Origin of the sequence: Bacillus sp. FJAT-45350, assembly GCF_002335805.1 — a bacterium.
Classification (GTDB): Bacteria; Bacillota; Bacilli; order Bacillales; family NISU01; genus FJAT-45350.
On record NZ_NISU01000003.1, the window covers coordinates 21,593 to 79,263 of the forward strand.

Consider the following 57,671-nt stretch of genomic DNA (forward strand, 5'->3'; position numbering starts at 1 on the left):
GTTTCACGTGTCCCGCCGTACTCAGGATCCACTCTGGAGGAAACGAAGTTTCGACTACAGGGCTGTTACCTTGTTTCGCGGACCTTTCCAGGTCGCTTCATCTACTTCGTTTCTTTCTTACTCCGTATAGAGTGTCCTACAACCCCAAGAGGCAAGCCTCTTGGTTTGGGCTATATTCCGTTTCGCTCGCCGCTACTCAGGAAATCGCATTTGCTTTCTCTTCCTCTGGGTACTTAGATGTTTCAGTTCCCCAGGTCTACCTCCACATACCCTATGTATTCAGGTATGGGTACCATCCCATTACGGATGGTGGGTTCCCCCATTCGGAAATCTCCGGATCAAAGCTTACTTACAGCTCCCCGAAGCATATCGGTGTTCGTCCCGTCCTTCATCGGCTCCTAGTGCCAAGGCATCCACCGTGCGCCCTTTCTAGCTTAACCATGACAAAACATAATTACTAATTATCAATTATGAATTGCTAATTAAAACCTTAAAAGGTTCGTCGAATTGAATTCTTGACTTTCTCGAATAAACTCAATCAATAAAATCAATCAAATTATATTCGTTGCATATATAAATCACTATCTAGTTTTCAAAGAACATGGCCTCTACATTGAGTAACCTTCCTTGCAGCCATGCGACGAGGAAGCTAACTTCGTAGCATTCGCATGTAGACGCAGGAGCAAGTATTTGTTGAGAGATTTATTCTCTCAAAACTGAACGACAAAAGTCCGAAGCGTCGAACAACACATAATGTGAAGTCCGTCGACTAGAGTTAAATACTCCATAGAAAGGAGGTGATCCAGCCGCACCTTCCGATACGGCTACCTTGTTACGACTTCACCCCAATCATCTGTCCCACCTTAGGCGGCTGGCTCCAAAAGGTTACCCCACCGACTTCGGGTGTTACAAACTCTCGTGGTGTGACGGGCGGTGTGTACAAGGCCCGGGAACGTATTCACCGCGGCATGCTGATCCGCGATTACTAGCGATTCCGGCTTCATGTAGGCGAGTTGCAGCCTACAATCCGAACTGAGAATGGCTTTATGGGATTGGCTCAACCTCGCGGTTTCGCTGCCCTTTGTACCATCCATTGTAGCACGTGTGTAGCCCAGGTCATAAGGGGCATGATGATTTGACGTCATCCCCACCTTCCTCCGGTTTGTCACCGGCAGTCACCTTAGAGTGCCCAACTGAATGCTGGCAACTAAGATCAAGGGTTGCGCTCGTTGCGGGACTTAACCCAACATCTCACGACACGAGCTGACGACAACCATGCACCACCTGTCACTTTGTCCCCCGAAGGGGAAAGCCCTATCTCTAGGGTGGTCAAAGGATGTCAAGACCTGGTAAGGTTCTTCGCGTTGCTTCGAATTAAACCACATGCTCCACCGCTTGTGCGGGCCCCCGTCAATTCCTTTGAGTTTCAGCCTTGCGGCCGTACTCCCCAGGCGGAGTGCTTAATGTGTTAACTTCGGCACTAAGGGCATCGAAACCCCTAACACCTAGCACTCATCGTTTACGGCGTGGACTACCAGGGTATCTAATCCTGTTTGCTCCCCACGCTTTCGCGCCTCAGCGTCAGTTACAGACCAGAGAGTCGCCTTCGCCACTGGTGTTCCTCCACATATCTACGCATTTCACCGCTACACGTGGAATTCCACTCTCCTCTTCTGTACTCAAGTCTCCCAGTTTCCAATGACCCTCCACGGTTGAGCCGTGGGCTTTCACATCAGACTTAAAAGACCGCCTGCGCGCGCTTTACGCCCAATAATTCCGGACAACGCTTGCCACCTACGTATTACCGCGGCTGCTGGCACGTAGTTAGCCGTGGCTTTCTGGTTAGGTACCGTCAAGGTGCCGCCCTATTTGAACGGCACTTGTTCTTCCCTAACAACAGAGCTTTACGACCCGAAGGCCTTCATCGCTCACGCGGCGTTGCTCCGTCAGACTTTCGTCCATTGCGGAAGATTCCCTACTGCTGCCTCCCGTAGGAGTCTGGGCCGTGTCTCAGTCCCAGTGTGGCCGATCACCCTCTCAGGTCGGCTACGCATCGTCGCCTTGGTAAGCCACTACCTTACCAACTAGCTAATGCGCCGCAGGCCCATCTTGTAGTGTTAGCCGAGGCCAACTTTAAGATAACACGCATGCGCGAATTATCTAACATCCGGTATTAGCTCCGGTTTCCCGAAGTTATCCCAGTCTACAAGGCAGGTTGCCTACGTGTTACTCACCCGTCCGCCGCTAACGTCCGGGAGCAAGCTCCCTTCAGTCCGCTCGACTTGCATGTATTAGGCACGCCGCCAGCGTTCGTCCTGAGCCAGGATCAAACTCTCCGTAGAAAGTGTGAGTTATAACGCGTTAGCGTTGTAACACTAGCTCACTGTCACAAACGTGACGTTTCGATTTTAAAAAATCGAGAAAATTAACGAGATGTGTTTACATCTCTTTTACGCTTGGCTTTTGTCTTGTTCAGTTTTCAAAGAACAACTTGTCACTCGTGTTTCAGCGGCTTGTAATAATATATCACTAGAAGAAAAACATGTCAACACTTTTAATCAAAAAAGTTTAAGACCAGATAATACTTAAATTTCAACTTTAGTCACTATAGCAAAATATTATATAAAATACAACTTTACTCTACAATGACTTCCTCAATATGAATTTGTTTTTCATTTGCTAATGGTAAAATCACTTCCGTATTTAACAATTTCACCATTGGTCTTGTTGGCTCTTGTTGATTTACAAAGATGATTTCCCCTTCTTCTCCATTCGTTAAACGTACTTTTGTTCCAATAGAAAAATTAAGTAAACCATTCAACAACGTATGAACAACACTATGCTGGAACTTACCGAAATGGTCCTTTGAAATTGACTCAAGTACACGATATGGTGATTGCTTAGTACGGTATTTTCGTTCAGAGGACATAGCATGATAAACATCTGCTACCGCTACAATTTGACTAAAGGCATGAATTTTCTTTCCGTTTGTCCCTAGTGGATAGCCACTTCCATCTTCTCTTTCATGATGCTGTAATACAGCTCTTAAAACATTTTCAGTTACCCCTGTTACCCCTTTTAACATTTTGTAGCTGTAAATTGGATGCTTTTTCACTTCTTCATATTCGTATGATGTTAATGTACCTTTTTTATTTAAAATCCCTACAGGTACCTTCGCCATTCCACTATCAGCCATCGCTCCTGCAATTCCTATCTGGATCCACTCACCTCTAGTAAAATTAAGCTTTCTTCCAATAAAAGAGGCCAACACTGCCACGGATACAGCATGATGATAGAGATACTCATCTTTTGAACAATAATGGTGCAAAGCTAAAATATCACTAGGTTTCTCTATGACTTTGTCAAACAAAGGTAAAAGTATACTCCTCATCTCAAGAAAGTTTACTTTTTTACCTGCTTGCCAATCTAAAAATTCACTTTTGTAAATTTGGACAGCCTTTAAATACAAGTCAATAAACGACTCTTCTTGAATAGATTCCTCTTTCTCCTCATCTTCCACAAATTCAGGAGGATGAAACGCTTCACCAGTCACTAACTTCTCTTCTACAACTACATCCTGAACTAAAAAAGCATCTAGAACTTTTATAAGCTCGTCGTTTAGTACTGTTTTCTTTTTCATAATCGGTTGACCAGTTAATAGTTTAATATCTTGTTTTAAGATACATCCTTCTATCAATTGCTTACGATTCACTCTCATCCTAGTTACCCCTCTTTTGTGTTGATAATACTATTATACGTGACTGATACATCTTTAAAAAGTATTCTGCCAAATTTTGTTTGAGTAGTTAATAACAGAAAGACTTGGCTAAATGCCAAGTCTTTCAATTTATTCTTCTGAATCATTATCAGATTTATTATCTAATTCACTATCTTCTAGTTCTTCATTTTCATTTTCACTTATATCATCTTCAATGTCTAATTCTTCATCTTCAATATCGACTCTAGCAACAGTTGATACCTCTTCACCATCATTCACTCTAATTAGAGTTACCCCTTGCGTTGAGCGTCCCATTGTTGATATTTCTGTTACATGTAGGCGAATGATGACACCACTTGCTGTAATAATCATTAAATCGTGATCATTAGATACAATCTTTAATGATACAAGTGGACCATTTTTATCTGTGATGTTACATGTTTTTATCCCTTTACCACCACGTTGTTGAATTCGATATTCCTCTATTGGCGTACGCTTTCCATAACCTTTTTCAGTTACAATAAAGACATCATGACCCTCTTCTATAATGTCCATTCCAACAACACAGTTTGTATCAGACAGGGTAATTCCTTTCACTCCTGTTGCTGTTCTACCCATAAGACGAACGTCTGTTTCGTGGAATCTAATTGCTACCCCATGCTTAGTTCCGACGATTATTTCTTGGTTACCATCTGTTAGACGTACTCCATGAAGTTCATCATCATCTCTTAAGTTAATAGCAAATAATCCACCCTTACGGATATTAGCAAATGCCGATAGAGCAGAACGCTTACAAATACCTTGCTTCGTCATAAAGAATAGGTAATGGTCATCATGGAATTCCTCAATTGGAATAACAGTACTTACAAATTCACCAGGTTCAATTTGAAGAAGATTAATAATTGGAATCCCTTTTGCAGTACGACCTAGTTCAGGAATTTCATAGCCTTTTAAGCGATATACCTTACCTTTATTTGTGAAGAACAGGATTGTATGATGAGAATTTGTTGTAAATAAGTGTTGAACAAAATCATTATCATTTGTCCCCATCCCTTGAATCCCTTTACCTCCACGTTTTTGACTACGGTATGTTGATACAGGCATTCTCTTAATATAGCCATTGTGAGTAAGAGTAATGACGATATTTGTACGTGGAATTAAATCCTCATCCTCAAGATGATCTTCTCCCATCGTAATCATCGTACGACGTTCATCATCGAACTTCTCTTTAATTTCTATAAGCTCTGTTCTAATGATTTCAAGAACTCTTTCTTCACTTGCTAAAATTGCTTTTAATTCAGATATCTTAGCTATAAGCTCTGCATACTCAGCTTCAATTTTATCTCTTTCTAAGCCTGTTAATCTCTGAAGACGCATGTCTAAAATAGCTTGAGCCTGCTCATAACTTAAAGAGAAACGCTCCATTAAGCCATTCCTAGCAATATCAGTTGTTGCTGAACCACGAATTAATGAGATAACTTCATCCAAATGGTCAAGGGCAATACGTAACCCTTCTAAGATGTGAGCTCTTGCCTCTGCTTTTCTTAATTCAAAAGCTGTTCTACGTTTGATAACTACCTTTTGATGCTCTAGATAATGATATAGACACTCTTTTAAGTCAAGAACTTTTGGTTGCCCATCTACTAAAGCGAGCATATTAATACCAAAGCCTGTTTGTAGTGCTGTTTGTTTATATAAGTTATTAAGAAGTACGTTTGAATTCGCATCCTTTCGTACTTCAATGACAATTCTCATTCCATTACGGTCTGATTCATCTCGTAAATCTGTAATTCCATCAATTTTCTTTTCACGAACAAGTTCTGCTATTTTTTCAATAAGTTTTGCTTTATTTACTTGATATGGAATTTCAGTAACGATAATCTTTTGTTTTCCATTTGCCATTTCTTCAATATGCGTTTTGGCTCTTAGTGTAATTGAGCCACGCCCTGTTAGATATGCCTTTCGAATGCCTGAACGCCCTAAAATTTCAGCACCCGTTGGAAAATCTGGACCCGGAATAAACTCCATTAATTCAGGTACACTAATATCAGGGTTTTCACTTAACGCTAATACTCCATCAATTACTTCTCCTAATTGATGGGGTGGAATATTAGTTGCCATCCCAACAGCAATCCCTGATGCACCATTTACTAATAGATTTGGAAAGCGAGCTGGCATTACGATCGGCTCACGCTCTGAACCATCATAGTTATCTTGATAATCAATTGTATCTTTGTTTATATCCCGAACAATTTCCATTGAAATTTTCGACATTTTTGCTTCCGTATAACGCATCGCTGCTGCTGCGTCACCATCGACTGAACCGAAATTTCCATGTCCATCTACGAGCATATAACGATAGCTGAAATCTTGAGCCATACGAACCATCGTTTCATAAACTGCGGAATCACCATGTGGATGGTACTTCCCAATTACTTCCCCAACGATACGTGCTGACTTTTTATATACTTTATCTGCCGTCATCCCTAGTTCATTCATTGCAAATAAAATACGACGATGAACAGGCTTTAAACCATCACGAGCATCTGGTAAAGCACGACTAACAATTACACTCATCGCATAATCCATAAACGATGATTTCATTTCCTGACTAATATTTATTTCTTTGACTCTAGATTGATCCTGATCTGCCATCTAGAAAACCTCCATATTCCCTAACGGTTCTAACTATTTATGCTCTTAAAGAGTTTAAACAAACTCTTAAATATCTAAATTCTTTACGTAGTGTGCATTTTCTTGAATAAAGTCTCTACGAGGTTCAACACGGTCTCCCATCAGAATATCAAAGATTTCATCCGCTTTCATAGCATCTTCTAGGGTGACTTGTAATAACGTTCTTGTATCTGGATCCATTGTTGTTTCCCAAAGCTGAGTAGGGTTCATTTCTCCTAAACCTTTATAACGCTGAACGCCAACCTTTGATTTATCAGAAAGATCAGCCATTATAGTATCTAATTCTTTATCGTTATAGGCATATTGAATATCTCTTCCTTGTTGAACCTTATAAAGAGGGGGCTGAGCAATATAGATATAGCCCTTTTCAATTAAAGGTCGCATATAACGGTAGAAGAACGTAAGTATTAGCGTACGAATATGGGCTCCATCTACATCGGCATCCGTCATAATAATAATTTTATGATATCTTGCTTTTTCTATATTAAAGTCATCACCAATCCCTGTACCTAGAGCTGTAATAATCGCCCTAATTTCGTTATTGGCAAGGATTTTATCTAATCTAGCTTTTTCTACATTAATAATTTTTCCTCGTAATGGAAGAATCGCTTGGAAATGACGATCCCGTCCTTGCTTCGCCGAACCTCCGGCAGAGTCACCCTCTACGATATAAATTTCACTTATAGAAGCATCTTTAGATGAACAATCTGCTAATTTACCTGGTAACGAGCTAACTTCTAATGCACTTTTTCTACGTGTTAACTCACGGGCTTTCTTTGCTGCTTCTCTTGCTCTTGAAGCCATTAATCCTTTTTCAACAATTTTCTTAGCGACTGTTGGATTTTCGATTAAGAATCGTGAAAAGCACTCGGAAAATAGTGAATCTGTAATCGTTCTTGCTTCACTGTTTCCTAATTTTGTTTTTGTTTGTCCTTCAAATTGCGGTTCAGGAATTTTTACAGAGATTATAGCTGTTAATCCTTCCCTAACATCTTCACCTGTTAGATTCGGGTCACTTTCTTTGAATAGATTGTTTTTTCGTGCGTAATCATTAATCACACGAGTTAAGCCAGTTTTAAAACCAGACTCATGTGTACCACCTTCATGGGTGTTAATGTTATTAGCAAAAGAATAAATATTGCTTGTATAACCGTCATTGTATTGAACAGCCACTTCTACAGTAAGACCATCTTTTTCTCCTTCAATGTGGATCGGAGTTTCATGTAACGCTTCTTTTGAACGGTTTAAATGCTCTACGAATGACGCAATACCACCTTCATAAAAATACGTTGCTGATTTTCCATCAGGGCGTTTATCACCAATTTTAATCGTTAACCCACGGTTTAAGAATGCTAATTCACGTAATCTTGTCGAAAGGATATCGAATTCATAGACAGTTGTTTCCGTAAAAATCTCTTCGTCTGGTTTAAAATGAATAACAGTACCACGTTTTTCAGAATCTCCCACAACTGTTAAATCGTTTTTCGGTATACCTCGGTTATATTCTTGGTGATAGACCTTACCATCACGGTGAACATTTACTTCTAACATCGTCGAAAGGGCGTTTACTACTGAAGCACCTACACCATGAAGTCCACCGGAAACTTTGTATCCACCACCACCAAATTTCCCACCTGCATGGAGGACAGTCATGATAACCTCAACAGCAGGGCGACCCATTTTTTCATGAATACCAACAGGGATACCACGACCATTATCTTCAACTGTAATACTATTATCCTCTTCAATTGAGATAGAAATTGTATCACAGTAACCTGCCATTGCTTCATCAATACTATTATCAACAATTTCCCATACTAAGTGGTGTAAGCCCCGACTACTCGTTGAACCTATATACATACCTGGGCGTTTACGTACAGCTTCTAATCCTTCAAGGACTTGAATTTGACTTTCATCGTAAGAATGTTGTTGGCTAGTCAATTTCTTCACCTTCACTTCTATTTTCAGTGCTTGTCGCACAATATTTTTATAGTTTTTAAAAAATAATAGCTCTGATACAGTGTAACTTTTCTACTGAGGAACTATCTAAATTTAGACTTAAAAGGGATCCAACCTCTTATTACTCCATATCAAAATAAAACTTTAATAAACATCTGTTTCTCCGTAGCCTTCTAACTCTGAAACCATGGAAGCCCTTCGTTTTAACGTAACAGAGGAAATTGGAGAGTAATAAATCTTATCCTTTGTTACGACCATTGACTTTGTCATTTCCTCGGATATCATCACGACAAGTTCCTTCTTTTCATGAATTGTTAGAAATTCATTTGTGATACTGGATGAATCTTTCATGTTACTGTTTAAAATCGCAATGACATCTTTCGACCTAATAACGGTATCTCCGCCTAAATGAATAAACAAATGGCCACCTCATTTCAGTTTCGTAATCGTCCCTTGTTCCACTTTATAGGTAGATGCCTCGTTAAGTGTTTTATGGTCAATTCCTTCGACACTCGTCGTAGTTACAAACGTTTGTACCTTGCCTTGAATTGTATTAAGGAGGTGTGATTGTCTGAAATCATCAAGTTCAGAGAGAACATCATCAAGCAGAAGAATAGGGTACTCACCTATTTTTGACTTTATTAACTCTAGTTCTGCCATTTTGACTGATAAGGCGGTTGTCCGTTGTTGACCTTGTGAGCCAAACGTTTGTACATCCTTATCGTTGATAAAAAAGAGGAGATCGTCTCTATGAGGGCCTAGTAATGTTGTACCTCTTTGGATTTCTTTTTCCGTCAGCTTACTAAATGCCTCGTTATATGCTTCTTCTAGTTTCGACAAATCCATCGTCTCTGATACGTCCAAAGAAGGTTTATATTGAATATTTAGTATTTCTTTTCCTCTGCTAATTTCTTCGTGTATCGGTTTGGCCCATTCCTCTAAGGTTTGAACAAACTGGAAACGCTTTTGGACAACCTTCACAGCAGCATCTATTAGCTGTGAAGTAAGGATTTCTAGCATCATCCTATTTTTCCCTTGACGCTGTAACTCTTTTAGTAGATGGTTTCTTTGCAACAGGATTTTCTGGTAGATAGCAAGGTTGTACAAATACATTGGGTTTATCTGGCCAATTTCCATATCAATAAACCTTCTTCTGATTTGTGGACTCCCTTTCACTAAATTTAAATCCTCTGGGGCAAACATCACTACATTCATCGCGCCAATATACTCACTAAGCTTCCTTTGCTCTAATCCATTTAATTTTACCTTTTTCCCTTTTGTAGCCACAATTAATTCAAGGGATATAGGTCCATTTCTTCTTTCTACTTTTCCTTGTATTCTTGCAAAATCCTTTTCCCAACCAATCAATTCTTTATCCTTCGATGTACGGTGGGATTTTGACATAGCTAGCAAATAAATAGATTCAACTATGTTTGTTTTTCCTTGAGCATTTTCACCCATAATTACATTAACGCAATTATCAAAGGTAATCGCTGCCTCTTCATAATTACGGAAGCTTTTTATATATAGCTCTTTAATATACAAAGGGAATCCCCCTTATTACTTAGAAGAAATAGCAACTTTACCAACGTTCTCTATCTCTAATTCATCTCCAACGTACAGCTTCTTACCTCTTCGTTGTTCTTGTTCACCGTTTAAAAATACTGTGTGTTCTGACAAAAACCACTTTGCCATTCCACCAGTATCGATAGCCCCAATCTCCTTCAGAAGTTGTCCGAGAGTAATATACTCTGTTGTAATTTCTACTGATCGCATCAATGATCCTCTCACTTTCTTATAAGTGTTAATAAAAGAAACACGGTAATACCGTTCACTTCTTAGTCAGTAATAATCACCATACTACTTGCTAGAAACTGTTTTCCTCATACACAACACAATATTCAATGAAAACAGCACAATATAACGTTCTCTTTAGAACGCAATTATGTTGTGCTACTTTAAACCGTTCTCCTCACCTGAACATTCTTACGAAATGATTCGTACAAAAACGTTCAATGTTTTAATCTTTATTCTCTATTGTACTAGACTCTTGCCAGATAGCCAATACTAACGACAAGAAAAGCTACCAGAGACATTAATCTGGCAGCTTTCTCACAGTACCCTAAACTACATTCCTTCCAATTCCTAGTACGTTCGAACTGGTGAGAAAAGATGTAACGTGTAATCATGCTCTGTAGGATGAAGGACAAATGGGCTCATCGCACCTGTAAATGTAATATGAACTTCTTCGCAATCAACAACCTTCAATGCATCAATGATATTTTTTCCATTAAAAGAAATACGAAGTTCCTCACCATTAGCTTTTTCACTTTGAATTTTTTCAGTTACTTTTCCTACTTCTGGTGTAATCGAAGTAATCTCAATCAATCCATCTTCCAATGTTTTTAAATTAATAACATTGTTTTTTCCTTCTTTCGAAAGTAACAAGGCTCTTTCCAATGTTTGTAGAAATGGTTTTGTCTTAATAACGAAATCTGTCTTTGAATTACTCGGGATCATATTTTTCGTAACCGGGTATTTTCCATCAAGCAGTCTAGAAAAGAATAATAAATTCTTTAGTTTAAAAAGAACCTGACTTTCTGTTACGACTACATCTATTAACTCATTTGAGTCTTCTACCACTTTACTTAACTCATTTAAACTTTTTCCAGGGATTACTACGTTACTAAATGTTAATTCCGGATCATTTGTTTCAACAACTGCTTTTCGCATTGCCAGACGATGACTATCTGTTGCAGTACAGATTAACTCGCTATTCTCAATCTCTAAGTTTACACCTGTCAACACCGGACGTGTTTCCTGAGTGGACACCGCAAATACTGTTTGACGGATCATATTTTTTAAAAGGTCTTGAGGAACTCTTATGATATTTTGTTCTTCAATTTGTGGAAGTCGAGGATATTCCTCTGGATCCAAACCATTTAGATTAAAAACTGCTGAACCTGAGCGTAATGTCGTTGCAAATTGGTCTTGTACAACAACTTCTATTTGGTCTCCAGGTAATTTCTTTACTATTTCAGTAAAGAATTTCGCTTGTAAAACAATACTTCCGGGTTCCATTATTTTCACTAATTCTTTATCTTCTTCTTCAGCTGGAATAAAGCTTTCAATTGAAATATTTGAATCACTTCCTGTTAACGTGACACCATCTTTATCAGCAACTATTTTTATACCAGTTAAAATAGGAATTGTAGTTCTAGATGAAACGGCTTTAGACACGTGCTGAACACTATGGACAAACTGGTCTCTATTAATAACAAAATGCATATAAATCACCTTTATAATTATATTTTTATTTTTATAGTAATAGTAGTAGGGCCTGTGGATTTGTGGATAAGGGAAGTAATCCCTAATAAATTAAGCCTATACACATGTGGATAATGTGTGCATAGACTTAAGGAAGATATACACAGGTATTAGTTGGTTAACTACGTAATTGTTCTATTATTTCTTTGACTTTTTGTTGTAGTTCGTGGTCCGTTCCAAGCATTTTTGAGATTTTTTCGTGAGCATGGATGACGGTTGTATGATCGCGGCCACCAAACTCACTACCTATTTTAGGCAAGGAAGAATCAGTTAATTCTCTTGATAGATACATTGCAATCTGTCTAGGAAATGCTACAGCTTTTGTGCGCTTTTTTGCTTTAAATTCGTCTAGCTTAACACTGTAGTGCTCACTTACTGCTTTTTGAATGTCAACTATCGTTAAAATTTTCGGTTTGGAGTTTGGAATGATATCTTTTAAAGCTTCAGCAGCTAAATCTGCATTCATATCTTGATTTATGAGAGAAGAGAAGGCGACTACTCGTATAAGAGCTCCTTCTAATTCTCGTATATTTGTATCTATTTGATTGGCAATATACAGCATGACTTCATTTGGTATATCTAAGTTTTCAGCCTTTGCTTTTTTACGCAAAATGGCAATTCTTGTTTCTAAGTCTGGTGGCGTAATATCAGTAATTAAACCCCATTCAAATCGAGAACGAAGCCTGTCCTCTAGTGTTGGAATCTCCTTAGGAGGCCGATCACTCGAAATAACAATTTGTTTTGATTCCTCGTGAAGAGCATTAAATGTGTGAAAAAACTCCTCTTGTGTTTGTTCTTTTCCAGCTAAAAATTGAATATCATCAATAAGAAGTACATCTACGTTGCGATATTTATTTCGAAAATTAACTGCTTTATTATCACGAATAGCATTAATGAATTCATTTGTAAATTTTTCTGATGAAAGATAAACCACTTTTGCGTTTGGATTATGGTCAATTACATAGTGACCAATCGCGTGCATTAAATGGGTTTTTCCTAAACCAACTCCCCCATAGATAAATAGAGGATTGTAAGCTTTAGCCGGTGCTTCTGCAACGGCTAAAGAAGCAGCATGAGCAAAGCGGTTACCAGAACCAATAACAAAAGTGTCAAACGTATACTTTGGATTTAACATACTTTTTGGTATATCACCGTTTAGTTGCACTGTTTCTTTTGGAACTTTTTTAATCTCCTGTTCGATCATAAATTCGTCTTCTAACTGATTTTGAGGAATGACAAATTTTACGTCTAATCTTGTACCTGTTATATCTAGTAATGTTTCTGAAATTAATTCAGAATAACGATTTTCAAGCCAGTCTCTAGCAAATTCATTTGGAGCAGTAATTGTGATTGTGTCATCTTTAATATCAGTAGCCTTAGTAGCCTTTAACCATGTTTCAAAGCTTGGCTTACTGACTTTAGCCTCCATTGTTGCTAAAGAACGATCCCATAAGTCTTGAAGGTTCTCCAAAAAACTGTTCCCCCCTTTACCCAATACAAAAAAATTATATGTAATGGTTACTAAAATAGTTTTAAAAAAATAATGAACGCAGTTTTGACCATAAAAATAGATTCGACGATTTCAGATAAAAATCGTTAAAACCTCTCTACTTTGTATTGAAACTGGTTCATCGGGCACTTTTCCATCTGCAAATACAGCACTGTATAACCTTTGCTCACCCTGATGGATAGAAGTGCATAAATATTAAATTCACAAATAATGTGGAAGATTATATAATATAGTAGAAAAACGTCAAAATAAGAATTACGAACAGATTGTGGACAAACTCATAAACAGAAAATAAAAGATGTCCACAGAGTTACCCACAGCATGTGGATAAAAAGTAATGATTAAATAATTATCCACGAGTGAAAACAAATATATAATAGCAAAAAAAAAGCGCTACTGCAATGGTTTTTGGGTTTTATCCACAATACACTATACGTTGTGCGTTATTATTATCCACAATACTATATAATGTGTGTAAGCTGTCGATAATCGTGAGGATAAGTGTTTTTTTGTCGAATGAAGGATATCCACAGGTGATAATGGGGGGATAATGGTAAGGAAGGTTTACAAAAAGTATATGTCAACGAGCGACAAAATATGCTGGCGCTTTTTTTTAAATGTTCATTTCAAATTAAGATTTAGTAGAAGGTAACTTTAGAAAGAGCGACTGATAAATTATAAAATATGTTATAAATAAGCTTAATTATTTCTATAATGAAGAAATATCAAAAACGAGAAGTAGTATACAATTTTAAGGTTCCTAAAGGAAAGGCACTGTAAAAGTCCAATCTAGACGATTCGAGAAGCCGGCTTCTCGCATTACATTAAGTCTACTAAAAAAGTGAAAGTCACACTTTTTCAGCGGCCTTCCTAAAGGTTAGCTTCTACCAGAGAAGGAAAGGAGTCGTTCGAGAGTTTTTCTAGATTTTTATATTAGAACTTGACAATTGGGTATGATATTCCTTATAATTTACAAGAATGTCTATGTTGAGGATGTCCTCAGGGAGGTGTTATAGATGGGTAAACCAACTTTTCAACCAAATAATCGTAAGCGTAAAAAGAAACACGGTTTCCGTGCGCGTATGAGCACAAAGAACGGTCGCAATGTATTAGCGCGTCGTCGCCGTAAGGGAAGAAAGGTATTATCTGCATAGGCCACTGTACGTCAGTGGTCTTTTTCTGACATTTTTTTTATTTTTTTACGTAGAGACGTTTGGAGTGTAACCGGATGAAGAAAGAATTTCGTATTAAAAAAAACGAAGAGTTTTCAGTTGTATTTAAGAAGGGGAAATCCGTTGCCAATCGGCAATTTGTCTTGTACGTATTACATAAGGAAGAACAATCAAACTTTCGTTTAGGATTGTCAGTAAGTAAAAAAGTAGGAAATGCTGTAACGAGAAACAGAATCAAGAGATTAATAAGAGAAGTTTTCCATCAATATGAGGAAAATCTCAATCAAAAGAAGGATTTTGTTGTTATTGCAAGAAATCCTACTGCAGAAATGGATTTTCATGAAGTAAAGAAAAGTTTGCTACATGTAATGAAATTAGCGCGAGTAATAAATAAAAGTGCTGAATAGTAGTACAAGGAGGAAGTATTTGTGATAAGGAAGTTAGGCTTAGCAGCAATGATGGTTACCCTGCTTATCCTTTTAACCGGCTGTTTTGAGCTAGATGAACCAATCACGAGTGAGAGTGAAGGGTTTTGGAATACATATTTCGTTTATCCTTTATCGTGGTTAGTTATCTATTTTGCCGATATGTTTAATGATAACTACGGTATTGCTATCATTATTGTAACTATTTTGCTGCGTACGTTAATTTTGCCATTAATGATTAAACAAACTAAGAGTGCTAAAGCAATGCAGGCAATTCAACCAGAAATGCAAAAGCTTCGTGAAAAATACAGTGCAAAAGACCAGAAGACACAACAAAAGCTACAACAGGAAACAATGAAAATGTTCCAAGAGCGTGGAGTTAATCCACTAGCTGGTTGCTTGCCTTTATTTATTCAAATGCCAATTTTATTAGCATTTTATCAAGCGATTATGCGTACAGAAGAAATTGGCGGTCATACATTCCTGTGGTTTGCATTAGATGCACCGGATCCAATACTATTACCGGTAATTGCTGGTGTTACAACGTTCATTCAGCAGAAAATGATGATGGTTACTGATAACCCACAAATGAAAATCCTCTTATATATGATGCCTATCATGATTTTTGTATTTGCGATGTTCTTCCCGGCAGCACTTACATTGTACTGGGTAGTAGGTAATATCTTTATGATTGTACAAACTTACTTTATTACTGGTCCTAATGTCGGTGGAAAAAAGGAAGCAGCTGAAGCAGGGGGCAAGAAAAAGTGAAGAAAATAACTGCATCAGGTAAATCGATAGAGGAAGCTGTTCAAAAGGCATTGGTCGAGCTTAATACGACAGAAGATCGTGTGGAGATTAATGTACTAGAAAATCCTCAAAAAGGGTTTTTCGGATTTATTGGAAGTAAACCAGCTGTTGTTGAAGTACAATTGAAACCAGACGCTGTTGAAATAGCCCGACAATTTTTAGAGGAAACAATTGAAAAAATGGGTGTAGAAGCATCTGTTTCAAATGTAGAGAGAAATGGTTCAATCTTGTTTGACATAAAAGGGGAGAATATTGGAGCCCTAATTGGAAAACGAGGACAAACGTTAGACTCACTTCAGTATTTAGTAAATTTAGTTGCCAATCGATATGCCGAAGACTACATGCGAATTCAACTTGATGCTGAGAACTATCGTGCAAAAAGAAAAGAAGCTCTTGAGCAACTAGCTGAACGCTTAGCTAGAAAAGTTCTTAAAACGGCTAGACCGGTAAAGCTAGAACCTATGAGTGCACATGATAGAAAAATCATTCATGCAACTCTACAACGAAAAAAAGATATTTCAACATATTCAGAGGGAGAAGAGCCACGAAGAAGAATCGTTGTTTCTCCAAAATAGCTAATAGTTCAAGCCTAAAGTGAAGTTATCGTCGCTTTAGGCTTTTTTTGTATGAAAAGAGGAGTTTTTTAATTAATTATGAATGATGAGTTATGGGTTATGAATTAGAAAAATGGTAAATTCACAAATGCAATTTACAACTTAGCATTATGTAACCATTTCAACAGCTTGTCCAAACAAAATAAATTGTACTTATCTACAATTCATAACTCATAACCCATAATTAATAATTTTTCATTATCCACATGTGGATAGTTTCTTGTGGTGCAAAATCGGTTACAATAGGATGAGATAGTGTTGATATCTTTTTCAATACGTTAGAAATGTGATATTCTATTTATTTAGGGACGTATCTATTCGGATAGGTATAAATTGAGGTGAAAAAGTTGGAATTTGATACAATTGCAGCAATATCGACACCGATGGGTGAAGGCGCGATTGCCATCGTACGTTTAAGTGGTGATGAGGCAATTTTTATTGCTGATAAAGTTTATAAAGGAAAGAAAGAGCTAGGAGAGGTAGATTCTCATACTATTAATTATGGGTATATTGTCGATCCAAAGACGAAACAAACAATAGAAGAAGTAATGGTGTCTGTGTTAAGAGCGCCACGAACTTTTACAAGAGAAGATATTATTGAAGTTAATTGTCATGGTGGACTAGTTTCGGTGAATCGAGTGTTACAAGTACTTTTAAATGCTGGTGCAAGATTAGCTGAACCAGGAGAATTCACGAAAAGAGCATTTTTGAACGGTCGAATAGATTTATCACAAGCAGAGGGTGTTATTGATTTAATTCGAGCGAAAACTGACCGAGCAATGAATGTCGCTTTAGGACAAGTTGAAGGAAGGCTTTCGAAAAAAATTCAAAAGCTTCGTCAAGCTTTACTAGAAACTGTGGCTCATGTAGAAGTAAATATTGATTATCCTGAGTATGATGCAGAAGTGATGACACATAAGATTTTATTAGAAAAAGGGACGTATGTGAAAAAAGAAATTAAAAAAATTCTTTCAACAGCATCCCAAGGGAAAATCCTGCGTGAAGGATTAGCTACAGTTATTATTGGACGCCCGAATGTAGGGAAATCTTCATTATTAAATAGTCTAGTTCATGAAAATAAAGCAATTGTTACTGATATTGCAGGAACAACTCGAGATATTATTGAGGAATATGTAAATGTACGTGGTGTTCCTCTACGTTTAATTGATACAGCTGGAATCCGTGAAACGGAAGATATAGTTGAAAAAATTGGAGTAGAACGCTCACGACAAGTATTAAAGGATGCAGAGTTAATTTTACTCGTCTTAAATAGTGGAGAAGAGTTATCTAAGGAAGATGAAGCATTATTTGAAGCGATTGAAGGAATGGATTCAATAATTATAGTGAACAAAACAGATATTGAGCGTAAAATTGATTTAGAAAGAGTAAAGAAGCTTGCAGCAGATAGACCTGTTATTGCTACGTCTCTTATTCAAGATGAAGGGGTAGATGAGCTCGAACAAGCTATTTCTGAATTATTCTTCCAAGGGGAGCTTGAAGCAGAGGATATGACTTATGTATCAAATTCAAGGCATATTGCTTTATTAACGCAAGCGAAAAATACCATTGAAGATGCGCTAGATGCCATTGACCAAGACATACCTATTGATATGGTTCAAATAGATATTACGAGAACGTGGGAATTATTAGGGGAAATTATTGGTGAAAGTATGCATGAAAGCCTAATTGACCAACTGTTTTCACAATTTTGTTTAGGTAAATAAAGAACTTTCGCTAGTAGTATAAAGGAGGAAACAAGAGTGGATTATCATGGTGGTGAATTTGATGTAATCGTCATAGGTGCAGGCCATGCAGGGTGTGAAGCTGGATTAGCTGCAGCAAGAATGGGTGCTAATACTTTAATGCTGACACTGAACTTAGATGCAGTGGCGTATATGCCATGTAACCCTTCTGTAGGAGGACCTGCAAAGGGGATTGTAGTTCGTGAAATTGATGCATTAGGTGGCGAAATGGCACGGAATATAGACAAGACACATATTCAAATGAGAATGTTGAACACAGCTAAAGGGCCTGCCGTCCGTGCATTACGTGCACAAGCAGATAAATTTATGTATCAACATGAAATGAAAAAAACAATAGAAGAACAAGATAATTTATTACTTCGTCAAGGAATGGTTGAAAAGCTATTAGTTGAAGATGGTGCTTGTAAAGGTGTTATTACAAACACTGGTGCAGTTTATCGTAGTAAAGCAGTTGTTGTAACGACGGGGACTTATTTAAGAGGAAAAATTATTATTGGAGACCTAGCATACGAGAGTGGACCTAATAATATGCAACCATCCGTCAATCTATCGTATCATTTACAGGAATTAGGATTTGACCTTGTTCGCTTTAAGACAGGTACACCTCCTCGTGTAAATGGCCAGTCGATTGATTACTCAAAAGCTGAAATTCAACCAGGTGATGATATACCAAGAGCTTTTTCATATGAGACAACAAAGTTTATTACGGACCAACTTCCTTGCTGGTTAACATATACAAGTGAAGAAACTCATCAGATTATTAATAATAATTTAAGTAGATCTCCTATGTATTCAGGAGTTATTGAAGGTACAGGACCTAGGTATTGCCCATCTATTGAGGATAAAATCGTACGTTTCTCTGATAAACCACGTCACCAAATTTTTCTTGAACCAGAAGGACGTAATACGACAGAGGTCTATGTTCAAGGGCTATCGACGAGTTTACCAGAAGATGTCCAGCTTAACATTTTAAAATCGATTCCTGGTTTAGAAAATGTTCGAATGATGAGACCAGGCTATGCCATCGAATATGATTCAATTGTTCCTACACAATTATGGCCAACATTAGAAACTAAAATGGTTGACGGACTTTTCACTGCGGGTCAAATTAATGGTACATCAGGTTATGAAGAGGCTGCAGGTCAAGGCCTTATGGCTGGAATTAATGCAGCGAGAAAGGCTCAGGAGAAAGAAGGGATCATATTAGATCGCTCAGACGCTTACATCGGCGTATTAATAGATGATTTAGTAACGAAGGGAACTAATGAACCTTACCGATTGTTGACATCGAGAGCTGAGTATCGTTTGTTACTACGACATGATAACGCGGACTTACGATTGACAGAAGTTGGACATGATATTGGTTTAATTCCAGAAGAGCGTTATGAAAGATTCGTTGTTAAGAAAGAGCAAATATCAAAGGAAAAGAGTCGTTTAGAAGCAACGATCATTAAACCAAGTGAAGAAGTTAAACAAGTTCTTACTGATGCACAATCATCGCCTATTAGTGATGCAGTAAAAGCCTCACTATTATTAAAGCGCCCAGAATTATCTTATGAGCATATTGCGAAGATGCTTTCTAGCGAGGAAGAGATTAGTTCGGATGTTGCTGAGCAAGTTGAAATTCAGATTAAATATGAAGGATATATTGAAAAGCAACTACAACAAGTAGAACGTGCAAAGAAAATGGAAAACAAAAAAATACCGGAAGATCTTGATTACTTTGCTATTTCAGGATTGGCTACTGAAGCAAAACAGAAGTTGAAAGAAGTAAGACCGTTATCTGTTGCACAAGCATCACGTGTGTCAGGGGTTAATCCAGCGGATATTTCAATATTACTTGTTTATCTTGAGCAAGGGCGTTTAGCAAAGGTTAAAGAATAGAATAAAGAAGTTGGTGACTATATGAGTAAACAACAATTTCAAGGAATGTTAGAGGAGAAAGGAATTCAACTTTCTCCTCAGCAATTAGAACAATTTGATTTATACTTTAAAACACTAGTTGAGTGGAACGAAAAAATGAACTTAACAGCGTTAACAGAGGAAAATGACGTCTATTTAAAGCATTTTTATGATTCTATCTCTGCAAGTTTTTACTATGATTTCACAAAACCAATGTCCATTATTGATGTGGGGGCAGGTGCAGGATTTCCTAGTATTCCAATAAAAATCTGTTTTCCACATTTACAGGTAAATATTGTAGATTCATTAAATAAGCGTATTGGATTCTTAGAACATTTGTCGAAAACATTAGGTCTTGAAGATGTACATTTTTATCACGACCGTGCCGAAACATTTGGACAAAATAAGGACCACCGTGGAAGATATGATGTAGTTATCGCTAGGGCAGTTGCCCGAATGCCAGTATTAGCAGAGCTATGTCTACCATTAGTAAAAACGAATGGTACATGGATTGCCATGAAGGGAGCCGGTGCAAGCGAAGAGCTTTCAGATGCGAAAAAGGCTCTTACAATTGTAGGCGGGGGAGAGGTAGTAAAAGATGAGCATTTTCAATTGCCAATTGAAGAAAGTGCACGTCATATTATCATTATAAATAAAACGAAACCAACTCCAAAAAAATATCCAAGAAAACCAGGTACACCGAATAAACAACCTATAATTTAATGGTATAATAGAGAAGGCTATAAACTTATCTATTTACATAGTAGTAGCCAGCTGTTTTACGTGAAACAGCTGGGACATTTAGCACTTGATGTACTATTCATTAGCAATATATAAAGGATTTATGAGATTTGTGCAGGAATTTATCTAGTTTTATCGAAGTTATAAAGATGGTAGTTTTCCTAAAGGTGGTGTCAGGCGATGAAGCAGCCGTTTTCACGCCTATTCGGCTTCGGAGAAAGAAATGAAGAGGTAGAGGTAGAAACGAAAGTAAGTGAAAACGAAGAGGTAATGCAAATTGCGATAGTGGATATTGTTCCAAACCGTTTTCAGCCCCGTACTGTATTTGACGATGAACGTATTGAAGAATTAGCTCAAACGATCCGTACTCATGGTGTTATTCAACCAATTGTTGTTCGAGAGCGTAATGGGAAGTTTGAGATAATTGCTGGGGAGCGTCGTTGGCGTGCAGTAACATCATTAGGCTGGGAAAAGATCCCTGCTATAGTAAAGGAATTTAACGATTCTCAAACTGCATCAATTGCATTAATTGAAAACTTACAAAGAGAAGGATTGACTGCAGTAGAAGAGGCAGTAGCCTATGCAAAACTGATTGAACTACATGGATTAACCCAAGAGAGCTTAGCTCAACGTTTGGGGAAAGGTCAGTCAACAATTGCCAATAAGCTACGGTTATTAAACTTGCCCGAAATTATTCAAACAGCAATTTTAGAACGACACATTACGGAACGTCACGCAAGGGCTTTAATTCCATTAAAGAATACGGAATGGCAAGAGCAATTATTAGTAGAAATTTTAGAGCAAGGGTTAAATGTTAAACAAACAGAAGAACGTGTAAAAAGAAAACTAGAAGGGCCCGTCCCTCCAAAGAAGAAAGCTACTCGCAAGGCCTATTCTAAAGATATGAGAATTGCTATGAACACAATTCGACAATCTGTAGACATGGTAGTGAAAAGTGGCCTTTCAATTGATACTGATGAAGAAGAACATGATGATTTCTACCAATTTACAATTCGAATTCCTAAAAAATAAAAGATTATAAGAGTAAGCTCAAGCTTAAGGCTGTTGAGAACATAACCCTTCTTAACAGTTTTTTTCTATTTCCGTCGCTTAGAGACAGAAATCTACTGTTTTGAAAAACCTTATATATAAAACTATGGGATTTTTTTTATTTCCTAATAAAAGAAAATCATTTCATGATAGAATAGTTACAGTTGAAAGAATGCGATCTGTGAAAGAAGGTGTCAGCATGGGGAGAATTATCTCAGTGGCAAACCAGAAAGGTGGGGTTGGAAAGACAACAACCGCCGTTAATCTAAGCGCGTGCTTAGCTTATATTGGAAAGAAAGTATTAATTGTTGATGTTGATCCTCAAGGGAATGCCACAAGTGGAGTAGGAATTGAGAAAGGTGACGTAGACCAGTGTGTCTATGATGTACTAGTAGAAGACGTAGAAGCAAAAGATGTAATTAAATCAACAGATGTTGAAAATTTAGATATTCTACCATCAACGATTCAACTATCAGGTGCTGAGATTGAGTTAGTACCAACAATTTCTAGAGAAGTTCGATTAAAGAGAGCGTTAAGTACAGTAATAGAATCATATGATTATATTATTATAGATTGTCCTCCATCCTTAGGTCTACTTACTATAAATTCATTGACCGCTTCAGACTCAGTGCTAATACCTGTTCAGTGTGAATACTATGCACTTGAAGGATTAAGTCAGTTACTTAACACGGTCAGGCTTGTACAGAAGCACTTAAACACAGATTTAGCTATTGAAGGCGTACTGTTAACAATGCTAGATGCTAGAACTAATTTGGGAATTCAAGTAATTGATGAAGTGAAAAAATACTTCCGTGAAAAGGTATTTAAAACGATTATCCCACGGAATGTTCGATTGGGAGAGGCGCCAAGCCATGGGAAACCAATCATTATATATGATCCAAAGTCTAGAGGAGCCGAAGTGTATTTAGATTTAGCGAAGGAAGTGATTAGCTAATGGCAAAAGGACTCGGAAAAGGCCTTCAAGCATTTTTCCCTGAGATTGAGAATGAACAGGGGAATGAGAATGAGGAAAAAATAAAAGAAGTTAAATTACATGAATTACGTCCCAATCCGTACCAACCACGTAAAGAGTTTTCTGAAGAGGCAATTACTGAACTAAAGGAATCGATTGAAACTCATGGCATTTTACAACCTTTAGTTGTAAGAAAAAGTATCAAAGGGTACGAAATTGTTGTGGGTGAACGTAGATTTCGTGCAGCTAGTGAAGCTGGGTTAGCAACTGTTCCAGTCGTTGTTCGAGAATTGACAGAAGACAGAATGATGGAATTAGCTTTAATCGAAAATCTGCAAAGGGAGGATTTAAATCCAATTGAAGAGGCAGTCGCTTACGAAAAGTTAATGACTCACATGCAAATTACACAAGAACAATTAGCTAAGCGTGTGGGCAAAAGTCGTCCTCATATAGCGAACCATGTTCGATTATTGCAATTACCTGAAGTGGTTCAACAATTTATTTCTGATGGAAAACTATCAATGGGTCATGGACGAGCATTATTAGGTTTAAAAGATAAAAAGAAGCTTTCCCCATTGCTAGAAAAAGTTTTGAAGGAAAAGTTAAGTGTAAGAGAATTAGAGAAATGGGTTCAAAAATTAAATGATAATGTTTCACGTGAAACAAAAAAGAAAGAGCAGGAATCATCTCCTTTTATTAAGTCTAAAGAAGAAACATTACGAAATCGTTTAGGTACTTCTGTTTTCATTAAAAAGGGAAAGAAAAAAGGGAAAATAGAAATCGACTTCTTTTCAGAGGATGATCTAGAGCGTATTTTAATGATGCTTGAAGGAGAGTAATAACTAGCAGTGAAGGTAAAGGTAGTAAACCAGATAATTATGTAAGAGGTTGTCCAAAAGGAAAGCTGAACCTTTTGTGGCAACCTCTTATATTTGGTATAATTTAGGTGTAGATATAATTGTTTCTAAACTCAATATAAAGAGGAGAGAGTAAGTTGGAATATATATATTTGGATCAAGCTGCTTCTTCTTTTCCTAAACCAAAAAAAGTAGCTGAGGCTATGACTGAGGCAGTATTAAAGTATGGAGCAAACCCAGGTAGAGGTGGACATCAACTAGCGCAAAAAGCGGATGAAGTAATCTACCAAACAAGAGTAAAGCTAGCAAAGATGTTTGGGGCTAAACATCCAAATGAAGTTATTTTTTATCAAAATGCAACGATGGCATTGAATCAAGCTATTAAAGGAATCACTTTTAAAGAGGGCGAACATGTCATTACGACTGAATTTGAACATAACTCAGTAAGAAGACCGTTAGAAGCAATAAAAAAGGAAAAGAACATTTCCATTACATATGTTAAACCTAATGAAAACTGGCTTATTAGCGTAGAAAAAATTGAAGAAGCGATACAAGAAAATACGAAAGCAATAATAGTGAGTCATGGCTCGAATGTAACTGGTGCTATTGCTCCTCTGACTGAGATTGGTCAATTAGCGAAAAAAAATGGAATTCTATTAATTGTTGATGCTTCTCAAACAGCAGGAGTTCTCCCAATAGATATGGAAAAATACGGAGTTGATTTACTTGCATTTGCAGGTCATAAAGGTTTGCTTGGCCCACAAGGTACGGGTGCATTAATTGTTCGAGAAAGTATTGAATTAGTTCCATTAATGCATGGTGGTACAGGCAGTCATTCAGAGTCGGTAGAACAGCCGGAACAACGTCCAGCAAGATTTGAAAGCGGAACATTAAATACTCCTGGCATTGCTGGTTTATCTGCTGGAATTGATGAGGTTAAACGAATTGGAATTAATGAAATCTTTGAACATGAATGGAAGCTAACCAAAACATGTATCGAACGTTTACAAAAACTTTCTGGAGTTACTGTTTATGGTCCACTAAAAGAGGTTCGATTAGGTGTTATTCCTTTTGCAATAGAAGGAATTGATGCACAGGAAGTAGCAATGATATTAGATGAACATTATAAGATTGCTGTACGTGCAGGCTTACACTGTAGTCCAATGTCACATCAAGCAATCGGAACGTTAGAATCAGGTGGAACAATCCGTGTAAGCTTTGGTCCATACAATACAGAAGAAGACGTAGATAGATTTGTAGTAGCAATTGAGGAAATTACTTCAGCGTTTATATAGATTGGGGAAAAATAAATGGTTTTAATAGGAACAATTGTAAATGGCTTAGCTATTATCATTGGCGCCTTATTAGGTACTTTAATCAAAAATATACCAGAGGGCATGAAAACGACAGTAATGCAAGCAATTGCATTAGCTGTTGTGATATTAGGAATTAATATGGGATTAAAAAGTGAACAGTTCCTTATCGTTATTGGAAGTCTCGTTATAGGAGGAATCCTTGGTGAGCGTTGGCAATTAGAAGACCGCCTAAACCGATTAGGAAAGTGGCTAGAGAAAAAAATAGGTGCAAAAGAGGATGGTGCTGTAGCGAAAGCTTTTGTTACAGCAACTCTCATTTACGTTGTTGGAGCAATGGCGATTTTAGGCGCCTTAGATAGTGGCTTACGTGGTGACCATTCAATTCTTTATACAAAATCAATGTTGGATGGATTCTCAGCGATTATTTTCACATCAACGTTAGGTATTGGGGTTATTTTCTCGGCTATTCCTGTTGTATTGTATCAAGGCATTATTGCTTTATTTGCGACGAAAATTGACCTTTTTGTTCCTCAAGGCTTAATGGATGCGTTTATTCTTGAAATGACAGCTACTGGTGGTGTTATGATTCTAGCAATCGGACTAAACATCCTAGGTATTTTAAAAATTAGAGTAGCAAATCTTTTACCTGCTATTCTTGTAACGGGAATATTAGTTTTTATCGTGTATTATTGGCAAACTATAACGTTAACAGTTGAAGGCTTTCTTGGTAGATAAGAGAGGAGAGTAAGTATTGAAGACCTGTAAGGGTAACCCCTCTCAGGTCTTCTTTTCGTATTAGTAGAATTATTACATTAAGATAAATTCGTTTCTCTATTATCTTTACTAAAAATACTAGGTTTAATGGCTTGTAGCAAAGAAGGCTTTCTTGTTTTCGGCACAGAGAGGTGTTTATCGGCCATTCTTATACTTTTAACGATTGTATCAGCCATTTTCATTACCACATGCAAGCGAGTGTTTTGGAGTACAAAATATTCCATCATTCCTCCAATATTCACAATACCAGTAATATGCATTTCCCCAACTTCAGGCAATTCCTTTTTAACAGCAGCACCAGGTTTTACTGGGCCCTTTCCAATAGAAATTTTCCCTACGCTATTCATTCTCCCTAAGCAAGCATCAATACCAATAATGTATGGACGATGATGATTGGACTCTATCATTTTTAATTGTTCTTCTAGATTCACTGCATGAACAGGGTGTTCTAATGTTCCATATACTGAAAAAGAAGTAAGAGACTTCTCTTGTAACTTAGATCCTATTAATGGACCTAGAGAATCACCAGTTGAGCGATCCGTACCAATACATACAATAACTAATTCTCGTTGGGAAAAAGGTTCAATGATGTCATGGAGTTGTTCTGCAACGACAGTGGAAGCATCAGGCTCTTCCATATGCACTCGGCATGGTGGTGAATTTTTTTGAAAAAAACCGCGATTTCTTATCATAACTCCCTCTCCTTTGCAATAGTAGTAACAGTATACGGTTATTTTTTCCTTTCTATACATAGAGGCTGAAAATATCACGGGGAGAGAGAGGTAGGGAGAAAATGTGGACTAGCGGATTTAAGTGGATGTTTTTAATAATAGGAACAATGATTGGCGCTGGATATGCGTCTGGGCGGGAATTATGGCAATTTTTTGGCGCTGAAAGTGGACTAGCAATTATTTTATTTACTATATTATTTATCATATGTACGCATGTAATTATGAAAATTAGTTACCGAAGTAGTTCGACTCACTACATCCCAGTTCTTGAACAGTTGATGGGTCGAAAGCTTACAAAGCTATATGACATGATGATTATTCTTTATTTATTTTCCACGACTGTTATTATGCTAGCTGGTGGTGGTGCAACTCTAGAAGTGATTAATCTACCATATTGGTTAGGTATAGCGGTTATTGGAGGCTTACTTATTATTCTTTTTATTTGGGATATAAAAGGGATGACCTCAATGAATTCGGTTATCATCCCCCTATTAATTGTATCTCTACTAGGTACGTTACTAGTATTTCAATACTTCAATGGGTTTCCAATTGAATTTAAATTTAGTGAACAAAATAATTGGCCTGCTGCGTTAACATTTACAGCCTTAAATATCCTTCCTTTAATTGCAGTTTTAGCAGCAGTTGGGAATGAAGTAAAGAGAGAAGGGGAGATTTGGATTGCTAGTACAGGAGCGGGGTTAGTACTAGGAGGAATTTCATTTATTTATAATGAATCTCTCATCCAAGTAGCTGGCGACATCATTCTTTACGAAATTCCGTTATTTGCGATCTTGAAAGAGTATCCTTATTTTATGGTACTAGTCATGTCAGCGTTATTATGGATAGCTATTTACACAACAGCAGCTGCAGGATTATTTGGATTAATTTCTAGGTTCAAAGAACTCATTAATATACCAGCTTGGCTACTTGCTATGGCTTTGTTATTAGCTATGGTACCACTTACAACTTTTGGGTTTTCAACATTGGTATCCGTTCTTTACCCGCTTTACGGATTATTGAACCTGTATGTATTTGCATCAATTCTTCTTTATCCGATAATGAAGCGACGTACTCGGTAGTAAAGAGAGCATTTGAACTTATAAATTCAATTTCCAGTTCAATCAATCAATAGTGTATAATACTTAGAAATAGAAGATACAAGCTCTTAAAAGGGAGTGAACATATGATCGATAAAGAATTTGCCCTAAATGATGTCGTAGAGATGAAAAAGCCTCACCCTTGTGGAGAAAACAAATGGAAAATTATCCGAATGGGCATGGATATTCGGATTAAATGCCTAGGGTGTGATCATAGCGTGATGATACCGCGAAAGGAATTTTCCAGAAAGTTAAAAAAAATATTAGAAAAAGCGGAGCAATCATAAGGAAGAATATAGAAACAAGGCGATGTATCTAGTACACAAATTCATCGTCTTGTTTTTTTTTGTGCAAATCACTATAATTATGAAGGGTATGCAAAGTTTAGAAACTAGTTCATTATGTAAATAAAAAGGTTGGTATAAAGAAAAGGAAGTGAAGATAAATGGCATTAACAACAGGAATTGTTGGTTTACCGAACGTTGGGAAATCAACATTATTTAATGCAATAACACAAGCTGGGGCAGAATCAGCTAACTATCCATTCTGTACAATTGATCCTAATGTAGGAATTGTTGAAGTACCAGATGCACGTCTACAAAAATTAACAGAACTAATTGTACCTAAGAAAACTGTACCAACGGCTTTCGAATTTACTGATATTGCAGGGATTGTTGAAGGAGCTAGTAAAGGAGAAGGACTTGGAAATAAGTTCTTATCTCATATTCGTCAAGTAGATGCTATTTCCCACGTTGTACGCTGTTTTGAGGATGAAAACATTACTCACGTATCAGGGCGTGTAGACCCAATTAATGATATTGAAGTCATTAATTTAGAATTAATCTTAGCTGATTTAGAAAGCATTGATAAGCGTGTTGATCGTGTAAAGAAGCTAGCTAAGACAAAGGATAAAGAAGCTGTAGCAGAGTATGATGTATTAGTGAAATTAAAGGAGGCTTTTGAAGATGAAAAGCCTGCTCGAAGTGTTGAGTTAACTGATGAAGAAAAGAAAATTGTTCATGGGTTACATTTACTAACAATGAAACCTGTTCTTTATGTTGCAAATGTAAGTGAAGAAGACTTATTAAATCCAGAAGATAATGATTTAGTTAAACGTGTTAAAACATTTGCTAAAGAAGAAAATTCAGAAGTGATTGTTGTTTGTGCAAAGGTTGAATCAGAAATCGCTGAACTTGATGGTGACGAAAAGGAAATGTTCTTAGAAGAGCTAGGAATTAAAGAATCTGGCTTAGACCAATTAATTCGTGCAGCTTATCATTTACTTGGTCTTCGTACGTATTTTACTGCTGGAGTTCAGGAAGTACGTGCATGGACTATTCGTGAAGGTACGAAAGCTCCACAAGCAGCCGGTGTTATTCATACAGATTTCGAACGCGGATTCATTCGTGCAGAAGTTGTAGCTTATAATGACCTAGTAGAAGCAGGTTCACATGCTGCAGCGAAGGAAAAAGGAAAAGTTCGTTTAGAGGGTAAAGAGTATATTGTTGAAGATGGAGATGTAATTCACTTCCGTTTCAATGTGTAACGGTTTTGATTATTGAGACTAATATAGATAAAAGTTAAGGCTTGTGCTTGTATAGTACAAGCCTTTCTGTTATAATCAAAAAATGCGAGTAAATAACATTTGTTATTATTGCTCCTTGCTCCGATAGTGGAGCCGTTAAGACCAAAAGGAGGTGACTTAGAGTGCGTAAATACGAAATTATGTATATTATTGCTCCTAACCTAGAAGATTCAGCTGCAAAGGAAATCGTTGAGCGTTTCAACGGTGTTCTTACAACTAATGGTGCTGAGATTGAAAAGGTTGATGAAAAGGGTAAGCGTCGTTTAGCATACGAAATCAATAACTTCACTGAAGGTTATTATGTATTGCTTAATGTTCAAGCTACTCCAGAAGCAATTGCAGAATTTAACCGTTTAATCAAAATCAACGATAACGTTATTCGCGTGTTAATCGTGAAGGACGAAGAGTAATTGAAACAATAAGGGGGAGGGGTTCTGATGATTAACCGTGTCGTTCTTGTAGGACGCTTGACTAAAGATCCAGAGCTAAAGTATACGCCAAATGGTGTAGCTGTTGCCAACTTTACACTTGCTGTTAACCGTCCTTTCGCAAACCAACAAGGTGAGCGTGAGGCAGACTTCATCAATTGCATAATTTGGAGAAAACAGGCTGAAAATGTAGCTAATTACTTACGTAAAGGAAGTTTAGCTGGACTTGAAGGTCGAATCCAAACGCGTAGCTTTGATGATAGTAACGGTCAGCGTCAATTTAGAGTTGAAGTAGTAGGGGATAGTGTTCAATTTCTTGAACCTAGAAACGCAAGTGGTAATCAAGGCTCAGATCAATTCAGAGGTGCACCTGCACCAATGAATCAAGGTCAAGGTGGCTACGGAGGTCAACAGCAAAATCAGAATCGCAACCAATCTCGTTTAAATGATGATCCATTTGCTAATGATGGTAACCCAATCGACATCTCTGATGACGACTTACCATTTTAGTAGATAGGGTAGTTTGAACTGTAGATGTTTGAATCACCTCCCTTATGTTTTATTTAGCAGACTAATGATGTGGTGAATAGAAATTTCTAAAAAGCAAGGAGGGAATTTAAATGGCTCGTAGAGGACGTGGACCAAAACGCCGTAAAGTTTGTTACTTTACAGTAAATAAAATCACGAAAATTGATTATAAAGATACAGATCTTCTTAAGAAATTCGTTTCAGAACGTGGAAAGATTCTTCCTCGTCGTGTAACTGGAACTTCAGCTAAGTATCAACGTCAATTAACTACAGCAATTAAGCGCGCTCGTCAAATCGCTTTATTGCCTTACGTTAATGAAGTTAACTAATAAGTGATAAAAGGCATGGTAGAGGTTTACTCTATCATGCCTTTTTGTGTTTCCAACATATACGTTTTATTACTCTTTTCGAGTGATATAATAAATCGAACTGCTCTTTGTAGGGAATTACTTTAAATAATGTGGTGAAAAGTCTATATAGTGGAGGAAAAGAAATGGGAAAGAAATATTTTCTTGAGCCAAGTAACGAAACGCTACATGGGTCTTTTAGTAAGGATTATGTTCCAATACTAACAATTAACTCTGGAGATTCAGTACAATATAAAACTGTTGATATCGGTTGGGGGTATGCAACGGAAGATGGTCATAAGGTGCAGTATCAATCAAGGGAGAACGAAACTGCATGGGGTCATCCTGTAATCGGTCCAATTGCAATACAGCATGCTAAGCCAGGTATGACATTAGAAGTAAAGATAAATGATCTTGTTCCTAGCTGGTATGGATGGAATTGTGCTGGGGGAACAAAAGCATGGCATAATGAGAAGCTTGGGCTATCAAATGAGAAGAGAATCCAGCTTGATTGGAAGCTAGATAGTAAACTAATGATAGGTTCTTGTAGTTACAGGGATAAAACCTTTTCTGTAACTCTTACGCCATTTATGGGTGTAATGGGTACGGCTCCAAGTGAACCAGGTGTACATTCAACTACCCCACCTAGATACTGTGGTGGAAACATCGATTGTAGGGAGCTAGTGAGAGGGAGTAGCTTATTTTTGCCAGTTGCTATAGAGGGAGCACTTTTTTCTGTTGGGGATGGCCATGCAGCACAAGGAGATGGAGAAGTATCAGGTCAAGCGATTGAATGTCCAATGGAAGTAGTAGATTTAACGTTTAAACTACGAGATGACATGAACCTTAAGATGCCTAGGGCTCATACCCCATCTAGTTGGGTTACATTCGGTTTCCATGAAGACTTGAACGAAGCGACCATTATTGCACTAGAAGAAATGCTAGATTTAATCCAAACCCTATACAATGTAGATAAACAAGAAGCAGCAGCTCTAGCAAGTGTTGTTGTTGATTTGCGGATAACACAAATAGTTAACGGTATAAAAGGAGTACATGCTGTATTACCACATGGTTCGATCCGTTAAAGCAATTAATAAAAAATTTCTTGCCATATTTATCCGGAAGAATTATATTAAATGACAAATAAAGTAGACCATATCAAAGTGGTCTACTTTATTTCATTTAGTGAAACTGAATATAGTCTTTATTATCTTGTAGTAGCTGTTCGCTCATCTTAAAAATTAACTGCTCTCCTTGGCTAGTTTTTGGAGTGAATTGCAATTGCTCATTTTTTTTATCTTTTTGTAAAGTAATTTGCATATGCCGATTATCTGCCAATAGCCAATTTGATTTATCTAGTTGTTTGTAAATAATATCAACTTCAAGTATTGTACCAAACTCATGTACAAATTCATTAAAGATTAATCCATAGGAATCGTCATCTTCTTCTTTTTTGATATAGTTTGCATATGGACTATCAGTATAGAATGACGATAAAATTTGCATTGTTTTTTTCTCCATATTCGATCCTCCAACATCATACTATTGTTAGTTTGTCTATTATAATAGAGATCATTCAATGTAAAGTAGGATAAGATATAAACTAGGAGGTGTTTTCAACATGATAAAGGCAGTAATTTTTGATTGTGATGGGTTATTAATTGATACCGAAACACCATGGTACTGGGCTAATAAGGAGTTGTATCAGCAGTATGATATAGACCTTCCATTAGAATTATATGCAAAGTGTATTGGTAATCCAACATTTGAAGACTTTCATCCGTATGAATATTTGAAAGAAAAAGGGCAACTAAAAATAGAAACAAAAGAGTTGCAGAAAAAAGCAGGAGCAATTCATAAACGAATTATGAGTACACAAGAATTACGTCAGGGAGTAATCGATTATTTAGAGGAAGCAAAGAAATTGGGAGTCAAAATTGGATTAGCGTCAAGTTCAAATGAAGCATGGGTTTTAAACTTGCTGAATCGGTTTGATATTCTAGGTTATTTCGATACGATCTGTACGGGAGATATGGTAGAGAGAGCCAAGCCTTATCCTGATTTATATGAAGCTGCTCTAAAAAATTTACAGGTTAATAAGCATGAGGCAATAGCTTTTGAAGATTCGGTAAATGGATTACTGGCAGCGAAAGCAGCAGGTTTGTCGTGTGTCATTGTTCCAAATGAAGCAACATCAGTTCTTACTTTTGAAAATCATGACTTTCAAATAGAATCGATGTCAGATATGTCATTGAAAGAAATTTTTAATGAAATAGATGTGAATGGAGAATAGGACCTTGAGTATTAGATTAGAAAAATTAACAGAACAAGATGGGCAATCTTTGTTTGCTTTTGAAAAGCAGAATCGAAGTTTTTTTGAAACAATGGTACCAAGTCGGGGAGATGAGTACTATATATACGAAAACTTTGAAAGGGGGTTGAAAGCTTTAGTAGAGGAGCAACTCGAAGGAACATCTTTATTTTACTTAATAAAAGATGAGTCGAATTTAATTCTTGGTCGAATGAATGTTGTAGATATTGAAAAAGAAGACCAGTCTGGTTCGATTGGATATCGTATCGGTGAAGCATTCTTAAAAAAAGGGATTGCATCTAAAGCACTAGCAATTTTGTTGCATGAAGCAAAAGAGCATAAAATCAAACAATTGTATGCAAAGACAACAATCGAAAATGTTGGATCCCAGAAAGTATTAGAAAAGAACGGATTTTTACAAATTGGTAAAGTTGATTCGAATGGAATTACATTCATTCAGTATGAATTAAGTTCAAACTAGTATCTGATAATAAAAACTATAGGTATTAGGATAGCTATCGAAAGAAAAGATAAAAGTGATTATTCGTACTTGAGATCTCCTCTTAGCAGCAAATAAGTATGTAGGTTATAAATAGAAGGTTTCTCATGTAGGATGTGTGTACCTTTCACTTTAGTGTGAAGTACGATAAAATAGTAAGGTAATGTTTCTAGTTGTAGTAATGAGGTGAAAGAGTGAATAGAACAAGGACGCTAACAGAAGGAGCTATACTGGCTGCTCTGTTTGCAGTAATTTTATTTTTGACATTGTACGTTCCGCTAATTGGAGGACTTGTTGTATGGTTTTTGCCATTGCCGTTTATTATTTATACGATTCGTCATGGGTTAAAGCCAAGTTTTATGTTATGGATAGCTACATTATTTGTTAGCTTTATTATTGGTGGAATTGTCGTCCTACCATTAGCTCTTTTCTTTGGTAGTGGAGGTATTGTTGTAGGTGAACTGTATAGAAGAAAAAAGAATGCTTTTGTTATTCTTTTAGGTGGAAGCCTTACATACATTGTTAATTTGTTACTATCTTTTGTAATAAGTATTTTAGTGTTTGGAATTCACCCACTTTATACAATTCAAGAGATGATGACTCAATCAATTAAGACAGCAGAGCAAATGCTAAGCGGACTTGGACAAGAGTCGACTGAGCAACTTGAACCGATGTATGAAATGGTTGAACGTTTAATGTACCTAGGGCCTGTTATGATAATTTTAGTTGGGATTACATACGCTCTAATAATCCAATTAATTTCGAATGTAGTTGTGAAGAGATTAGGTCATGATATTCAAACATTCCCAGCTTTCCGTGATTGGCAGTTTCCAAAATCGTTTATTTGGTATTACTTGATTGCATCAATCTTTATCATTGTTGGAATGGAAGAAGGTTCAACAATGTACATTGTTGTGTGGAATCTATTCCCTATCTTAGATATAGTCATGATTGTTCAAGGTTTGGCATTCATTTTTTATTATTGCTATGCAAAGGGAATAAGCAAGGGAATACCGATTACTATTGCTATTGTTGGTTTATTTTTACCTTTTGTCCTTTATATTGTAAAGATATTAGGTATAATTGACTTAGGGTTCGATCTAAGGAAACGGTTAGAAAGTCATAAGAAATAGGAGTTGACATTATGCCAAAGTTCTTAATGACAAGGTGGCATGGATCTCACGTCATTGTCTTGTTTGCAGTGTCGTTAGTATTTATAACCATTTTAACCTTTTATCGATGGGAAATCGGAGTAATTGGCCTATTTTTATTAGGAATAGTTTTTATTTATACAAAGAGGGCAAAGGATTCATTTGAACAGAATTTAGAGGAGTATGTTTCCACTCTTTCCTATCGTGTAGACAAAGCAGGGGATGAAGCAGTTAATAAAATGCCTGTCGGGATGATACTTTATAACGAAGAATTTATTATCCAGTGGGCAAATCCTTATATGAATTCATTTCTTTCAGAAGAGCTCATAGGGAAAAGCCTGTCAGAGTTCTCGGAACAGGTTAGTTCATTTATTAAAAGCGACAATGAAGAGCAATTAGTTACAATTGATGACCAATATTATCACATCTCGGTTGTCAAAGATGAGAGACTTATTTATTTCTTTAATGTTACAGATACGGAAAAAACAAAAGAGCTTTATGAAGAAGAGCAAACAGCGATTGCACTCATTTATTTAGATAATTATGATGAAGTAACGCAAGGAATGGAAGACCAGGTTCGAAGCAAGTTAATTAGCCAAGTGACATCAGCGCTAAATAATTGGGCTAGTGAGTATGGAGTGTTTCTACGACGAACATCATCAGACCGGTTTTTGGCAGTATTGAATCAACGTTCTTTACACTTAATTGAAGAAACAAAATTTGATATCCTTGATCAAATTCGTGAAGCAACAGGAAAAGAGAAAATACCAATTACATTAAGTGTTGGGATAGGGGCTGGTGAACCGTCACTACGAGAGTTAGGTGCCCTTGCCCAGTCTAGCTTAGATTTGGCACTTGGCCGTGGTGGAGATCAAGTGGCGATTAAGCAGAAGAACGGTAAGGTCCGTTTCTATGGAGGAAAATCAAATGCGATGGAGAAAAGGACAAGAGTCCGTTCTCGCGTGATATCCCATGCTTTGCGTGATTTTGTTGTAGAAAGTGACCGAGTAATTATAATGGGTCACAAAAATCCTGATATGGATTCTATTGGTGCAGCTATTGGTGTGCTGAAAATAGCGGAAGTTAATGAGAAAGAAGGCTATGTCGTTCTAGACCCAAATGATATTAATCCAGATGTTCAGAAATTGATGGAAGAAATCGAGTTACATGATAGCTTATGGTCAAAATTTATTACACCTGAGCAGGCTCTAGAAGAATTATCAGAACAAACACTTTTAGTAGTTGTCGATACTCATCGACCTTCGTTAGTTATTGAACCAAGGTTACTTGACCGAGTAGAACGAGTCGTTGTACTTGATCATCATAGACGTGGCGAGGAATTCATAGAAGATCCTGTTCTTGTTTATATGGAGCCTTATGCTTCCTCTACAGCCGAGCTCGTTACGGAACTTTTAGAGTATCAACCGAAGCAATTAAAAATGGATATTCTAGAAGCTACAGCTTTAATGGCAGGAATAATCGTCGATACAAAATCCTTTGCTATACGTACAGGGGCTCGAACTTTTGATGCTGCGTCCTTCTTACGTTCCAAAGGCGCAGACACAATACTAGTACAAAAATTATTAAAAGAAGATATCCAGCATTATGTAAAACGTTCTAGACTAATTGAAAATGCAACACTTTATCATGGCGGAGTTGCGATTGCAAAAGGAAAAGAAAATGATACATATAGCCAAGTCTTAATTGCCCAGGCAGCAGATACGTTACTTACAATGAATGAAGTCGTTGCTTCATTTGTTATATCCTATCGGAAAGATAAGCGTGTAAGTATAAGCGCTCGCTCATTAGGAGAAGTAAATGTCCAATTAATTATGGAAAAATTAAATGGCGGTGGGCATCTTACAAATGCTGCTACTCAAATAGAAGGTGTAACAATTGAGGAAGCTGAAGATTTATTAATAGAAATAATAGATTCATATTTCGAAGGGGGAAACTAACATGAAGGTTATTTTTCAGCAAGACGTTAAAGGTAAGGGTAAAAAGGGAGAAGTTAAAAATGTATCAGAAGGATATGCTCGTAACTATCTGTTACCAAACAAATTAGCGGTTGAAGCTACACAAGGGAATATAAAGAGTTTAGATAATCAAAAGAAAAGTGAGCAAAAGAAAGAACAAGAAGAACTTGAAGTTGCAAAAAAGTACAAAGAAGAGCTTGAAAGCCTTACAATAGAAGTTAAAGCAAAGTCTGGTGAAGGTGGTCGTCTATTCGGTGCAGTATCTACAAAACAAATTGCTGAGACATTAAGTAAGATGAAGAAAAAGGTAGATAAGCGTAAGATTATGTTAGACGATCCAATTCGTGCATTAGGATATACAAATGTACCAATTAAGATTCACCCAGAGGTAATTGCTACAGTGAAAGTTCATGTTGTTGAAGAATAAATAGAATTGAAAAGGGGGTGTCCCAAAAGGCTGAGTATTACCTTTTGTGGCACCCCCTAAGCAATGTATCAAGTTACAAGTATTAGGCTAATGGAAAGTAATTCAAAATTACATCCAAAAATTGATGGTAAACTTTTAAGAGAGAAGTTAGTACAATAAACAGATACATGTGAGGTAAGGAAGGAGTTGGAGGAACTTTATGAGTGATTTATTTGCAGATCGTACCCCACCACAAAATATTGAGGCAGAACAAGCAGTGTTAGGGGCAATTTTCTTAGAGGATCAAGCGTTAGTCACAGCATCTGAGCGTCTCTCTCCTGAGGATTTTTACCGTGCAGCTCATCAACGAATTTATCAAGTTATGATTGAACTTGCTGAAAAGGGAGAGCCGGTCGATCTTGTTACTGTGACATCTGAGCTACAAGACCATAAATGGCTAGATGATATCGGGGGAGTTTCCTATTTAAGTGATTTGGCAAATTCAGTACCAACAGCAGCAAACATAGATTACTATAGTCAAATTGTAGAGGAAAAATCATTATTACGTCGTTTAATTCGAGTTGCTACTAATATAGCAGCAGACGGTTATGCTAGTGAAGATGAAGTTGCAACAATATTAGATGAAGCGGAAAAAACAATATTAGATGTAGCCCATAGAAAAAATTCCGGAGCCTTTGTTTCGATTAAAGATGTACTTGTTGAAACGTACGACAAAATTGAAATGCTTCAAAATCAAACGGGTGATATAACGGGTATACCATCAGGTTTCGTTGAGCTAGATCGAATGACAGCTGGTTTCCAGAGAAATGACCTAATTATTGTGGCTGCCAGACCGTCAGTAGGTAAGACAGCATTTGCCCTTAATATTTCACAAAATGTCGCAACGAAAACGGATGAAAATGTAGCTATTTTTAGTTTAGAGATGGGTGCTAGTCAGCTAGTTCAGCGTATGCTTTGTGCTGAGGGTAATATTGATGCTCAGAAGATGAGAACAGGAAAGCTAGATCCTGAGGATTGGCAAAAGCTAACGATGGCAATGGGGAGTCTCTCAAAGGCTGGCATTTATATTGATGACACACCAGGTATCCGAGTTAATGATATTCGAGCTAAATGTCGGCGTTTAAAGCAAGAAAAAGGCCTTGGAATGATTATGATTGATTACTTACAGTTAATTCAAGGAAACGGAAAAAGTGGAGAAAATCGTCAACAGGAAGTATCAGAAATTTCTCGTTCCCTTAAATCGTTAGCTAGAGAATTAAGTGTTCCTGTTATTGCTCTTTCCCAGTTATCTCGTGGAGTTGAGTCGAGACAGGACAAACGTCCAATGATGAGTGATATTCGTGAGTCAGGGAGTATTGAGCAGGATGCGGATATCGTTGCTTTCTTATATCGTGATGATTACTATGATAAGGAAACGGAAAACCAAAATATTATTGAAATCATTATTGCAAAACAACGTAATGGTCCTGTAGGGACAGTGGAGCTTGCCTTTGTAAAAGAATACAATAAATTCGTGAATCTCGATAGGCGTTTTGACGAGAAAAGTATGCCGCCTGGAGCATAAAAACAGTAAAGGTTATCTCAGTAGTAGAGATAGCCTTTTTTTACGTTATGTATAGCACTCATATAAATGATACGTTTTGTAAATACTATACATGAAAATATCACAGAATTTTAATAATTTTGCTCAAGGAATATGGGAGGTTTATGTCGAAATTAGTATTCTCAAGTTACATAGTATAAGTTTTACGAACAAATTTTGATTTAGATAATAAAATGTTCGGGTTTGGTTGACTTTATCATTGTAAATTGATACACTAATCTAGGGTTTTTTATGATAATTAAACAAATTGTTACACGTGAAACATTGTAACAATTATTGCGGAGGTGCACGTAGATGTCATCAGTTGTTGTTGTAGGTACCCAGTGGGGGGACGAAGGGAAAGGGAAAATTACCGATTACCTTTCAGAGAAGGCAGAAGTAGTAGCACGTTACCAAGGTGGTAATAATGCTGGTCATACGATTGTTTTTGGTGGAACAAAATATAAGTTGCATTTAATTCCTTCTGGGATTTTTTATAAAGATAAAGTTTGTGTAATTGGAAATGGTATGGTTATTGACCCGAAAGCTCTTGTAACAGAGTTAGCTTATTTACATGAGCGCAATGTTGATACAAGTAATCTTCGTATTAGTAACAGAGCACACGTAATCCTACCTTATCATTTGAAGTTAGATATCGTAGAAGAAGAGCGTAAAGGTGATAACAAAATCGGTACAACGAAAAAAGGTATCGGGCCTGCCTATATGGATAAAGCTGCTCGTATGGGTATTCGTATTGCTGATTTACTAGATAAAGAAGATTTTGAACAAAAGTTAGAGCGTAATCTTGTTGAAAAAAACCGTATGTTTGAAAAGTATTATGAAGTAGAAGGATTTACGAAAGAAGAAATACTTGAAGAGTACTATGAATACGGACAACAAATTGCAAAATACGTGACTGATACATCAGTTGTGTTAAATGATGCTCTTGATGATGGTCGTCGTGTTCTTTTTGAAGGTGCACAAGGTGTTATGCTAGATATTGACCAAGGTACATATCCATTCGTTACTTCTTCAAACCCAATTGCTGGTGGAGTAACAATTGGTTCAGGTGTAGGTCCTTCAAAAATTAACCATGTTGTAGGAGTTTCAAAAGCTTATACAACGCGTGTTGGTGATGGACCATTCCCAACTGAGTTACATGATGAGATCGGTGACCAAATTCGTGAAATAGGAAACGAATATGGTACGACTACAGGTCGCCCACGTCGAGTAGGTTGGTTTGATAGTGTGGTTGTTCGTCATGCTCGTCGTGTAAGTGGAATCACAGATCTTTCTTTAAATTCAATTGATGTGTTAACTGGAATTAAGAAATTAAGAATTTGTACTGCATATAAATATAAAGGTGAAGTAATCGAGCATTTCCCAGCAAGCTTAAAAGTACTTGCTGAGTGTGAGCCTGTATTTGAAGAGCTTCCTGGGTGGGATGAAGACATTACTGGAGTAAAATCACTGGACGAGCTTCCGGAAAATGCTCGTCATTATTTAGAGCGCATTTCTCAACTAACAGGAATTCCTTTATCAATTTTCTCTGTAGGTCCAGATAGAAACCAAACGAATCTAATTCGGGGTGTATTCTCGTAATAATAAAAAGAGTATGTACCAAAAGGTGAAGTCTTTACCTTTTGGTACAAGCTCTATATTATTAAGTACTTTTAAAAATGTTTTATAAAAATAATAAAAAGTACTTGCACACTCAAAATAATCATGATAATATAAATCTTGTCCTTAAGAGAAATACACAAAAAAGAAATTAGTAATTAACAATTGTCAATTGACAATTGACAATTAAAGAGAGCCATTAGCTCAGTTACGAGCAAAACTGCTTGATAAACTACGAGTTGTCTCGACGGATACACTACGAAGCAATACTAGAAGAGGAAGAGACAGGTTACTACAGAGCAGAGCACCGTCCGTAAGTTGCATGAAATACTTACAGTTATAACATCAAGAGCCATTAGCTCAGTTGGTAGAGCATCTGACTTTTAATCAGAGGGTCGAAGGTTCGAATCCTTCATGGCTCACCATTTAATTTTCACTAAATGGCCCGTTGGTCAAGCGGTTAAGACACCGCCCTTTCACGGCGGTAACACGGGTTCGAATCCCGTACGGGTCACCAATTAAATTTAAAAAATGGTCCGGTAGTTCAGTTGGTTAGAATGCCTGCCTGTCACGCAGGAGGTCGCGGGTTCGAGTCCCGTCCGGACCGCCATTTTTTTATAAAGGCTCAGTAGCTCAGTCGGTAGAGCAATGGACTGAAAATCCATGTGTCGGCGGTTCGATTCCGTCCTGAGCCACCATTTTGGAAAGTGCCGGTGTAGCTCAACTGGTAGAGCAACTGACTTGTAATCAGTAGGTTGGGGGTTCAAGTCCTCTTGCCGGCACCACTACATATTAATAATAGCAAGAAACATAAACCTTTCATTTTAGAAAGGCTTTTTTTATGTTCAAGTAATTGGATTTATCTATGGACTTTTTTGGTAAATATGTTGTTGTATTCTTTCCTTTGTATCAAATATTACAGTTTCTTTTCTTTTTTCATACGAAGGGACAAGGGTATCAACTTGTGCTAAAATAAAAAAGGTTGTAGAAAATTGTCTAAATAATGTATTGAAGGGAAATCTCTCTTCTTAAATAACAGGAACATTTCAGGAGGAAACTATGATTCTCGCAAAAAAGAATGATAGATTTAATCGTATAAAAAAATATAAGTCACTGTTTTCACAAATAAAAAGTACTGCTAAGAGTTTCTTAGTACATACTTCACAAAAATCAAAAGCTGTTCTAGGTGTAGCAGTTTGTTCAGCTCTACTAGTAGCATCTCCAGTAGTAGAGGCGACTGATCATGCTTCGTCAACATTAGATACTATTTATCATGTATTTGTAAATGGAGAGCGGATTGGAAGTATTCATGATAAAGAGGAGTTTGAGCTATTAGCTGAAGAAAAGATTGCTGAATTGAAAAAAGAATTCTCATCTTTGCAACTAGTTATAGGTGAAGAAGTAGAGCTAATTCCAGAACGTGTTTTTCGTGCTCGAACAAAAACTGAAGAAACGATGGAGAAGCTAGCTGAAACTTTGACTGTAAAAGCAGAGGCAGTTGCATTAGAGGTAGAGGGAGAAGCACTTCTTTTTGTACCTGAAATTGAAATTGCTGAGGAAGTTTTACGTGCATTAAAGCTACAATATGTTGCTGAAGAACAACTTGAGGCAATTGAAGAAGAGCAACAACTAGAAGAACAACTAGAGCCTGGGGAAAGAATGGTACGTGATGTACAGCTTTCTGCTGGTGTTTCAATTGTCGAAGGACTAGCTGTACCAGAAGATGTATTAAGTGTAAGCGAAGCTGTAAAGCAATTAAATTTAGGAACACTAGAAGAACAGCTATACGAAGTTCAACCAGGAGATGTACTTGGTTCAATTGCAAGCAAGCACGAATTAACAATCGATGGAATTCTTTCATTAAATACAGCTATTACAGAGGATACATTACTTCAGATAGGACAAGAGATAAATGTAACTGCTTATGAGCCACTTGTTACAGTTCTAGTAGAAGAGATAGCAACTATTGAAGAAGAAATTCCGTTCCAAACAGAAACGAAAGAAGATTCATCTCTATGGAAGGGCGATACGAAAGTAACTCAAGAAGGAAAGCCAGGGAAACGAGTAGTAAGCTATGAACTTAAAAAGGAAAATGGAAAGACAATTCAGCGAGCAATTACACATGAAGAAGTTATTGTCGAACCAGTAAATCGAATTGTAGTTAAAGGAACGAAGGAATCTCCATCGAGAGGAACAGGAAATTTAGCTTGGCCAGCAGTTGGCGGCTACATCTCTAGTTACCAAGGTATGCGCTGGGGGAGAATGCATAGAGGAATTGATATAGCTAGACCTAGTAACTACAACATTCTAGCAGCTGACAATGGTACAGTTACAGCGGCAGGTTGGAGAAATGGTTATGGTAATTCAATTACCATCAATCATAATAATGGTATAGAAACGTTCTATGCACATTTAAACTCAATTGATGTAAGTGTAGGAGATACAGTAGGTCAAGGACAAAAGATAGGCGTCATGGGGCAAACCGGAAACTCAACTGGAATCCATCTTCACTTCGAAGTATTTAAAAGTGGTAAACTAGAAAATCCAATGGACTATCTTAATAGATAATTTGGTAATGGAAAAATGCGTAAACAGGGTAATCTGTTTGCGCATTTTTTTATCTTTATAAGGTAGAGGAAGTTAAGAAAGTAGAAATAGTTGTGTTACAAAAGCTAGTAGAGACTTTTGATACTCTTTCTATAATCAGGTGTCCTAGCTATTTGTTTAGAATATGGGGAAAATCCCACTGTTTAATATTTATCAAGACAATGAAAGAAAGGTCTTGTGTGTTAAAATATGAGAGAGTAATGAAAAGAGATATGGGAGCGGATAAATGATGGGAAAACGTATTTTAGTTGTAGATGATGAAAAGCCTATTGCTGATATATTGAAATTCAATCTTGAAAAAGAGGGTTTTGATGTCGTTTGTGCATACGATGGACTCGAAGCGATACAGCAAGTAGAGAAGGAACGACCGGAATTGATCTTACTCGATATTATGCTTCCACATAAAGATGGTATGGAAGTTTGTCGTGAGGTACGTAAACATCATGATATGCCGATCATTATGCTAACAGCAAAAGATTCAGAAATAGATAAGGTACTTGGCTTGGAGCTAGGTGCAGATGATTATGTAACAAAGCCTTTTAGTACGAGAGAGTTAATCGCAAGGGTGAAGGCTAATCTCCGAAGACATCAAACAAGGATAGATGAGCAACAAACAAGCAAAGAAATTGTCGTTGGTGATTTAATCATTCAACCAGATGCATACCTTGTGAAAAAGAGAGATGAAACAATTGAGCTGACTCACAGGGAGTTTGAACTCGTTCATTATTTAGCTAAGCATATAGGACAAGTAATGACGAGAGAGCATTTATTACAAGCTGTTTGGGGTTATGATTATTTTGGCGATGTAAGAACAGTTGATGTAACGGTTCGTAGACTTCGGGAAAAAGTAGAAGACAATCCTAGCTATCCTTGTTGGATTATTACGAGAAGAGGGGTTGGCTATTACCTAAAACATCCTGAACAGGAGAATTAATATGGATAGAAAAGTCGGTTTCTTTAAATCGATACAATTTAAATTAATTATTATATATCTGTTGCTAATTTTGATTGTGTTACAAATTATTGGTGTATATTTTACTAGACAATTGGAACTTCAGCTTGTTTCGAATTACGATACGATGCTAGAGGAACGGGCCAATTTACTAGCCTTTAATATAGAACAAGAAATGACAAAACCACGTGATGATGGAGCATCATTAGGAAGAGATATTAATGTTCTTTTGCGAGAGTTTTTTACAATTGAAAACTCAGAAGTACAAGTTATTGACCAGAATAAAGTAGTGATTAGTACATCGAACCTATTAAATCGTCATATTGTAGGACAACAAATCACAGAAGTTCGAGTGAAGCGTGCATTAGTAGGAACGAAGGATGAAGCAATTTTGCGTGACCCACAAACAGGTCATCGAATGCGAATATTGGCCTTACCAATCAAATCTGACAATGATACAATTGGTGCTATTTATGTAAAAGCATCAATGGAAGAAATATATGAACAAATGCAACAGATCAATAATATATTGGCGAGTGGAACAGCGATTGCTTTGGGGATTACAGCCTTACTAGTTATTTTAATTGCTAGAACGATAACGGTCCCTATTAAGGAAATGAGAAAAATAGCTCAAAGAATGGGCTACGGTGATTTCTCTAAAAAAGTAAAAGTGTTTAGTAACGATGAAATTGGGCAACTTGCTATGTCCTTTAATGATTTAACTATGAAATTAAAAGAGGCAAATGCTACAACAGATAGGGAAAAGAAAAAGCTTAGCTCTGTATTAACACATATGACAGATGGTGTAATTGCTACTGACCAATTTGGTAAGATTATTTTAGCGAATACAAGAGCGGGAGAGCTCCTTAGTATGGAAAATGAGGAAGTTATCGGTGCATCCTTATCAGATATTTTACGACTATCCGAAACCTTCGCATCTGATAGTCTCCATGATTATTCCGAGTCTATCTTATTAGATTTCAGTAATGAAGAGAGAGACTATATGCTAGAGGCTAACTTCTCTGTGATTCAAAAGGATAATGGACCAATAACGGGTTTGATTACGGTTCTTCATGATGTGACAGAACAAGAGAAAATTGAGCAAGAACGTAAAGAATTTGTTGCCAATGTTTCACATGAACTACGAACCCCATTAACGACGATGCGTAGCTATTTAGAAGCTCTAGCAGATGGAGCAATAGAGGATAAAGAAATTGCACCTAAGTTTCTACAAGTGACACAGGATGAAACGGAGCGAATGATCCGCTTAGTTAATGCTTTATTGCAGCTTTCTAAGATTGATAGTAAAGATTATCAACTATCATTTCAAACAACAGACCTAAATGAGCTATTGCATCATATTATAGATCGATTTGAGATGATTGCTAAGGACCAGGATATTGAGTTTGTTCGCTATATTCCATCCTATGAGTCAGTTGTTCACTTAGACCGGGATAAGATTACTCAAGTATTAGATAACATTATTTCTAATGCGATGAAGTATTCACCGCCTAAGGGTAAAGTTACCGTCCATTTATTGCATCAAGGACATAATGTTCGTGTAAGTGTTTCTGATGAAGGTGTCGGGATACCAAGAGAAAGCCAATCGAAAATATTTGACCGATTTTATCGTGTAGATAAGGCTCGTGCGAGAAATATTGGAGGTACTGGACTTGGTCTTGCCATAGCAAAAGAATTAGTTCATGCGCATGGGGGAGAAATTTGGGTTCAAAGTGAAAATGGACAAGGAACAACGATTTTCTTTACACTTCCGTATTCAATTTTTAGGGAGGGGGAAATCCACCATGTTTGATAAGGCAAAGACGATCATTTTAATATTACTTATTGTTTTAAGTATCGTATTGACATGGCAATTATGGACCTTCCAACCTGATTATGCATTGCTCGAAGATACGGGATATATTACAAATGAACCAATTAGTGAAGAGCGTAAGTTACGCGAAGTAATCGTTCCGAGGCAAATGGTTATACATGATAATGAAGCATTATTAAAAGTTCCAGCTACGAATAGAGAATTTACTGAGCTTCTAGACACTTTTTATGGTGCAAAATTGGAGCAATTCACTTCCATTAATGAAGTACCAAGCCAGAATTTCATTGATGAAGCAGTAGAGCTTATTCTACCAGTACAGCTTCCTAGTGAAATACTTTTAAACTTATTTGAAGTAGCCGAAGCAGATAGGGTGTTTCCAATAAACCATGTTGATAGATTGATTTTTTATAAAAATACAATATTAGATCGAGTCCAAGTACGCCTTGTTTCATATGGAGAAGGACGAATTATTGAAGCTTTAACAGATATTCAAATGGCAGACATAACCTTTAATACAGAAGGTTATATTCCAGTGTTTCCTTATCAGGTAGGGTATCGAGCCAATGATGAGAGCTACCAACCAACAATCTATTTACCGTTAGAGGAAGTGGAACAGAAATCGGTATCCTATACGTCTACGTTAATACCTTTCACTCACTTTAAACAATTATTCTTTAGTGAGCCAACTTCCGTAAAATATCATCGTCAAGATGATGGTGAAGAGTCTTACACTGATGGAAATCGAATGTTAAATATTATTGGTAATGGAAACTTCATGGACTATATTAATCCTGTATATACTGATAACCTTGAAAGAGGGAGTAAGCATATTATCCAAAGCAGTTTTGAGTTTATTAATGCTCATGGAGGGTGGACGGATCAATATCAGCTATTTGACTGGTCGGGAGACCAACCAACTAAAGATGAAGCGGAATACCGTTTGAATTTAAATGGGTTACCTGTTCTAAGTGTATCAGGAGATGATTTAATGTCACTAACTGTTTCTAGAGCAGGAAATCAAACGGCAAGGTATGCAAGGCCGTTATTTGATTTAGATGTCAATCCAATTGATACAAAAAAGGAAACATTACCATCTGGCGAAGTTTTAATTGAAGCATTAGAGCAATGGGAATTCTATGACCGTTCTAGATTAGAACAAGCTGTGATAGGTTACGAAATGAAAAAACGAAATGCTATTGTTACTGTCGAACCACATTGGTATATTTTATACAATGGTGTTTGGCAAAGAGTCCCTTTTCAAGAAATAAATGAACGAGAGGGTAACTAAAATGGACTGGAGTAGAACAAAAACCATTTTCATTGTTGCTTTTTTGCTAGTAAATATATTTTTGACCTATCAATTAAAGGAAAAAAATAATGAGATAAGCTTAATGGTTGAAGCAACAATTCAAGAGATACTAACTGAAATGAATGTAACCATAGAAGCTGACGTTGTGGAAGAGTTCCCAATAGGAGTTTATATAGTTGGGAAACAAAAGCCATTTAGTGAAGAAGAATTGGTAGGGGAGCTTCAGAATCAGGAAATATCAATTATAAATGAAACATTTCTAAATTCAAAGTTAACAGAGCCTTATCCAGTTCAAGTAGAAGAAATAGCATTGGATGTAGATAATTTCCTACGGACTCACGTTCATAGAGGAGATGAGTATCGCTTTGGTTCCTATGACGAAGAGCGAAATGAAATTATAGTTCATCAAATGTACGAAGATAAAAAAACATTTTCCTATGAAGAAATCCAGTTAGTTTTAACTTTAAATAATGAAAATGATATTACAAGCTATCAACAATATTATTTAGAGCTTGAAGAACAAGGTAGGGAACAAGAAATTGTTGCTGCACTCAAGGCAATTGAGATTCTATTAAATGAACGAATCATTGTAGCGAACCAAACTATTTCAACGATTGAATTTGGTTATTATAGCTTATTTAAACCGTTAGGTGATGTTCAAGTGTTTGCTCCAATGTGGAAAATAACAGTGGAAGATGAAAGTTATTTGGTTAATGCTATTGACGGATCAATTCAGCAATTCAATTAAACAAAGCTAGTTACTTGTTCGTTTTTGATTAGGTATGTTTGTACTATAGGACAGTTGTCATGCGGTTGGATTTCCCAACCGCATGATATATTTTAGTAGCACATGGAGTGGTTGGAATGAGTTTACAATTTAGTGTATTAGCTAGTGGCAGTACCGGAAATGCTATCTATGTGGCAACAGATAATCATAGATTACTAATAGATGCGGGGTTAAGTGGTAAGAAGATGGAAGAGCTGATGGAGAAGGCAGGTTGTGATCCAGGACAGCTAGATGGAATTTTAGTTACTCATGAGCATAGTGATCATATTAAAGGAGTTGGAATTTTAGCTAGAAAATACAGTCTCCCGATTTATGCTAATAAGAAAACATGGAATGCGATGGAGAATAACCTTGGAACAATTCCTTTAGACCAGCGTTTTCACTTTGAAATGGAAGAAGTTAAGACCTTTGCAGATTTAGATGTAGAATCGTTTGGTGTATCTCATGATGCAGCTGAACCAATGTTTTATGTATTTCATCATAATGGAAAAAAGCTTGTGCTAGCTACAGATTTAGGGTATGTAAGTGACCGAATTAAAGGAACGATTAAGGGCGCAGATGCTTTTATTTTTGAAGCAAATCATGATTTAAATATGCTTCGAATGGGTAAATATCCTTGGAATGTGAAGCGAAGAATTCTAAGTGATGTAGGGCATGTCTCTAATGAGGATGCTGGATATGCATTAGCTGAGGTAATCGGGGATAATCGACCTAGTGTTTATCTTGCTCATTTAAGCAAAGATAACAATATGAAGGACCTAGCAAGAATGACAGTCCAACAAGTGTTAGAGGAAAAAGGGATTATTATTGGTGAACAGGCTCGACTATATGATACAGATCCATCAAAACCAACAGAGCTAACTTTGGTTTAAAATTGGACTCTCATGGGAAAAATCTATGATAGGTGTGTGAAATTATCAAAATGCCATTAAGATGATAGATTTTTACTATATAGAGGATATAATAAAATCAAAAGTAATTGTAGTGATTCAACTACTATATAAGTGAAAAATGGTGTTTTTCTTTAATTGTTCATTACTATTAGTAAATTTTAAAAAAGCTTTTGGTAAATGAATTTTTAGGAGAAGGATGGTGAATTGATCATGGGTTATTATGATCAACAATATGAACCTCAAACAAGAAGTAATAAAGGAAGTCGCAGAGGTTATGGCTTAGCGGCCTTTGGCGGAGCTGTACTAGGTGGATTACTTGTTTTATTTATGGCGCCAATAGTGTTCCAGACCGGCTGGGGTCCGTCAACAGGTACTGAACCTTCAATGATTAGCCCTTCAGAACAGCAACCAGCAGGACTTGAACAAACTGTTAATCTATCGGTTAATTCCGATATAACAGAAGCAGTGGAAAAAGTATCAAGTGCGGTTGTTGGAGTTATTAATTTGAGACAGTCTAGCTTTTGGGCAGACTCTGGAGCAGATGAAGGAACTGGCTCAGGAGTTATTTATAAAAACTCAGGAGATAGAGCTTTTGTTGTTACAAATCATCACGTAATAGAAGGCGCAAATGAAATCGAAGTCAGCTTAAGTGATGGAACAAGAGTTGAGGCTAAACTTCTCGGTACAGATGTCATTACTGATTTAGCTGTGCTTGAAATAGATGGAGCAGAAGTATCGAATGTTGCTGAGTTTGGTAATTCAGAATCACTAAGAGTAGGAGAGCCAGCAATTGCAATTGGTAATCCATTAGGTCTTCGATTTTCAAGTACTGTAACACAAGGAATCATTAGTGCAAAAGACCGAAGCATTCCTGTGGATCTAACAGGAAACAGACAAGTTGACTGGCATGCAGAAGTATTACAAACAGATGCAGCAATTAACCCTGGTAATAGTGGGGGAGCACTTATTAATATTCATGGTCAAGTTATAGGGATTAATTCAATGAAGATTGCCCAAAGTTCAGTAGAGGGGATTGGATTTGCAATCCCAACAGCAATTGCGGTTCCTGTCATTGAGGATTTAGAGCGATTTGGTGAAGTGCAACGCCCACAAATGGGTGTAGGAATTAGATCACTATCTGAAATTCCAGGCTACCATTGGCAAGAAACATTGAATTTACCGTCAGAAGTAAAAGCAGGTGTATTCGTTACAAGTATTTCACCAATGTCACCAGCAGAAAAAGCTGGCCTAAAGGAATACGATGTAATTGTTGAAATTGACGGTACATCAATTGATGATGGTCATGAATTACGAAAGTATTTGTACACAAAAACAAAAATTGGCGATACAGTTGAAGTCGTTTTCTATCGTGAAGGAAAACGAGAAACAACAACACTTCAATTAACAGAACAACAAAGTTTTTAACATGTGGATAAACAGAGGAAGGGAAATGACCTTTCTCTGTTTTTTTTGATTATTAGAGAAATATCGAGAAGAGACTTTACACATGCTATAATGTAACAATGGATATGAAGGGTGTGAAGATATGTATTATAGCTGTCAAGAACATATTGAATTAGCAATGGATCATGTTATAGATGAACAAGAAGTACCACCAGTTATTGAGAAAGTTGAAGGTGGTTTATCCACAGTTTGTAGTTTCTGTAATGGAACAGCCATATACGTTGTCAAGGAATAAACTTGTCAACATGTTGATATGTGGATAAGTTCTGGGGATAACTATTTTATGAAGGTGGAAAGTGTGTGAATATCTCAATTATTACGGTTGGAAAACTGAAAGAGAAATATTTAAAAGCAGGCATTAGTGAATACATAAAACGATTAGGCTCTTATGCAAAAGTAGAAATTACTGAAGTGCCAGATGAAAAAGCACCAGAGCAATTAAGTGAAATTGAAATGGAACAAGTAAAGAAAAAAGAGGGGGAGCGAATCTTAGCAAAGATTCACCCCGATACATATGTCATTGCATTAGCAATCGAAGGAAGCATGTGGAGTTCAGAACGTTTAGCAAAGGAACTAGACAACCTAGCGACGTATGGCAAAAGCAAGGTGGCCTTTGTTATTGGTGGGTCGTTAGGATTAAGTGATGAAGTACTTAAACGCTCAGATGATCAGCTGTCGTTTTCAAAGATGACATTTCCACACCAGCTAATGAGGCTTGTATTAGTGGAGCAGATTTATCGGGCGTTTAGGATTAATCGAGGGGATGCTTACCACACCAAACCCTAAACAAATATTTGATGTTGATTTTGATACAATAGCATTTAATTTAGTAATTGAAAATGGCAAAATCATAAATGTAAATAGAACAATAAGTTAGACAGTAGGTAAGCAAAATAGATAGCCGGCTCACTTAGATGTGCAAACAATTAAATATCATTGTGAGGGTACATGTCATTTAGCATTTAAATTCTTTTCATTTTATTATAGATATACTAGGTTGTGATTTGGTTTATACCTATATTCGACAAAGTATTTTATGCTTTTCCTTTCTTTTACAAATTTAGTGAGATAAAATAGTATTTAGAATCTAGTGATAATTTTTTCAATGTATTAACTAAGGGGGAAAAGAAATGCCAAATGTAGTTTTTTTTAGCTTTAAAGAGGAAGATAGGGGAGTAGTACTAACTATAAAGGGAAGAGCTGTTAATTCTAATTATTCTGGGTTGAACTTCAAAGTTAAAGACCTTTTAAAACGGTGGAAGACCGAAGATGAAGCTGTAATTAAACAAGCAATTTCAAAGTCAATCTCTGGAACCTCAAGAACAATCGTATTTGTTGGAGAAAAAACTCATACTAGTTATTGGGTTCCACACGAGGTTAAGATGACTTTAGATGCAAAGAAACCTGTTTATGCAATACGATTAAAGGATACCAATGGTAAAGTCCCAAAATGTTTATCTGATAATGGGATACATGTATATGCATGGAGTGAGGAAAGACTTCAGGATTTAGCAACTAGATAGAAATATAGATTTGCTCCATTTTGGAGCATTTTTACTTTGGGAACAATGAAGGAGGTAAACAGATGAGTAAAATAGGTACATGTTTTGTCATAATGGGATACGGTGTCAAAACGGACCCAACAACAGGTAGGGACCTTAATTTAGATAAAACATATAAAAATATTATAAAACCAGCAGCAGAAGAAGCAGGATTGGAATGTATTAGAGCAGATGAAGTTAAACACTCTGGCACAATTGATGTCCCAATGTATAAGCTATTAATAAGTGCTGATGTAGTAATAGCTGATTTATCTACCAATAATTCTAATGCTTTTTATGAACTTGGAGTAAGACATGCGTTACGTCCTAAAACAACGATTGCTATAGCTGAAAACAAGCTTAAACCACCGTTTGATATTAATCATACTGTTATTCACTCATATGAACATTTAGGAATAGACATAGGGTATGATGAAGTTCTTCGGTTTAGGGAAAAACTTGTTAGTACTCTAAATACAATTTTGACTAACAAGGAAGTCGATAGCCCAGTTTATACATATTTAAAGAATTTAAAACCGCCTGTTTTTGAAGACACAAATGAAGACTCATCTTTTAGTAGTAATAATGAGCCAAAGGAGACGTTAGGAAGTATCATCGAAAGTGCAGTAAATGCATTAGAGAAGGATGAATTTTTAACTGCAAAATCTCTTTTTCAAATAGCCAATTCTATTGACCCACAAAATGATTTTATCTTACATAAGCTAGCTCTATCAACATATAAAAGTAAGTCTCCAAGTCATGTAGAGGCTTTAAAAGAGGCCTTATTAATTATTAAGCCACTTGATTTAGATAATACAACAGACCCTGAAACTCTTGGAATTGCTGGTGCTGTTTTTAAACGACTATGGGAGGAATTAAAGGAAGTTGCATATTTAGATAAGTCTATTTCCTATTATGAAAAAGGTTTTTACATAAAAAATGATTACTATAATGGGATAAATCTAGCATATTTATACAATGTAAGAGGAAGTATCGCTGATGATAGTAATAACTTAATTGCTGATTATATAATTGCAAATAGAGTTAGATGTAAAGTGATTAACATATGTGAAAGGCTTTATGGCGATGCTAATTTTACGGACCGAAGTGACCAGTACTGGATTGTTGCGACTTTAGAGGAAGCATATTTTGGTATCCGTGATACAGAAAAGTATATCGAAAAAAGTGAAGTTGCCAAATCACTTTCAAAAGAAAATTGGGAAAGAGAAACAACTGAAGTACAGATTTCAAAAATTGAAACATTACTTGAAAAATCCCCTTTGAAATGAAGAAACTCTTGCAAAAAACATAAGATAAAACATGATATTTATTATTGAACAAGGAGCTTTGATTTCCAAGCTCCTTGCTTTGTTGATATTTATCGTTTTTTAGGGGGATTCCCTTAAAAAATAAATATTTATCTGAAACGTGCACTCGTTCCAAAGTAGTCATACTTATTTGTGATAGGGTTGATTATGCAAGATGCGATAAGCTCGATAAATCTGTTCAAACATAACCATTGTTTTTAAACCAATATCCATTTCCATTGGACTTATGTTAATGATCTCATCAGTAATTAAATTCTCTGTTCCCATTATAATAACCACATCCGACCTTCCTGAAATACCAAAGCTATCTATTTTTTCCGAAAGACCCTCAGAGCTAATCAACTCTTCCTTGCCAGTTGACACAAGGATTTTATATTGCTTATCGGTGATTTTCTTTAAGAGTGATTCCTCATTTTTAAACTTCTGTAATTTTATTTTACAGTACCTACTCAAACGCTTTTCATATTCTTTTATTCCTTCAAGATAAAACTTTTCAATTTTGTCACCTATTATATAAACTTTAAAGTTCACGGCAAGATCTCCATTTTTCTTTTATTGTACAAGATAAGTATTCAATGTTCAAAAAGAAACTAAATAAAAATAAAGAAATAACCATATTTCGAGATATAGTTTCCCACAAATTTTATATTACCATGATATACGTATCCGTTATTCAGCGAAAATAAAAACAACTAGTGGGTGATAAAATGCTTGAAGGGGTTAACAAAGATTCTTTAATCGGGTTATGGTCATATACGGAAGAAAGGTGTTTAGTGTCAAAGCAAATTTTGTTTTTAGATAACGGATTAGGATTTTTTACATGGCAAAGCATTGATGATAATAGATACATTGAGTCATTTTCATGGAAAATTAAAGATGGCTACCTAAACGTACAGACTAAAGGTTTGTACTATCTAAGTTTTGGTGATTTTTTGTATGGGTTCCCTCATAAAAAGTCAGTGTTAATAGACAGAGAAATCAAGGTCAAGTTAACTGGAAGTGAAAAAACAAGTGATCAGAACATTCAAAGGTCAAAGGAATTTCCACTAAAACTCCACGCTATATGTACTGGTAATTTTAAATATGAAAAGAAAAGTATTGCAAATGCAGTTTTAAATAGACTTTATGAAGAAGGAATTATTTAAAATCAATTTAAAGAATAGTTAAATATTTCAAAAAAATGTGTAGGAAGGTGCTTTAAAACTTAGCACCTTCTTTTACTTTATCTATCTCTTTTTTCAAGTTATAGTATGACAAAGCAAATTTCCTATAACCTTTGGAGAGGAATGTGATTAATGTTGGAATTTCCTTTAGAAATTACGAAAGAGGCTATTTTTAACCGTTATCCTTGGTCGAAGCCAATCAATTTAGAGTTAGCTGATGATGAGCAGGAATTTTTCTGTGATCCAACTCCTTGGTCTTTTAATCCACCACAGTTAAAAATGATATATGTAATGTTAGGTGAAGTCGAAGAATGGTATGTCAAGCGAGACTTACCTATTCAGGTAAAGATATTTGAAATCAAGGAAGTAATGGGCCATATATTTGTAGAAATGATTTGTGGGAACTCGGAAGTTGAGCAGATTTTTGAAAAATTTAGAAATATTAACCTTGGTTATTAGTGTTTTAATTATAAAAGGGTGATGTTGCATGGGCAAGATATCGCAGAAAACAATATTAGTTAAATTCCCTTGGGCTAAACCGCAGCCGTTATTTAATGAAATTGATACTCAGGAAGATGTGACTAATAATAATTTTGATTGGAATTTAAATGAACAGCAACTATATCTAGTTGAGGGACTACTTGAAGAAATACATTCATTCTTTAAAAACCGAGACCAATCAATAGATGTAAAAATTTACTATATAGGTGAATTGTTTGATAGGTTGCACATTGATTTCTCAAGTAACACACGAGAGGTATTCATGATAATGGATAAATACAAACAATTTTCTGAAGAGATACTATTAAATGAAGATGATGAAACAGAACAGGATGAAGACTATGATGATATATTCTAGATGTCGTAAAAAGCGACATCTAAATTTTTATGGATGAGTATTTTGTGTTTAGGTGAATCTAGTCATTTAAAATTTATAGTTATTAGCCAAAGTCTTTTAAGGAAAGAAATTATCAAAAATTTTTTTGAGAATAGAATAATTCACGAGAATCATTTGGATAATAGATATATTGACTAAGGATAGGCTTGCCTACAAAGTAATAATAATTAAAACTATTTCGATTACATCATATTAACTCAAGCTATTTGAGCAATATAGCATATCATGATCAACTCAACCTATTCCTTCTTTCACCGAGTTTCTTCTTTTAATCTGATCCTGCCGCAGTAAGCCACTAAAACCACTGGTTCCACACCCACCACGAAACCACATATTCCAAGTCAGTCACATTGAACCATATATCAACTTTTCAGGAGGAGCGTTAAGCGTTCCTCTTTTTGTATTTTGAAAGATTACTTTGAGTTATGGTAACGAAAGTTGTAAATAGGACATGCAGCTTATATAGGGGTACACAGAATATCAAGGGACGACATGACGAAATTAATGGGACATAGGATAAAAGCTACCATAAAAATTTTTAATCACTCATCTATTTCAAGAGATGAGGTATAGAAGGGCGAGGCTAATTAGGTGTAATCGAGTTGGTTTTATACCTAGGACAACCTTAGCTCAACTATTTGGAGTGAAAAAGCATGGTCAAAAGTTTGAATGGTAAAGGAAAAAGTGGAAGTCGGAATCAAGATTTACTTAAAGACGTGAAATTTGAAGATCTTTATAATGTTAGGCTCCTTAGGGGGAAACATCCTAATTTTACTAAAGAAACTTATGTAGTTTTATTTGAATCAAATCTTGCAGGGAATTATGTTAACTCCTATTTACTTCATGAGTTATCTAAAAATGAAGTAAGTAATAGTACTGCGGCTGAAGCTTTTGCAGATTTAGAAGTTAGTGGGTATATAACAAGACAGATTTTTTCTGATATGGTTACTTATGCAAACTTTTTAAAACTACATGGTGAGTTTGAACAGGTTGAAAATTTAATTCCATATTTAGGGGATGCTTGTGACTCATCAGAGTCATTGGATAACTTAAAGCAATTTGAGAATTATATATTAGCCAATCTTGAAAACATACCACATCTATCAAATGGTACATTTGATCCAAAGTCACATGGTGCAGTTATTCTTGATAGAGAAGAAACTGTGGAAAAGTATGATGGAGTGTCTGTAGGGGTAACTAAAAATACTTTAATGAATCTATTCATTGAAGGTTATGATGAGTCTGGTAAGTCAAACGATAATCATTTAAACGGTCGTCTGAAAGCAATCATCAAAGGATGGATCGCAAAGGGAATTTGTATATCTAAAACAACAGGTCGAAATCAAGAAGTAATTTATAAACCATCAAAAGAAATTGGTAGTGTGAAGTTGTATGTTATTCATTGTCCAAGAGTAGAAGAGGAGGTTGTAAAGAATGACCGTAACTAACATGAAGTCTTATGAATGGGGTATGGGGAGACCAGTTCTCTCCGTCATTCCATATGTTGGTGGGAAGAAGGGGCTTGTGCGAAATATTAATCCCATTATCCACTGGTGTGCCGAGACATTTGGTTTAAAGGGATTAATTGAGGGATCAGCTGGTGGAGCTAGGATGATGTTAAATACAAATCCAGCCATGTTTGAGCATAGAATTTTAAATGATGTCGACCTCTCTCTTTGTAAGATGTATGCTGTCCTCGGTGATGACATTTTAGTCTATGAACTTATTGAAAAATTGCACAATCTTGGTTATTCCGAGGAGGTATTCAATAAAGCGGTATTAGATAGAGAACTAGATGGTGAACTAGCTGATAGAGATATCTACGAGAGAACATCTGATTGGGTAACTGCAGCTGCACATACGTATATATGTGCGCTTCAAAGTAGAGCTGCAAATATGAAATCGTATGATTACTTTTCCGAATGGTTACACAGGGGTTCATATTTTGAAAGAATTAAAGGATTAGATAAATTTCTGCCTATACTGTCTGACGTTGAGGTGACACATGGGGATTGTTTGGACCTAGTTGACGAATATTATGACCGATCCGATTATTTTATGTATCAGGATATGCCTTATGTTCCTGAAACAATGGAGAGTGAGAACCACTATAAGTATAACTGTTCAAGAGAGAAACATGAGATTTTAATAGATAAAATGATTGGAACGAAAATGAAGGTAGCATCTAGCAGTTACGCCAGCGACATTTATGACCGACTACTGGATCACGGTTGGAGTAAACTTTTTCTAAAAATGAAACATGTTTCTATGGGAGGTACAGGTCGGATGGCAGCAGAGTATTTGTACATTAACTTTGATTTACCGTACGAATTGGAGTTGAAGGTTTCATCCATCTTACCAATTTTGAATAACAGTAAAACTATGTGTTTCATTTAAAAAGGTAGAGACGATATTTTTGTTGATGGATAAAAATGTAAGTTTTAATTATCATTTAAAAAATTTTTAGAAAAATACCTCTTGGTATTTTTTCCACAATAGCTTCAATTTCGTTTCTATTTTATAAGGGGTTCTTACTACTCTACGGTTGTATTTTAGTCGCTACAATCGCTAACCATTGCCCTTACGTTTCGAGTGGGGTATAGCCTTTAAGTCCAGTAATATCAAGGGTTTTGGGATTTTAATTTATTTGTAGTTTTTTTAGAAAAGACTTTATTTAAGCTATAACTGATGGTAACATACATACAACAAAAATAGTTATTTTATAACAAAAAAGTTAAAATAGGTTATTTTGAGGAGGTGCAAAATAATGCCAAAGAAGTTTGCTTATTTAGGAGCAAGAAAGTTTCAGGAACTAGAATTATTCAAAGGAGTTGCAAAAGCTGACCACTATTATATTGATTTAGTTGATAATGCTGGTCGTTCTGATTTAAAGGAGCTAACTAAAATGTTAGAAACTGTTGATTCTAGTGACACGGTTATAATTCAAAGTTTTACTAATTTCACGTCAAGTCTACAACAAATCTACGAGTATATTATGTACTTCAAAC

Annotated in this window: 54 protein-coding genes, 5 tRNA genes, 1 rRNA gene and 1 other annotated feature (2 of these 61 running past the window's edge); of the genes, 48 read left to right on the forward strand and 12 right to left on the reverse strand. The window is 36.4% G+C overall.

The window, feature by feature from the left end:
• Positions 1 to 440, reverse strand: a sequence feature (mutual gap in cmsearch alignment for this rRNA model is longer than 100); it reaches 2,307 nt to the left of the window's first position.
• Positions 441 to 790: 350 nt separating this feature from the next.
• The 9 genes from CD003_RS19160 to dnaA form a co-directional block, all read right to left on the reverse strand.
• Positions 791 to 2,342 (reverse strand): 16S ribosomal RNA (locus tag CD003_RS19160).
• A gap of 293 nt (positions 2,343 to 2,635) precedes the next feature.
• Positions 2,636 to 3,718, reverse strand: coding sequence for an HD-GYP domain-containing protein (locus CD003_RS19165; protein WP_096202874.1), 1,083 nt, complete (start codon positions 3,716 to 3,718; stop codon positions 2,636 to 2,638).
• Between the two features lie 129 nt (positions 3,719 to 3,847).
• Positions 3,848 to 6,373 carry a DNA gyrase subunit A gene (gene gyrA, locus CD003_RS19170; protein WP_096202875.1) on the reverse strand — a complete coding sequence of 842 codons (2,526 nt, stop codon included), beginning with the start codon at positions 6,371 to 6,373 and terminating at the stop codon, positions 3,848 to 3,850.
• Positions 6,374 to 6,439: 66 nt separating this feature from the next.
• Positions 6,440 to 8,353, reverse strand: coding sequence for a DNA topoisomerase (ATP-hydrolyzing) subunit B (gene gyrB, locus CD003_RS19175; protein WP_179295629.1), 1,914 nt, complete (start codon positions 8,351 to 8,353; stop codon positions 6,440 to 6,442).
• A 162-nt stretch (positions 8,354 to 8,515) separates the two neighbouring features.
• On the reverse strand, positions 8,516 to 8,791 hold the full coding sequence (gene remB, locus CD003_RS19180; protein WP_096202877.1) for an extracellular matrix regulator RemB: 276 nt from the start codon (positions 8,789 to 8,791) through the stop codon (positions 8,516 to 8,518).
• Between the two features lie 9 nt (positions 8,792 to 8,800).
• The gene (gene recF, locus CD003_RS19185) at positions 8,801 to 9,916 is read right to left on the reverse strand and encodes a DNA replication/repair protein RecF (RefSeq protein WP_096202878.1); all 1,116 of its coding nucleotides are present in this window, start codon (positions 9,914 to 9,916) and stop codon (positions 8,801 to 8,803) included.
• A gap of 15 nt (positions 9,917 to 9,931) precedes the next feature.
• Positions 9,932 to 10,147 carry a S4 domain-containing protein YaaA gene (gene yaaA / locus CD003_RS19190; protein ID WP_096202879.1) on the reverse strand — a complete coding sequence of 72 codons (216 nt, stop codon included), beginning with the start codon at positions 10,145 to 10,147 and terminating at the stop codon, positions 9,932 to 9,934.
• A gap of 369 nt (positions 10,148 to 10,516) precedes the next feature.
• On the reverse strand, positions 10,517 to 11,659 hold the full coding sequence (dnaN, locus tag CD003_RS19195) for a DNA polymerase III subunit beta (RefSeq protein ID WP_096202880.1): 1,143 nt from the start codon (positions 11,657 to 11,659) through the stop codon (positions 10,517 to 10,519).
• 157 nt (positions 11,660 to 11,816) lie between these two features.
• Positions 11,817 to 13,169, reverse strand: a complete 1,353-nt coding sequence (gene dnaA / locus CD003_RS19200; RefSeq protein WP_096202881.1) for a chromosomal replication initiator protein DnaA — start codon at positions 13,167 to 13,169, stop codon at positions 11,817 to 11,819.
• A 1,055-nt stretch (positions 13,170 to 14,224) separates the two neighbouring features.
• Between dnaA and rpmH the strand changes: the two genes are divergently transcribed.
• The 12 genes from rpmH (at position 14,225) to CD003_RS19260 (ending at position 25,566) form a co-directional block, all read left to right on the forward strand.
• Entirely contained in the window at positions 14,225 to 14,362 is a 138-nt protein-coding gene (gene rpmH / locus CD003_RS19205; RefSeq protein WP_096202882.1) for a 50S ribosomal protein L34, read from the forward strand.
• A 74-nt stretch (positions 14,363 to 14,436) separates the two neighbouring features.
• On the forward strand, positions 14,437 to 14,787 hold the full coding sequence (rnpA, locus tag CD003_RS19210) for a ribonuclease P protein component (RefSeq protein ID WP_096202883.1): 351 nt from the start codon (positions 14,437 to 14,439) through the stop codon (positions 14,785 to 14,787).
• A 21-nt stretch (positions 14,788 to 14,808) separates the two neighbouring features.
• On the forward strand, positions 14,809 to 15,576 hold the full coding sequence (spoIIIJ, locus tag CD003_RS19215; protein WP_096202884.1) for a YidC family membrane integrase SpoIIIJ: 768 nt from the start codon (positions 14,809 to 14,811) through the stop codon (positions 15,574 to 15,576).
• Positions 15,573 to 16,190 carry an RNA-binding cell elongation regulator Jag/EloR gene (gene jag, locus CD003_RS19220; protein ID WP_096202885.1) on the forward strand — a complete coding sequence of 206 codons (618 nt, stop codon included), beginning with the start codon at positions 15,573 to 15,575 and terminating at the stop codon, positions 16,188 to 16,190. Before spoIIIJ ends, jag begins: the two co-directional genes overlap by 4 nt.
• Positions 16,191 to 16,576: 386 nt before the next feature.
• Entirely contained in the window at positions 16,577 to 17,953 is a 1,377-nt protein-coding gene (gene mnmE / locus CD003_RS19225; RefSeq protein WP_096202886.1) for a tRNA uridine-5-carboxymethylaminomethyl(34) synthesis GTPase MnmE, read from the forward strand.
• A gap of 36 nt (positions 17,954 to 17,989) precedes the next feature.
• Complete coding sequence (gene mnmG, locus CD003_RS19230) at positions 17,990 to 19,876, forward strand: tRNA uridine-5-carboxymethylaminomethyl(34) synthesis enzyme MnmG (RefSeq protein WP_096202887.1); 1,887 nt, start codon at positions 17,990 to 17,992, stop codon at positions 19,874 to 19,876.
• A gap of 21 nt (positions 19,877 to 19,897) precedes the next feature.
• On the forward strand, positions 19,898 to 20,617 hold the full coding sequence (rsmG, locus tag CD003_RS19235; protein WP_096202888.1) for a 16S rRNA (guanine(527)-N(7))-methyltransferase RsmG: 720 nt from the start codon (positions 19,898 to 19,900) through the stop codon (positions 20,615 to 20,617).
• Between the two features lie 198 nt (positions 20,618 to 20,815).
• Positions 20,816 to 21,667, forward strand: a complete 852-nt coding sequence (gene noc / locus CD003_RS19240) for a nucleoid occlusion protein (RefSeq protein WP_096202889.1) — start codon at positions 20,816 to 20,818, stop codon at positions 21,665 to 21,667.
• Between the two features lie 217 nt (positions 21,668 to 21,884).
• Positions 21,885 to 22,640, forward strand: coding sequence for a ParA family protein (locus CD003_RS19245; protein ID WP_096202890.1), 756 nt, complete (start codon positions 21,885 to 21,887; stop codon positions 22,638 to 22,640).
• On the forward strand, positions 22,640 to 23,497 hold the full coding sequence (locus tag CD003_RS19250) for a ParB/RepB/Spo0J family partition protein (RefSeq protein WP_096202891.1): 858 nt from the start codon (positions 22,640 to 22,642) through the stop codon (positions 23,495 to 23,497). The genes CD003_RS19245 and CD003_RS19250 overlap by 1 nt, the downstream gene beginning before the upstream one ends.
• A gap of 155 nt (positions 23,498 to 23,652) precedes the next feature.
• A complete protein-coding gene (locus tag CD003_RS19255) occupies positions 23,653 to 24,810 on the forward strand; it encodes an aminotransferase class V-fold PLP-dependent enzyme (RefSeq protein WP_096202892.1) in 1,158 nt (385 codons plus the stop codon).
• 15 nt (positions 24,811 to 24,825) lie between these two features.
• A complete protein-coding gene (locus tag CD003_RS19260; protein ID WP_096202893.1) occupies positions 24,826 to 25,566 on the forward strand; it encodes a DUF554 domain-containing protein in 741 nt (246 codons plus the stop codon).
• A 77-nt stretch (positions 25,567 to 25,643) separates the two neighbouring features.
• Here CD003_RS19260 and yyaC read toward each other — a convergent pair whose 3' ends face one another.
• Positions 25,644 to 26,297, reverse strand: a complete 654-nt coding sequence (yyaC, locus tag CD003_RS19265; protein WP_096202894.1) for a spore protease YyaC — start codon at positions 26,295 to 26,297, stop codon at positions 25,644 to 25,646.
• Between the two features lie 101 nt (positions 26,298 to 26,398).
• Here yyaC and CD003_RS19270 point away from each other — a divergent pair, with 101 nt between their 5' ends.
• The 7 genes from CD003_RS19270 (at position 26,399) to CD003_RS19300 (ending at position 31,406) form a co-directional block, all read left to right on the forward strand.
• Positions 26,399 to 27,415, forward strand: coding sequence for a YkvI family membrane protein (locus tag CD003_RS19270; RefSeq protein ID WP_096202895.1), 1,017 nt, complete (start codon positions 26,399 to 26,401; stop codon positions 27,413 to 27,415).
• A 104-nt stretch (positions 27,416 to 27,519) separates the two neighbouring features.
• Positions 27,520 to 27,720, forward strand: a complete 201-nt coding sequence (locus CD003_RS19275) for a DUF951 domain-containing protein (RefSeq protein WP_096202896.1) — start codon at positions 27,520 to 27,522, stop codon at positions 27,718 to 27,720.
• Between the two features lie 158 nt (positions 27,721 to 27,878).
• The gene (gene ychF, locus CD003_RS19280) at positions 27,879 to 28,979 is read left to right on the forward strand and encodes a redox-regulated ATPase YchF (RefSeq protein WP_096202897.1); all 1,101 of its coding nucleotides are present in this window, start codon (positions 27,879 to 27,881) and stop codon (positions 28,977 to 28,979) included.
• A 161-nt stretch (positions 28,980 to 29,140) separates the two neighbouring features.
• Positions 29,141 to 29,428, forward strand: coding sequence for a 30S ribosomal protein S6 (rpsF, locus tag CD003_RS19285; protein WP_096202898.1), 288 nt, complete (start codon positions 29,141 to 29,143; stop codon positions 29,426 to 29,428).
• 27 nt (positions 29,429 to 29,455) lie between these two features.
• Entirely contained in the window at positions 29,456 to 29,956 is a 501-nt protein-coding gene (ssb, locus tag CD003_RS19290; RefSeq protein WP_096202899.1) for a single-stranded DNA-binding protein, read from the forward strand.
• A 110-nt stretch (positions 29,957 to 30,066) separates the two neighbouring features.
• The gene (gene rpsR / locus CD003_RS19295) at positions 30,067 to 30,303 is read left to right on the forward strand and encodes a 30S ribosomal protein S18 (protein ID WP_096202900.1); all 237 of its coding nucleotides are present in this window, start codon (positions 30,067 to 30,069) and stop codon (positions 30,301 to 30,303) included.
• A gap of 164 nt (positions 30,304 to 30,467) precedes the next feature.
• Positions 30,468 to 31,406: an acetamidase/formamidase family protein gene (locus tag CD003_RS19300; RefSeq protein ID WP_096202901.1), complete on the forward strand. Its 939-nt coding sequence runs from the start codon at positions 30,468 to 30,470 to the stop codon at positions 31,404 to 31,406.
• 97 nt (positions 31,407 to 31,503) lie between these two features.
• On the opposite strand, the gene CD003_RS19305 is transcribed toward CD003_RS19300, so the two are convergent.
• A complete protein-coding gene (locus tag CD003_RS19305; RefSeq protein ID WP_142302899.1) occupies positions 31,504 to 31,827 on the reverse strand; it encodes a hypothetical protein in 324 nt (107 codons plus the stop codon).
• A gap of 115 nt (positions 31,828 to 31,942) precedes the next feature.
• Between CD003_RS19305 and CD003_RS19310 the strand changes: the two genes are divergently transcribed.
• From CD003_RS19310 to CD003_RS19420, 23 genes are all read left to right on the forward strand, one after another.
• A complete protein-coding gene (locus CD003_RS19310) occupies positions 31,943 to 32,614 on the forward strand; it encodes an HAD family hydrolase (protein ID WP_096202903.1) in 672 nt (223 codons plus the stop codon).
• A 4-nt stretch (positions 32,615 to 32,618) separates the two neighbouring features.
• Positions 32,619 to 33,113 carry a GNAT family N-acetyltransferase gene (locus CD003_RS19315; protein ID WP_179295631.1) on the forward strand — a complete coding sequence of 165 codons (495 nt, stop codon included), beginning with the start codon at positions 32,619 to 32,621 and terminating at the stop codon, positions 33,111 to 33,113.
• Positions 33,114 to 33,325: 212 nt separating this feature from the next.
• Positions 33,326 to 34,264, forward strand: coding sequence for a YybS family protein (locus tag CD003_RS19320; RefSeq protein WP_096202905.1), 939 nt, complete (start codon positions 33,326 to 33,328; stop codon positions 34,262 to 34,264).
• A gap of 11 nt (positions 34,265 to 34,275) precedes the next feature.
• Positions 34,276 to 36,240 carry a DHH family phosphoesterase gene (locus tag CD003_RS19325; RefSeq protein WP_096202906.1) on the forward strand — a complete coding sequence of 655 codons (1,965 nt, stop codon included), beginning with the start codon at positions 34,276 to 34,278 and terminating at the stop codon, positions 36,238 to 36,240.
• Position 36,241: 1 nt separating this feature from the next.
• Complete coding sequence (rplI, locus tag CD003_RS19330; RefSeq protein ID WP_096202907.1) at positions 36,242 to 36,685, forward strand: 50S ribosomal protein L9; 444 nt, start codon at positions 36,242 to 36,244, stop codon at positions 36,683 to 36,685.
• A 199-nt stretch (positions 36,686 to 36,884) separates the two neighbouring features.
• Positions 36,885 to 38,249, forward strand: coding sequence for a replicative DNA helicase (gene dnaB / locus CD003_RS19335; protein WP_096202908.1), 1,365 nt, complete (start codon positions 36,885 to 36,887; stop codon positions 38,247 to 38,249).
• Positions 38,250 to 38,582: 333 nt separating this feature from the next.
• Entirely contained in the window at positions 38,583 to 39,869 is a 1,287-nt protein-coding gene (locus tag CD003_RS19340; protein WP_096202909.1) for an adenylosuccinate synthase, read from the forward strand.
• Positions 39,870 to 40,236: 367 nt separating this feature from the next.
• A tRNA-Lys gene (locus CD003_RS19345) sits at positions 40,237 to 40,312 on the forward strand.
• 17 nt (positions 40,313 to 40,329) lie between these two features.
• Positions 40,330 to 40,404, forward strand: a tRNA-Glu gene (locus tag CD003_RS19350).
• A gap of 16 nt (positions 40,405 to 40,420) precedes the next feature.
• Positions 40,421 to 40,497, forward strand: a tRNA-Asp gene (locus tag CD003_RS19355).
• A gap of 12 nt (positions 40,498 to 40,509) precedes the next feature.
• Positions 40,510 to 40,585: transfer RNA gene (locus CD003_RS19360), tRNA-Phe, on the forward strand.
• 11 nt (positions 40,586 to 40,596) lie between these two features.
• Positions 40,597 to 40,672: transfer RNA gene (locus tag CD003_RS19365), tRNA-Thr, on the forward strand.
• Between the two features lie 274 nt (positions 40,673 to 40,946).
• On the forward strand, positions 40,947 to 42,455 hold the full coding sequence (locus tag CD003_RS19370; protein WP_096202910.1) for a peptidoglycan DD-metalloendopeptidase family protein: 1,509 nt from the start codon (positions 40,947 to 40,949) through the stop codon (positions 42,453 to 42,455).
• 268 nt (positions 42,456 to 42,723) lie between these two features.
• Positions 42,724 to 43,428: a response regulator YycF gene (yycF, locus tag CD003_RS19375; RefSeq protein WP_096202911.1), complete on the forward strand. Its 705-nt coding sequence runs from the start codon at positions 42,724 to 42,726 to the stop codon at positions 43,426 to 43,428.
• 1 nt (position 43,429) lies between these two features.
• The gene (gene walK, locus CD003_RS19380; protein ID WP_096202912.1) at positions 43,430 to 45,259 is read left to right on the forward strand and encodes a cell wall metabolism sensor histidine kinase WalK; all 1,830 of its coding nucleotides are present in this window, start codon (positions 43,430 to 43,432) and stop codon (positions 45,257 to 45,259) included.
• Positions 45,252 to 46,568: a YycH family regulatory protein gene (locus tag CD003_RS19385; protein ID WP_179295632.1), complete on the forward strand. Its 1,317-nt coding sequence runs from the start codon at positions 45,252 to 45,254 to the stop codon at positions 46,566 to 46,568. The genes walK and CD003_RS19385 overlap by 8 nt, the downstream gene beginning before the upstream one ends.
• A 1-nt stretch (position 46,569) precedes the next feature.
• Entirely contained in the window at positions 46,570 to 47,337 is a 768-nt protein-coding gene (locus CD003_RS19390) for a two-component system regulatory protein YycI (RefSeq protein WP_096202914.1), read from the forward strand.
• A gap of 116 nt (positions 47,338 to 47,453) precedes the next feature.
• Positions 47,454 to 48,248, forward strand: a complete 795-nt coding sequence (locus CD003_RS19395; RefSeq protein ID WP_096202915.1) for an MBL fold metallo-hydrolase — start codon at positions 47,454 to 47,456, stop codon at positions 48,246 to 48,248.
• A 231-nt stretch (positions 48,249 to 48,479) separates the two neighbouring features.
• Positions 48,480 to 49,694, forward strand: a complete 1,215-nt coding sequence (locus CD003_RS19400) for a S1C family serine protease (RefSeq protein ID WP_096202916.1) — start codon at positions 48,480 to 48,482, stop codon at positions 49,692 to 49,694.
• 121 nt (positions 49,695 to 49,815) lie between these two features.
• Positions 49,816 to 49,968, forward strand: a complete 153-nt coding sequence (locus CD003_RS19405; protein WP_096202917.1) for a CxxH/CxxC protein — start codon at positions 49,816 to 49,818, stop codon at positions 49,966 to 49,968.
• A 65-nt stretch (positions 49,969 to 50,033) separates the two neighbouring features.
• Positions 50,034 to 50,519, forward strand: a complete 486-nt coding sequence (gene rlmH / locus CD003_RS19410; RefSeq protein WP_096202918.1) for a 23S rRNA (pseudouridine(1915)-N(3))-methyltransferase RlmH — start codon at positions 50,034 to 50,036, stop codon at positions 50,517 to 50,519.
• A gap of 344 nt (positions 50,520 to 50,863) precedes the next feature.
• On the forward strand, positions 50,864 to 51,256 hold the full coding sequence (locus CD003_RS19415) for a TIR domain-containing protein (RefSeq protein ID WP_096202919.1): 393 nt from the start codon (positions 50,864 to 50,866) through the stop codon (positions 51,254 to 51,256).
• 62 nt (positions 51,257 to 51,318) lie between these two features.
• Positions 51,319 to 52,563 (forward strand): DUF4071 domain-containing protein, encoded by a 1,245-nt coding sequence (locus tag CD003_RS19420; RefSeq protein WP_257008398.1) that lies wholly within the window; start codon positions 51,319 to 51,321, stop codon positions 52,561 to 52,563.
• Positions 52,564 to 52,728: 165 nt separating this feature from the next.
• On the opposite strand, the gene CD003_RS19425 is transcribed toward CD003_RS19420, so the two are convergent.
• The gene (locus CD003_RS19425) at positions 52,729 to 53,133 is read right to left on the reverse strand and encodes a 23S rRNA (pseudouridine(1915)-N(3))-methyltransferase RlmH (RefSeq protein WP_096202920.1); all 405 of its coding nucleotides are present in this window, start codon (positions 53,131 to 53,133) and stop codon (positions 52,729 to 52,731) included.
• Between the two features lie 176 nt (positions 53,134 to 53,309).
• On the opposite strand from CD003_RS19425, the gene CD003_RS19430 reads away from it, so the two are divergent.
• The 6 genes from CD003_RS19430 to CD003_RS19455 form a co-directional block, all read left to right on the forward strand.
• Entirely contained in the window at positions 53,310 to 53,747 is a 438-nt protein-coding gene (locus tag CD003_RS19430; protein WP_096202921.1) for a hypothetical protein, read from the forward strand.
• Between the two features lie 150 nt (positions 53,748 to 53,897).
• Complete coding sequence (locus CD003_RS19435) at positions 53,898 to 54,224, forward strand: hypothetical protein (protein WP_096202922.1); 327 nt, start codon at positions 53,898 to 53,900, stop codon at positions 54,222 to 54,224.
• Positions 54,225 to 54,252: 28 nt separating this feature from the next.
• Positions 54,253 to 54,624 carry a hypothetical protein gene (locus CD003_RS19440; RefSeq protein WP_096202923.1) on the forward strand — a complete coding sequence of 124 codons (372 nt, stop codon included), beginning with the start codon at positions 54,253 to 54,255 and terminating at the stop codon, positions 54,622 to 54,624.
• Positions 54,625 to 55,316: 692 nt separating this feature from the next.
• Positions 55,317 to 56,111: a hypothetical protein gene (locus CD003_RS19445; protein ID WP_096202924.1), complete on the forward strand. Its 795-nt coding sequence runs from the start codon at positions 55,317 to 55,319 to the stop codon at positions 56,109 to 56,111.
• Complete coding sequence (locus CD003_RS19450) at positions 56,098 to 57,060, forward strand: DNA adenine methylase (RefSeq protein WP_096202925.1); 963 nt, start codon at positions 56,098 to 56,100, stop codon at positions 57,058 to 57,060. Before CD003_RS19445 ends, CD003_RS19450 begins: the two co-directional genes overlap by 14 nt.
• A gap of 370 nt (positions 57,061 to 57,430) precedes the next feature.
• On the forward strand, positions 57,431 to 57,671 hold the start of the coding sequence (locus tag CD003_RS19455) for a recombinase family protein (protein ID WP_096202926.1). It continues 281 nt past the right edge of the window; the window shows 241 of its 522 coding nt (coding positions 1-241); the start codon lies at positions 57,431 to 57,433; its stop codon lies off the right edge, out of view.

Coding starts and splice junctions, on each gene's coding strand:
- CD003_RS19245 (WP_096202890.1), top strand. CDS start 21,885: ATGGGGAGAATTATCTCAGTGGCAAACCAGAAAGGTGGGGTTGGAAAG.
- CD003_RS19260 (WP_096202893.1), top strand. CDS start 24,826: ATGGTTTTAATAGGAACAATTGTAAATGGCTTAGCTATTATCATTGGC.
- yaaA (WP_096202879.1), bottom strand. CDS start 10,147: ATGCGATCAGTAGAAATTACAACAGAGTATATTACTCTCGGACAACTT.
- rsmG (WP_096202888.1), top strand. CDS start 19,898: ATGAGTAAACAACAATTTCAAGGAATGTTAGAGGAGAAAGGAATTCAA.
- CD003_RS19440 (WP_096202923.1), top strand. CDS start 54,253: ATGGGCAAGATATCGCAGAAAACAATATTAGTTAAATTCCCTTGGGCT.
- dnaN (WP_096202880.1), bottom strand. CDS start 11,659: ATGCATTTTGTTATTAATAGAGACCAGTTTGTCCATAGTGTTCAGCAC.
- rpsR (WP_096202900.1), top strand. CDS start 30,067: ATGGCTCGTAGAGGACGTGGACCAAAACGCCGTAAAGTTTGTTACTTT.
- yycF (WP_096202911.1), top strand. CDS start 42,724: ATGGGAAAACGTATTTTAGTTGTAGATGATGAAAAGCCTATTGCTGAT.
- CD003_RS19310 (WP_096202903.1), top strand. CDS start 31,943: ATGATAAAGGCAGTAATTTTTGATTGTGATGGGTTATTAATTGATACC.
- CD003_RS19405 (WP_096202917.1), top strand. CDS start 49,816: ATGTATTATAGCTGTCAAGAACATATTGAATTAGCAATGGATCATGTT.
- CD003_RS19305 (WP_142302899.1), bottom strand. CDS start 31,827: ATGCAAATTTTATCGTCATTCTATACTGATAGTCCATATGCAAACTAT.
- CD003_RS19415 (WP_096202919.1), top strand. CDS start 50,864: ATGCCAAATGTAGTTTTTTTTAGCTTTAAAGAGGAAGATAGGGGAGTA.
- CD003_RS19385 (WP_179295632.1), top strand. CDS start 45,252: ATGTTTGATAAGGCAAAGACGATCATTTTAATATTACTTATTGTTTTA.
- CD003_RS19340 (WP_096202909.1), top strand. CDS start 38,583: ATGTCATCAGTTGTTGTTGTAGGTACCCAGTGGGGGGACGAAGGGAAA.
- CD003_RS19165 (WP_096202874.1), bottom strand. CDS start 3,718: ATGAGAGTGAATCGTAAGCAATTGATAGAAGGATGTATCTTAAAACAA.
- dnaB (WP_096202908.1), top strand. CDS start 36,885: ATGAGTGATTTATTTGCAGATCGTACCCCACCACAAAATATTGAGGCA.
- CD003_RS19450 (WP_096202925.1), top strand. CDS start 56,098: ATGACCGTAACTAACATGAAGTCTTATGAATGGGGTATGGGGAGACCA.
- noc (WP_096202889.1), top strand. CDS start 20,816: ATGAAGCAGCCGTTTTCACGCCTATTCGGCTTCGGAGAAAGAAATGAA.
- CD003_RS19420 (WP_257008398.1), top strand. CDS start 51,319: ATGAGTAAAATAGGTACATGTTTTGTCATAATGGGATACGGTGTCAAA.
- yyaC (WP_096202894.1), bottom strand. CDS start 26,297: ATGATAAGAAATCGCGGTTTTTTTCAAAAAAATTCACCACCATGCCGA.
- CD003_RS19370 (WP_096202910.1), top strand. CDS start 40,947: ATGATTCTCGCAAAAAAGAATGATAGATTTAATCGTATAAAAAAATAT.
- rplI (WP_096202907.1), top strand. CDS start 36,242: ATGAAGGTTATTTTTCAGCAAGACGTTAAAGGTAAGGGTAAAAAGGGA.
- rnpA (WP_096202883.1), top strand. CDS start 14,437: ATGAAGAAAGAATTTCGTATTAAAAAAAACGAAGAGTTTTCAGTTGTA.
- CD003_RS19435 (WP_096202922.1), top strand. CDS start 53,898: ATGTTGGAATTTCCTTTAGAAATTACGAAAGAGGCTATTTTTAACCGT.
- CD003_RS19300 (WP_096202901.1), top strand. CDS start 30,468: ATGGGAAAGAAATATTTTCTTGAGCCAAGTAACGAAACGCTACATGGG.
- CD003_RS19250 (WP_096202891.1), top strand. CDS start 22,640: ATGGCAAAAGGACTCGGAAAAGGCCTTCAAGCATTTTTCCCTGAGATT.
- walK (WP_096202912.1), top strand. CDS start 43,430: ATGGATAGAAAAGTCGGTTTCTTTAAATCGATACAATTTAAATTAATT.
- ychF (WP_096202897.1), top strand. CDS start 27,879: ATGGCATTAACAACAGGAATTGTTGGTTTACCGAACGTTGGGAAATCA.
- rpmH (WP_096202882.1), top strand. CDS start 14,225: ATGGGTAAACCAACTTTTCAACCAAATAATCGTAAGCGTAAAAAGAAA.
- gyrA (WP_096202875.1), bottom strand. CDS start 6,373: ATGGCAGATCAGGATCAATCTAGAGTCAAAGAAATAAATATTAGTCAG.
- ssb (WP_096202899.1), top strand. CDS start 29,456: ATGATTAACCGTGTCGTTCTTGTAGGACGCTTGACTAAAGATCCAGAG.
- CD003_RS19325 (WP_096202906.1), top strand. CDS start 34,276: ATGCCAAAGTTCTTAATGACAAGGTGGCATGGATCTCACGTCATTGTC.
- CD003_RS19445 (WP_096202924.1), top strand. CDS start 55,317: ATGGTCAAAAGTTTGAATGGTAAAGGAAAAAGTGGAAGTCGGAATCAA.
- CD003_RS19390 (WP_096202914.1), top strand. CDS start 46,570: ATGGACTGGAGTAGAACAAAAACCATTTTCATTGTTGCTTTTTTGCTA.
- CD003_RS19275 (WP_096202896.1), top strand. CDS start 27,520: ATGATCGATAAAGAATTTGCCCTAAATGATGTCGTAGAGATGAAAAAG.
- CD003_RS19430 (WP_096202921.1), top strand. CDS start 53,310: ATGCTTGAAGGGGTTAACAAAGATTCTTTAATCGGGTTATGGTCATAT.
- CD003_RS19400 (WP_096202916.1), top strand. CDS start 48,480: ATGGGTTATTATGATCAACAATATGAACCTCAAACAAGAAGTAATAAA.
- CD003_RS19395 (WP_096202915.1), top strand. CDS start 47,454: ATGAGTTTACAATTTAGTGTATTAGCTAGTGGCAGTACCGGAAATGCT.
- CD003_RS19270 (WP_096202895.1), top strand. CDS start 26,399: ATGTGGACTAGCGGATTTAAGTGGATGTTTTTAATAATAGGAACAATG.